The organism is Pantoea sp. B9002, from assembly GCF_013385945.1.
Lineage (GTDB): Bacteria > Pseudomonadota > Gammaproteobacteria > Enterobacterales > Enterobacteriaceae > Pantoea.
In genome coordinates, this window is the sequence record NZ_JACAPA010000006.1 from 57,672 (window position 1) to 114,439 (window position 56,768).

Here is a 56,768-nt window from a genome sequence, read left to right on the forward strand (position 1 = left end):
CAGCTCATCCTGCGGCAGCGTTTCATTTTGCAGCGCAGCGAAAAGCTGGGTCAGACGCTGATTGGGAAATCTCACGGAGCCTCACCTGTTACTCATTTGTTACAGCAGTTTCTTGCACGTTGCCAGAAGCTGACGCACATCGTCAATGCGCGTGTCGCCGCTTGCGCTATCAATAATCGAACTATAAACGTGCGGGATCACTTTGCTCACACCGGCATCGAGCGCAATACGGACAATCTCTTCGAAATTATTGAGATCGATGCCGCCGGTGGGTTCTAGCCAGAAGTCGTAACGCGCGCAGGCTTCCGCCACCGCACGATACTCATTCACCGCTTTCAGGCCGCCCATCGGGAAGTATTTCACCGAGCTGCCGCCCATGTCCTGCAACATTGCGATAGCGCTGTCGATCGGCACAATTGCGTCGGCGCTCTTTGAGCTGCGCGGTCCGGTGGAGATTTTCACCAGGCCCGGCGTGCCGGTGGGTGAAATCAAACCATTCACCACGGTTTGATTCTGGCCGAGCAGCGCACGGCTGGTCGCCACGCCGGTAAACACCTGATTGACGTGCTGCGGTTGCAGCACCGCCGAGATCTCACTCACCATCGCCGACTGGTTCGGATCGCCCGCGCCTAAACCCACGGACAGCGCATTGTCGATCAGCGCCGCATACTCGCGCATATCGGTAATTGCCGCTTCATTGCTGGCGTAGTTTTTTGACAACACGCCCACCAGCACATGGCCTTCAGCCGCCTGCCAGATCTCTTTGGCGTTCTGCTTCGAACCGGCCAGCACGTTAAGGCACAGGCGATCCTGATAGAAATTCGGGTTCAGACTCATGCGCGTTTTCCTCCGCTGATCAACGCCTGAATAGCGCTAAAGATGATGTGCAGCTGATCGGCGCTAACGCTGCGCACATCGGCTTCGATAATGCCTTCGTTGGCTTTGTAGCCACGGAAATAGATGGCGATGTCGCCGGTTTTCAGCGCCTGCACCAGTTCGCCAGTCGGCCAGCCGGTGACCGCTTCATCAAACTTGATTTCGGCACGCGCAATATCGCGTCCGGCGGCATCCCACACCACGCGCGCGCTGACGCCGTTCAGCGTGTTGAGGTTGTCGATGAAAGGCGTCATGTTAGCCACCATCTCGGCGCCGGTGGTTTTTGGCTGCACCAGATAGTTTTCAATCGCCTGCGTCAGGCCAAGAATGCCCTCTTTACCAACTTTCATCGCGCGGCCAATACCGTTGCTCTGACGTTTCACCCACTCAACGTATTGCGTACGACCAATCACTAAGCCGCTGGTCGGCCCTTCAATCGCCTTGGCACCGCTGTAAATCACTAGATCCGCGCCCATTTGGTAGTAGCACTGCAAATCTTCTTCCGCTGCCGCATCGACAATCAATGGAATGCCGTGTTTGCGCGCCACAACTGCCGCCTGCTCCACGCTGAGATGGCTTTTCTGCACGCAGTGGTGCGATTTGATGTACATCAGCGCCGCCGTGGTGGGCGTGATCGCCGCCGCCAGCTGCTCTGGCGAACATTCGTTGCTGTAACCGGCTTCGATTAAACGACCGCCGCCCAGCGCCACCATGCTGCCAACCGGCGCGCCAAAGTTCACGTTATGCCCTTTTGGCACCACGATATCGTGTGGCACGCTGAGCGGCGCGGCGTGCAGATTTTCCAGCAGCCAGTCGTTATCTTTAACAATCACCGCCGCCACGCTCTGCGCTATGCCCGCCGAGGCACACGACACCACCACCGCGCTCTCCACGTCCAGCAGTTTGGCGATGTAAGCACCGGTCTTATTGACCAGATCTTTCATCTCGAAGTAGTGATTCAGACCGTAGCTGACGGTATCCACCACCTCCGCAGACGGCGTGGAAACGCCAAGAATGGTCATGCGGCCCGAGGCGTTGATGACCTGTTTCAGGTCATATTTTTCATAAATCGAAGACATGATTCGCTTTCCCTTCATCAGTCAGATGCCAGTGACCGGCGATAACCACGGCCTGCGGCAAAATATGTTGCTCACCCATCACCCGCTCGCCTTCAGCATCGACGAACGGGCGGGCTTCCTCTTTGACGGTAAAAATGGTCAGGTCGGCGTCATAACCGGCGGTTAAGCGCCCTTTGCCCGCCAGACGCAGGCCAGCAGCGGCATTAACGGTGACGCACTCGATGATTTGCGGCAGCGTCATGCCAATGCTGAAGAATTTCGACATTACGTGCGCCAGGCTATGCACCGGGCCGTTGATGCGGTTGCGACAGTAAATGTCGGAGCTGATGGTGTCGGGCAGAATGCCCTGCGCAATCGCCTGACGCGCCACCTCAAAACTGAAGCTGGCACCGCCGTGGCCGATATCCAGCTTCACGCCGCGCGCGATGGCATTTTTCACCGCCGCTTTCAGTTCGCCCTGCGGCGACAAGATACGGTTCGGTTTGCCGTTAAAACAGTGGGTAATGATGTCGCCGGAGGTCAGCAGATCGGCGATCTCTTCCAGCACCGGCGGGTTGTTGCCGATGTGCACCATCAGCGGCAAGTTGCCGGCTGCCTGCTGAATTGCCTTGGCCCGCACCAGCGGCTGAATGCCGTTCTCGCCCACCACGCTGCTGCTCATGCGCGCTTTCAAGCCGACGATAAAGTCGGGACGGCGTTTCACCGCCTGCACCACCGCATCGCTATCGATCTGCGCCATATCGGCCAGCTCGTTTTGCGTCACGATACCGGTGCGCGAAATGTTGATCAGCGCACGCACTTCGGTGGTAGCCGAACGCGTGAGCTGATAAAAGTCGTCGATGTCATCAGCGCCGGTGCTGCCGGCATCCACCACCGTGGTGACGCCTTGCGCCATGCCAATGGTGTCGGCGTCGTCGTGATAAATCGGGGATTTGGGATAACAGTGCACGTGGCTGTCAATCCAGCCAGCGCTGACGTAGTAACGTCCCGCGAGATCGCGCTCCTGCTGTGCCGGGCCGCTCACCTCGCCGACGGCGGCAATTTTGCCGTGCTGGATGGCAATATCCACCAGCAGTTCGTCGCACAGACGTGCGCGGCGCAGAATCAGATCAAACATGCTTACTCCTTACTCATTAAGGTGCGCATAAATGCGCACCCTACGAAAATCGCTGCAACCCATCGTAGGGTCGCCATTCATGGCGACCGTCAAACCAACCGCATTACAGCGAAATCGGGAACATCGCACCCAACACCATCGCGCCCAAAATCGCGCCGCCGGTAATAGGCTTATTCCACAGGTAGAACAGCAGCGCGCCCACCAGCGAACCGAGACCAATCGGAATCGACGCGGCCATGGCAGACAGGATAATCAGCGGCCCGAGGAAACGGCCCGATGCGTTACCCGCGCCCATCATCACGTCTGCGCCGTAGGTTGAGTCGCTCTGGTTGATGGTGAACTTACGCGCCAGGATGATCAGATAACCAATCGCCAATCCCACCACCAAACCCGTCGCCAGCGATGCGGCAAAGTTGGCGACCGGGAACACGATTCCTGCACCGAGCAGCAACGCAGGCACGCCGAGGCCGACGCCGGTCTGGATCGCGCCGCCGATATCGAGAATCCCCACCAGCGAACCTTCGATAATGCGTGCAAACAGGAAGCTGGCACCAAACGCCGCCACCGCGCCATACACGCCGGTTTCCATACCAGCACGCAGCATCGAAACAAACGCCACTTCGTTAAAAGCACCAATGCCGTACAGGTAATACATGTGCGTACCGGCAAACACGCCGGAGGAGAGCAGGCCAACAAAAATCGGGAAAGACCAGTCGGCGTACCAGAACCCTTTGTTTTCGTTCTCGTTCATGCTGATGGCTCCTTATTTGCCGCTGACGCTGTTGTGGATCATATCCAGCCAGCCCGGAATACCCAGTTGGAAGGATTGCAGCAGTTTCATGTCGAAACCGCGGAAGAAGCCGCTTAAGGCAAACAGCAGCACGATGGCAAACATCATCACCTTGGTGACTTTGTTCCAGCCGCTCTCTTCCACGCCTTTACCGATCAGGATGCCCAGCACCAAACCCGGTACGGCGTTACCCATGATCAGCTGCGCCAGACCGCCAAAGATGGTGGCCCAGAAGCCAGATTTCTTACCGGCATCAATCGCTGCCAGCCAGAAGATCACTGGCATCACGGTGTTCACCAGCAGGTTCGCTGCCGGAACCAGCACTTTCACCGCCGTAACCTGCAAGGCTGCCGGAACCGCAGATGCGGTGCTGTTAAGGAAGGCCACCACAATCATGCCGATGATGCCGCAGGCAATCGCCATGCGTTTCGGATTGTGCAGCGTTTCCGCCACGTTGCGGTTTTTCACCATCAATGCCGCCGCGCCCCAGTTAGGCAAAATGCGGTGATCGACGTCCTGCGTGAAAGAACCCGCTGCCACGGATGATGCCCAGGCGTTAAAGAAGAAGCCGAGACCAAAGGAGAAGTGCGATGCCGGATCGCCTTCACAGGAATTGAGTTCACCCAAAGTACGGAACGCGCCCATACCTTGCGTGGTCGGTGCGTGGAACATGCGCGCTGCGCCCGCTCCCACCCCGACGCCAACCAATCCGCCAATGATTAACGACTTAAACAAAATGATTAAGAACATGTTGTTACCTTTGTTGTCGTTTTTTATACCCGCCACAGCATGGTGTTGGGCTGTTCTATGAGGCCGCCGTGAATTGCACCTTGTCGGTATCGATCACGGTGACGCTAACGGTAATTTCCAGCTCAACGCTGTAATTCCGTCGCTCGCGCGCCAGGAAGAAAAAGAGAAACTTCTCCCTTCGCACGCTCTCCTGCGCGCGCAGCACCCGCACATCCATGGGTTCAATGCGCAACAGAATCTTTTGGCTGGTGCGCAGCACTTGCTGCTGCACCTTGCTCAGCGCATCGGCAAAGGCTTTTGCTTTACTGTCGCCTTTGCCCTGCACCGTTACCTGCGTCTCGTATTGCTGTTTCATACTTAGCTGCCGTGTTTTTTAGTCCAGGCCTGTACCAGACGCTCACCCAGCTCTTCTTTATCCATAAAGCCGAAGCCCAGCACGGTGGCACCTTCATTGATGGCGGTAACGCCTTCGTCAATCGAACGCATCCCGTGTTTGGCTTTGTAGCCATATTTGTTCTGCGCGGTAATCGCACCGGCACCGCCGCTGCCGCAGAAGGAGATGCCGAAATCGGCGTTTTCCGCTTTCATCACGTCGCCCAGCTTCATGTCGGCTGCCACGCCCGGCACCACCACCGCACGACCACCGGCTTTCTCGATGCCCGCTGCTACTTTCTGACCTTTACCCAGACGATCGCCAATCACTACAGTTACCATGTTCAATTCCTCGCAATTTATGCTTCGTTCGATTTCGCCACTTCGATATGGACGGATAACAGCCAGGCTTCTTCTTTTGGCAGATTGCCAAACAGATCAACCACCTGCTGCGCCAGCGCCATGGTTTCCGGCGAGATATCTTCAAACAGCTCAGCTTCTACTTCCGGCAGCGCTTCACCCGTCAGGGAGCGCGATGCCATCGCACGGACATGCGAAGCCAGCATCTGCTGCTGCACAGCGTTGGCTTCGATGTGATGCGCGGCGTAGATCGCTGCAATTTGGCTTAATACCTTATCCGCCAGCGCCTGGATCGCTTCCGGCGTGCTCTGTTTCAGCGGGACAGCTTCACTCCTCACCTTGTTACTCCTGTTTACAGCGGACAATTACAGATAATTCGCGTTGAAAAGAAATTACGCTTTCCGCTGCAGGCTGTTGAGACGCATCTTTTCCACCTCAAAGTGGAAATCCCACGGGCGAGTGTGCGCCAGATCTCAGGACGCACGAAGTGTGCGAAAGCGGTCACAAAATGCGAGAAATGATGGATTTAGGCGGATTTAAACGGTGAGAAGGCAAAGAGGAATAAGGCCAGCCGCTGGGCTGGCCGTGTTATCAGCGGAATTTCTTATGGTTAGCGTTGCGAATATCTTCCAGTTTCTTGGCTTCGGCCTTGGCTTCGTCCAGCTTGTTGGCTTGCGCCAGCTGATCGACCACATCGATCTGGGCAATCAGCGAATCAAGACCGGCGTGATAATCCTTGATCTGCGCGCTATCGGCCGCCTGACCTTCCAGTTTTTCCGGCGTGGATTGCTTAGCATCCGTTGCCGCCTGGCGCATTTTACCCAGCGCAGTATGCATTTCCTGCGCGTCGGAGGTTTTCTTCACCACGCTCAGACCATCTTTAAGCGCATCCATATCTTTTTCTAAATCGGCCGCAAACACGCTAGCCGAGGAGAACAACAGCGATAACGACAACACTGCAATCACATGCTTATTACGCATTGGTATTTCCTTTTATTATTGTCGGGCCAAAAAAAAAGCAGCCTTGCGGGCTGCTTTCAGAAAGCGATGACTCTTATTGTCCGGCGATTTTCATCTCCGGCAGCAGCACCGAACCGCATTGTATATTGCTGCGGGTTTCAATGTCGTTACCGACAGTTACCATATTGAGCCACATATCCTTGAGGTTACCGGCGATTGTGATCTCGCTCACAGGATATTGAATCTCACCGTTTTCCACCCAGAAACCGGATGCGCCGCGCGAGTAGTCGCCGGTCATACCGTTGATGCTGGAGCCCATCATCTCGGTTACCACTAAACCGGTGCCCATCTGTTTCAGCAGGTCGTCAAAGCTGTGGCCCTGACCAGCAATGCGCCAGTTATGGATGCCGCCCGCGTGGCCGGTGCTCTGCAAGCCAAGTTTGCGCGCCGAGTAGCTGGTCAACAGCCAGTTCAGCAGCACGCCATCTTTAATGATGTCACGCGATTGAGTGCGCACGCCTTCGCTGTCGAACGGCGTGGACGCCAATCCTTTCAGCAGGTGCGGATGCTCTTCAATGGTCAGCCACTCCGGCAGAATCTGCTTACCGAGCGAATCGAGCAGGAAGGTCGATTTGCGGTACACGCTGCTGCCGCTGATCATGCCAACCAGATGACCAAACAAACCGGTCGCCACTTCCGGCGCGAAGATCACCGGCGCTTTCATGGTCGAGAGCTTGCGCGGTGCCAGACGCGACAGCGTGCGGCGGGCGCACTCGGCTCCAACCCATTCCGGGCTTTTCAGATCGTCAAAAGAGCGGCCAATGGTATACGCGTAATCGCGCTCCATATTGCCGTCCTGCTCGGCAATCACACAACTGGAGAGCGAATGGCGGCTGGAGCAGTAGCTCTGCAACATGCCGTGGCTGTTACCAAACACTTTGATGCCAACGTGGCTGTTGAAGCTGCCGCCTTCGGTATTGGTGATGCGCTTGTCGGCCTGCAACGACGCTTGTTCCGCCTGAGCGGCCAGTTCGATAGCGCGATCGGCATCGATCTCCCACGGATGGTAGAGATCGAGATCCGGCGCTTCAAACGCCAGCAGATCGGGATCGGCCGGTGCGCCAAAAGGATCTACCGAGGTGTAGCGCGCAATGTCGATGGCCGCCTGCACGGTGCGTTTAATCGCATCCGGGCTGAGATCGGTTGAAGAGGCGCTGCCTTTACGATTTTGATGATAAACGGTGATGCCAAGCGCACCATCGCTGTTGAATTCGACGTTTTCCACTTCGCCATAACGGGTACTGACGCCGATGCCGGTGGTTTTCGTGACCGCCACTTCAGCGCCATCGGTGCTGGCTTTTGCCAGTTCCAACGCCTGCGCGACAGCCTGTTCCAACACTTTACGTTGTTCTGCAACCTGAGTAGATACGTTCATCGACCTGCCGTCTAATCTTAAGTATGAATTGTTTGAGTCTATCAGACTCAGAGAACAATTTCGCAGTCGCCCGATAAACTGGTAGGATTAGCCTCTTTTTTTTGGGAGCCAAGAGATGACCAAGCAGCCCGATGACTGGCTCGACGATGTGCCGGATAATAATGACGAAGAAGACGAAGAGATTATCTGGGTCAGTAAAAGCGAAATTAAACGCGATGCCGAAGAGCTAAAACGCCTTGGCGCCGAGTTAGTTGATTTGGGGAAAAATTCCCTCGATAAGATTCCACTCGACGAACAACTGCGTGACGCCATTGAACTGGCGCAGCGCATCAAGAAAGAAGGTCGTCGCCGTCAGCTGCAGCTGATCGGTAAGATGCTGCGTTCACGCGATGAAGATCCGATTCGCCAGGCGCTGGATAAGCTGAAGAACCGTCACAACCAGCAGGTTGCGCTGTTCCATAAGCTGGAGATTTTACGCGATCGTTTGATCGAGCAAGGTGATGACGCGGTCGCTGAAGTGTTTAACCTCTATCCGCACGCCGATCGTCAGCAACTGCGCAGCATGATCCGTAACGCGCAGAAAGAGAAAGCCACTAACAAGCCACCAAAGTCCGCCCGCCTGATTTTCCAGTATCTGCGCGAGCTGGCAGAAGCGTAAGTTTGCTGCGGGCATGAAAAAGGTCGGCATGAATGCCGACCCTACGATGTGCCGTTGTAGGGTGGCCATTGATGGCCACCGCACAATCACCGCCCTAACCGCTCCAGCAGTTTCTGGTGAATCCCACCAAACCCACCGTTACTCATCACCAGAATCGAATCGCCTGGCTGGGCTTTCTTCGCCACCATTTCTACCAGCGTATCGATATCCGCGCTCCACTGCGCTGGCTGAATGCACGCCTCGGCCACGTCGGAAACCTGCCACGGAATATGGTGCGGCTGGAACAGGAACACTTCATCTGCGCGGCCCAGCGATGGCGCTAACTCATTCTTGCTCACGCCCATCTTCATGGTATTAGAGCGCGGCTCCAGCACCGCCAGAATGCGTGCCGTGCCGCCCACTTTGCTGCGCAGCGCGGCCAGCGTGGCGAGAATCGCGGTAGGATGGTGAGCAAAATCGTCGTACACCTTGATGGCGTTCACTTCACCACGCAGTTCGAGACGACGACGGGCATTAATGAAGCTGCTCAGCGCTTCACCGGCATCCACCGGTTTCACCCCAACATGACGCGCCGCCGCAATCGCCATCAGGCCATTGTGCATGTTGTGCTCACCCACCAGCGCCCAGTTCACTTCGCCGACTTTCTCGCCGTTGAGCCAGATCTCCCAATGTGAGGAGTCCGGCGTCAGCTTTTTCGCCTGCCAGTGACCGTTATCGCCCACGGTTTCCTGCTCGCTCCAGCAGCCCATCGCCATCACTTGCTTGATGTTGTTATCGTGCTCCGGCAGCAGGATCTTGCCCTGGCCCGGCACGATACGAATCAAGTGATGGAACTGCTTCTGGATGGCGCGCAGATCGTCAAAGATATCCGCGTGATCAAATTCAAGGTTGTTGAGGATCAGCGTGCGCGGGCAGTAATGCACAAACTTGGAACGCTTGTCGAAGAACGCGCTGTCGTACTCATCCGCTTCGATGACGAAGAATGGACTTTTTCCTAATTTTGCCGAAACCTCGAAGTTTCCTGGCACACCACCGATGATAAAGCCCGGTTCCAGGCCGCAGGCCTCGAGAATCCACGCTGCCATGCCGGCTGTGGTGGTTTTACCGTGGGTTCCCGCCACCGCCAGCACCCAACGATCGCGCAGGACGAAATCGTGCAGCCATTGCGGGCCGGAGAGGTAAGGAATGTTGCGTTCCAGTACCGCTTCCACACAAGGATTGCCGCGCGTCATCGCGTTACCAATGATCACCAGATCCGGTTGCGGATCGAGCTGACTGGCATCGTAACCTTCTGTCAATTCAATGCCTTGCTGTTCCAGCAACGTGCTCATCGGCGGATAGACATTGGCGTCTGAGCCGGTGACTTCGTGTCCCAGCGAGCGCGCCAGCATTGCCAGTCCGCCCATGAAAGTGCCACAAATCCCGAGGATGTGAATACGCATAAAGAGATCCATTACTCAAAAGTTCGGCGCACAGTGTAACGCCGAGTTGAGAGGGAAGAAACGGATTAGGACTATGGTTTTTAAAGTTCAATCGGCTAAACTGCGCTCATACGTTGGTAGCTTGTTACAGCTGCTGCCACTCCATCGTAGATGCAGGGAATGTGTTATGAAAACGTTAGGCGAATTCATCGTCGAGAAGCAACACGACTTTCCACACGCCACAGGTGAACTGACGGCGCTGATTTCTTCCATTAAGCTTGGTGCTAAAATTATCCACCGCGACATCAACAAAGCGGGTCTGGTGGATATTCTGGGTGCCAGCGGCGTGGAAAACGTGCAGGGTGAGCAGCAGATGAAACTTGATCTGTTTGCCAACGAAAAGCTGAAAGCCGCCCTGAAAGCACGCGGCGTGGTGGCCGGTATCGCATCGGAAGAAGAAGACGAATTCGTCATCTTCGAAGGCTCCGAGAATGGCAAATACGTGGTGTTGATGGATCCACTGGATGGTTCTTCAAACATCGACGTTAACGTTTCCGTCGGCACCATTTTCTCTATCTACCATCGCATCAGCGAGCCGGGCACGCCAATCACCGAAGCCGACTTCATGCAGCCGGGTAACAAGCAGGTTGCCGCGGGTTACGTGGTTTACGGTTCTTCCACCATGATGGTTTACACCACCGGCGTGGGCGTGCATGCGTTTACTTACGATCCGTCACTCGGCGTGTTCTGCCTGAGCCACGAGCGCATGACCTTCCCGGAGAAGGGTTACACCTACTCGATCAACGAAGGTAACTACATTCGCTTCCCGCAGGGTGTGAAGAAATACCTGAAGTTCTGTCAGGAAGAAGATATCGCCACGAAGCGCCCGTATACATCGCGCTACATTGGTTCACTGGTGGCCGATTTCCACCGTAACCTGCTGAAAGGCGGCATCTATCTCTATCCAAGCACCGCCAGCCATCCGAAAGGTAAGCTGCGTCTGCTGTACGAATGCAATCCAATGGCCTTCCTGGCGGAGCAAGCGGGCGGTAAAGCCAGCGATGGTGCCAATCGCATCCTCGACATCCAGCCAGAAACGCTGCACCAGCGCTGCCCGTTCTTCTGCGGCAACGACTCAATGGTGGGCGACGTTGAACGCTTTATCCGTGAATATCCGGACGACCATTCAGCGTAAGTCTTTTCCCGCTGTGCAAAGCCCGCCTCCGTGCGGGCTTTTTGTTGCGGCCTACGAAGGCAGAGCCGCGACTACGCGGAATTGCGCCATCGAATCCTGCAACTGCTGCGACTGCGCTTCCAGCGATTGGGTGGCAGCGCTGGCTTCTTCGACTAACGCGGCGTTCTGCTGCGCGGCTTCATCCATTTGCGTTACCGCCTGATTCACCTGCTCGATGCCGCGACTCTGCTCTTCCGAAGCGATGGATATCTCTTTCATCAGCGTGGTAACGCGCATCACTTCGCTGGAGATCTCATCCATGGTTTCGCCAGCGCGCGTGGCCATGTCGCTGCCCTCTTTCACCCGCGTCTGCGATTCTGCGATTAGCTCGCGGATCTCTTTGGCGGCGGTGGCGCTACGACCGGCCAGCGTGCGCACTTCGTTGGCGACCACGGCGAAGCCGCGCCCTTGTTCACCTGCACGCGCAGCTTCGACTGAGGCATTCAGCGCCAGAATGTTGGTCTGGAAGGCAATGCCATCAATCACGCTGAGGATGTCGCCGATGCGATTGGAGCTTTGGGTGATCTCCTGCATCTTCTCCATCACGTAGCCGACCACTTCAGCACCGCGATCGGCGCTGTCGGAGACATTGCTGGCGAGCTGATTGGCCTCTTTGGCGTTGCTGGCATTGAGACGCACGGTAGCGGTGAGCTGCTCCATGCTGGCGGCGGTTTGTTCCAGCGAAGCGGCGGACTCTTCGGTACGCTGGGAGAGATGCACGGTGCCTGCCGCTAACTCGCGGCTTCCCACATCAATCTGCAAGCTGGCTTCGCGCACCTGACTTACCGAACTGCTGAGCGCCAGCTGCATATTCGCCAGCGCCTGATTGAGACGGCCTAACTCGTTATTTCCGGCGGCTGGCAGCGGCTGGGATAAATCGCCGGCCGCAATTTGCTCCAGATGCAGAATCGCGCCATCGAGTGGACGCAGCAGCAGACGACGCAGCAGCTGCCATGCCAGCGCAATCAGCAGCAAGGTCAGTGCCACTGAAACGCCAATCAGAATCTTCAGCTGCAGCTCATCATGGGCGGCCTGCGCCAGACGCGCCGCCGAGACGTCATTGGCATAGACGCTGAAATCATTGACCGCTTTCGAATAACTGGCCGCCAGCGCCGACTGTTTGCCTTCCAGCACCTGATAGTATTCATCGGTGTACTGCTTTTTCAGGGCATCAATCATCGGCGTGATGCCCTCTTTCTCGTACGCGCTATAAGTCGCGACGACAGCGTCAGCCAGCGTTTTGCCGTGAGCGGTAACCGTTCCGGCCTCGACAAAAGCCTGCAAATACTTATGAGAACTTTCTACTGCCGCCTGGGTTTGTTTGGTGACAACATCCCCGTCATCCAGCAAACCAATTTCAATTTTACGCACCGCCAGTGCGGCGTTGGCGCGAGCGCGCATCAGTTCGGAACGACTTTGATACAAGGCGTTAAGCTCAATCCCCTGTATGCGGTTGAGCGCATCCAGTGATTGATTGCCTGCGTTGATGGCAGAGATGCCCATCGCGCTGACTGCCAGCAGCAGCAGCGTCATAAAAGCCAAAAGCGTGAGTAATGCAGTACGAATTGATAGCTGTTTGAACATGATTATCCCCGTTTGCAAGAAAAGGCAGAAATCCGCTGGCCCTAAAACGGAAAGATTATCGGCAGTTGATCGGGGAAACTTTATCCATTGTTGATGGTCAATTGGCTGACGATCACCCAGACTTCACTTTTACTGAAGTCTGCCCCATCAAAATTTAAGGATTGAAACGATGAAAAAATGGCTCCCGATGGCATGTTTGTTGGTCAGTGGTTTTGCGGCGGCGCAACAAAACCCTATCGATCAGCAGCTCGATCAGTGTCTGAATAAGGAATCCAGCACCGCCGGTATGTCTCAATGCTACGGCACCGCCAATAAAGCCTGGGATAAAGAGATGAACGCGCAGTACACCCAAGCGATGAAAAAATTAACCGGCGCGTCTAAAGACAAATTGCGCAGCGCCCAACGCGCGTGGCTGACCTATCGCGACAACTGGCTGGATGCCAGCCGCAGCTATTTTGTTAGCAGCCAGGGCACGATGGCGGCGCTGTCGGTCGGTGCGCAGGGCGTTAGTCTGGTGCGTAATCAGGCGCTGATGTTGCAATCAATTAACAAAGGCAGTTGCGCCAACCCCGACGATTGTTGATTAATGTAAGCGTTTAATACGCTTAGCGCTGGCATCGGCCAGCGCGCCCATTAATCTGCAGGGAGAAACCATGGCTGCTTATGCCTCCACCATCATTCTTGTTTGCCTCGCCGTCCTCAGCTATTTCGTTCATAACAGCGCCGTTACCATCTCGATTCTGATCCTGCTGGCGATCAAGCTCACTCCGCTGTCGCAATTCTTTCCCTATGTGGAAAAACAGGGCATTCAGATTGGCATCATCATCCTCACCGTTGCGGTGATGGCGCCGCTGGCAAGCGGTACGCTGCCGGCTTCTTCACTGTTGAAATCGTTCGCTAACTGGCAATCGATTGTGGCCATTGTGGTGGGCATTTTTGTCGCCTGGCTGGGCGGACGCGGCGTGAACTTTATGAGCGTGCAGCCGTCGGTGATTGGTGGACTGTTGATTGGTACGGTGATAGGCGTGGCCTTCTTCCGTGGTGTGCCGGTTGGACCACTGATTGCGGCGGGGATCGTCTCGCTGTTTGTCACGGCGAAGTAGCGGGTTGGAGCATTCCGAAACGCCAAAAAGGGGGCATACTTTCAGAGTCAGTTGGCTATAATAGCCGTCACTCAACATATGACTAATGAAGGAAAGCCAGATGAGTTTGAACCAGGTGCCTGCAGGTAAAGAGTTGCCAGAAGATATCTACGTTGTCATTGAGATCCCGGCTAACGCCGATCCGATCAAATATGAAGTCGACAAAGAGTCTGGCGCCCTGTTTGTAGACCGTTTCATGTCTACCGCCATGTTCTATCCGTGCAACTACGGTTACATCAACCACACGCTGTCTCTGGATGGTGACCCGGTTGACGTGCTGGTGCCAACCCCTTATCCGCTGGTGCCGGGCTCAGTGATCCGCTGCCGTCCTGTTGGCGTGCTGAAAATGACCGATGAGTCTGGCGAAGATGCCAAACTGGTTGCGGTTCCGCACACCAAGCTGAGCAAAGAGTACGATCACATCAAAGATGTGAACGACCTGCCAGAACTGCTGAAAGCGCAGATCACCCACTTCTTCGAGCACTACAAAGATCTGGAAAAAGGCAAATGGGTGAAGGTTGATGGCTGGGACAACGCAGAAGCGGCCAAAGCTGAAATCATCGCCTCTTACGAGCGCGCGCAGAAGAAATAAGATTCTTTTCTGCAACGCATAAAAAAACACCGTCCAATGGACGGTGTTTTTATTTATGCCTCTGTTTCGCCATCTCGCCTTAACCAGTCACCGCTCGCGATATACGTGCGACCCGCGACTGAACGCTGATAGACATACAGCCAGGCACTGCCGTAAGGCGTATGAATAAGCTGGCGTTTGTATTCGCCATTTTTGGTGCGCAAGGCATCAAGTTCGCCGAGCGTGCTGGCGTCAATGCGATACACCTCGCAATAAACGCTGCCTTCTCCTTCCACCACGCCCGGATAGTGACCCAGATTGTAGAGATCAAACCCCACAATCTGATGGTCGCCGAGCCACTGCGCATTCGTCATCCAATGACTGTTTCCCTGTTTGCGCCGTAAACTGCCATAGACAATTATTCGCATTGCTAAAACTCAAACTGATAGAGCAGATCCAGTGCCTGATCGAGACCCGACACGGCTTCTAAATAGAGTTTGGGCATCAGGCGATAACGCAAGGTTAAGGTCGCCAGTGAATCAAATATGCCAACACCGTATTTTACTTGTAGACCCGGCAACACGTAACCACTCACCTGCACCTGCTGGCTATCGCCTACGCCAGCGGTATCAACCGCGAGATTACTGACACCGAAGGTCTCGCCGATTTTACCCACAACCTGACCACTTTGCGCAACCCCCAATCCAACAAGCGCTGAAGTTAATGCGTTGCTGTCGCCATCGCTGTTGAGTCCCTGACCACGTAACAGGTAGGAAAGCGCTTCCTGCTGTGACATCGCCGGATCGGAGAACACTTCCACTTTCGGCTCATCCGCCAGCCCGGTTACGCGTAATCCGGCGGTGACATCGTCTTCGGTGGCTTCAGGATTACGGATCGCTTCGAGGTTGACGTAAGGCTGGTCCGGCGGTCCGGCGAATTGCAGCTCACCTTTACGCACCAGCAGATCCTGACCATAAGCGTGGAAGCGGCCGGATGGGATATTGATCTGGCCGTTTAAGCCAAGGCCATTTTTATCCTGCACCAGTTTGAGATCGCCATTCAGCTTGGCTTTCAGGCCAAACGCCGAGAGCCGCACATCATTGCCGACGTGGATCACCAGATTGCTGTTGATCGGGATCGCCGCAGTTTTCGGCTGAATCGGCTTGAGATTTTGATCCAGCATCACTTCATCCGAGGAGACGCCGGTGGCGCTTTCCGGCACTTCCTGCACGGTAATGCGCGCCCACGGAATATCCACTCTGCCGTCGAGGCTGAACGCGGCTGGCGTGGCTGCAAACACCAGATCCGGCGAGACATCCATACGCACCATCGGCGGCACGGTGACGCGGATGCGGCTGCCTTGTGCAGCCACGCGCGCGCGCCAGTTATCCAGCTGGCTCCAGTCGGCGTTACCGCTCAGGTTAAGATTGCCCTGCGCCGTCTGAATCATGCCGTTGAGCGTGGAGCTCATGCCGTTGAACACCATATTGAGGTTGGCGGCGGTGAGATCGACCGGCATAAAGCTGCCATCGACATCCACATCGCTCAGCCCCAACTGACCAAACACTTGCGGCTGCTGCAATGTGCCGCCAAGGCGCAGGTTGCTGTTCAGGTTGCCTTTGATCTTCTCACCCTGCATCAGCGCCGGATTCAACATCGCCAGCGAAATATTGCTGATGCCGATGTTGCCCGACAGCTGACGCCGATTCTCAGGATCGGCGATCTGCACATTGCCGCTCAGCTGGCCGTTGTTGACGATATGGATCAGCCAGTCAAGCTGGGCGCGACCGTTACGCAGCGCCGCATTCAGGTTCAGCGTGTCGAAGGCGATCGGCAAGCTGTTGCCCTGCACGTCCTGCTCCACTTTCACGCCGCTGCCTTTCAGCGCTAAGGTGCCGGTTGGCAGCGCGCCGTCGGCGGTCCAGTTAACGCGCGCATCACCGCTGAACACGCCGTTGAGTTTGGTGGCATCTGTCAGGAACGGTTTGATCATCGCCAGATCGAAGCGATTGAGCACCACATGCGCATGTCCGCTGGCACCGGCTTCAATCGGTTCCGGCACGCACAGCTGCGCGTTCGGGTTCTGCCAGCAGTGCGGCCCAATGGTGGCGGTCTGCTTGCTGTTGAGGTAATCAATCGCCATCGCCCGCGTCAGTCGCCATTCGCCTACCGGCGTGTCGAAACGCGTGTTGTTGAGATTGCCCTGCCAGCGCTCGGTTTTGCGATCGAAGCTGCCGTTTAGCGCCAGCTGACCGGAAACCGGTTCGCCCTGTACCTCGAGCTTCAGCTGATGCTGCTTTTCGTTGCCGTCGGCATTCAGCGTTAACAGATTCACTTTCAGCGCGTCCTGCTGCAGCTGTTCCACACGCAGTTGCAGCTTACCGGCGATCTGATCGCTGGATTTCACATCGCCCTGCAACGCCACGCGACGGATTTGCAGCTGCTGCCAGCGCAAACCGGTAGCCGTGAGATCGGCCAGCAGCTGCGGCGCCTGTAACGTGCCGCGTGCTTTGATGGTGCCTTTGGCGACGCCGCCCAGGCCCGGCAGCGCGTTATCCAGATTTGGCGCATCAATGTTGGCGTCGAGATTGAGCGTGTCGCCCAGCTCGCCCTTCACGTCCAGATGGTTGCGACCCAGCGCAATGTTAAGGCCAGGCACTTTCCACTGGTTGTAGCTGTTGCCGCTCAACGTACCTTTGGCGCTCACCGCGTTCTGCTTAACGTTCCCTTTCAGCTCGAGCTGCGGCACGCTGAGCTGCCAGGTTCCGCCGTACAAGCTACCGCGCGTGGCAATTTTGCCATCCAGCTTCGCCGGCCAATCCGGATACTGTTTGGCGGTGTTGATACCGGAAAGCGTCAATTCGCTGCGCCAGCTGATGGCTTTGCTCCAGTCCACCAGCGCCGTCAGATCGATATTGCCCTGCAGCGCCGCCACGCGCAGCTTATCGAGAGTGAACTGCTGCTCGTTGCCTTTGCCGTCCAGCGCAATAGTAGCGGGCGGCACGCCTTCGCCTTTCACCGCGGTGCGCAGCGACATCACGTAATCGGTGGCTTTGCCTTTGAACTGATAATCGAGATTATCTGCCTGATACTGCACCGCGCCGGTGAGCGGCCAGCGCAGTTGCGGGCTGGTGAGTTTCAGTGCCAGCGGCAAACCGGCGACCGCAGGTTGCGTGGTCGCATCCAGCTGCGCACGCACCGGACCCGAAAGATTGAGCCCGAGCTTCAGCTCGTCGCGCATCGCGCCCGCGAGGTTCATTTTGATTTTCTCGCCCTTGATCGGGTCGAGATTTAGCGTGCCGTTCAGCGCGAAATTCACCGGCCAGTTATCGGCCAACGTCGCTTCACCGCTGGCGTTCACCTGCCCTTGCGGCGAATCGATATCGAAGGTTTCCAGCTGCAGATGACGATCGGCGGTTTTGGCTTTTAACAGCAGACGCGTGATTGAGATGTCGGTGTCGCCGGTAATGCGCAACTGTTCACCCAGCAGTTCCTGCACGGTGATATCCAGCGGCAGCTGGAAGTCCGGCATATCTGGTAACAGCGGCTTAGCGAACATCGCCTGCAGCGTTTCGCCCAGCGGCTGTTCATCCGGCTGCGGCTGCTGCACTTTTGGCTGCACCACCTGCTCATCAACCACTTTGGCCGCTTTCGGCAGCGCGATCAGCAGGCTTTGGATATGGGTTGGCGTCAGCGTCAGTGCGCGATCCTGCCACTGCAGGCCGGTGGTGAAATCGAGCAGGGAAATCGCCGTGTCATCCACTTTAACGTTGATGTTATGCAGGCCGACTTTGCTGAGCGTGATCGGATACGGCGTGCTGAGATTGGTGCTGCCGCTCTGCTCTTCCGGCGGCGGGGCGCTGGCTGGCGCCATTTTTTTGCTATCGACTACCACGCTGACATCCTGCAGCGCGATGTCATTGACACACACCGACGAATGCAGCAGGCAGTTGAGATTCAGCGCCAGGTGGAAACGTCCGGCATCCACGTTGACGCCCGGCATCTCATACTTCACGCCGCTTAGCGTCAGGTCGCGCCAGCCACCTTCAACCTGTTTGATCGACAAACCCGGCACCCAGCGATCGGCGCCTTTCAGCAGCAGATGCAAACCCGGCGTGGTGCCAACCAGAAACGCGATGCTGCCAAACAGCAGCACCAGAAAAATACCGATGCCAATCAGGACCTTTTTCCACAGCTTCATAGTTCAGGCCCCAATCCTACATAAAATTGCAATCCATGCTCCTTGTCGTCGCCAATCGGCCGCGCGATATCAAACTTGATCGGCCCCACCGGAGAAGACCAGCGCACGCCAACGCCGGCGCCGGTTTTCAGGTTACTCTGCTTGATGTCGTTGACCGCTTCACCGGAATCGACGAACACCGCGCCCCACCATTTGCCGGTCACGTTGTATTGATATTCAAGCGAGCCGGTGGCCATTTTCGAGGCGCCGGTCAGTTTGCCGTTGTCATCACGTGGCGATATATCTTTGTATTTGTAACCGCGAATACTGCGATCGCCACCGGCGAAGAAGCGCAGATCCGGCGGCACTTTGTCGAAGTCGTTGGTTTCGATCCAGCCCACATTGCCGCGCGCCACAAAGCGATGCTTATCGGCGAGCGTGCGAATCCAGACGTTTTGCGCCTGCATAATGACGAAATCAACGTCCGAACCCCATGTGGTATCCGACACGTCCACCGAGTAGCGCTGTGAATCGCCCCACGTCGGCATCAGACCGCCGCGCGAACGGGTGCGGTTCAGGCTAACGCCCGGATAGAGCAGCATGGTGGTGTTGGTAACGCTGGCCTGGGTAAAGTGATCGAGGCTCCAGCGCAGGTTGATGGCTTTCTGCCAGCCGCTGCTGCTGTCCCAGTTACGCGACATCGCCAGCGTGGTGGTATCGGCTTTGGTGTCGTTGAGATCGGTGCGCTTCACACCGCCAGAGAAGGTGTAATACTGCTCCAGCGGACTTTTCAGTAGCGGGACTTTGTAGCTGAGATCGAGCTGCTGCTCCGGCGCAGAGACGTAGGCGCTGGCGGCCAGGCTGTGGCCGCTGCTGTTAATCCACGGTTTTTTCCACGTGCCTTTAATACGCGGTCCCACATCGGTGGAGTAACCGACGCCGGTTTCAATGGTGTTTTCCACCCGTGGTGATACCACAGCATTTAGCGGTAATACTTTGGTTTGACGGCCTTTATCAAATTCAGGCGCCACCACCACCGAGTTAAACCAACCGGTCGCCGATAAGCGGCGGTTGAGTTCCGCCAGATCGCGCGAGCTGTAGTGATCGCCCTTTTTGAATGGCACCAGATTTTGCAGATAGGCTTCGTCGATTTGCGAGCCCTGGAAACCGACATCACCGAAACGGTAGCGCGGGCCGCTATCGTAATTGATGTCCCAGAAAGCTTCGCGCCGTTCAACCGAAACGCCAAGCTGGCTTTGCTTAAAGTCACCGTCAAAGTAACCATTACGCAATGCCAGGCTGGAGAAGCCGTTTTTGAATTTGTCGTAGGCGCCGTGATTCAGTTGGGTGCCGACTTTCGGCCTGCCCTGTTTGACCCAGGCTTGATAATCCTTGTCGGTGCGGGCTTCACCTTCAATCACGATGGTGCTGCCGCCGATCTTCACCGGTTCGCCAGGCTTAACGTGCGCGATCAAGACCGGACGACCACCTTGTGGCGGTGCCGGGCGCGATTCGAAATCGATCTGCGGTTCGTAGTAACCGAGTGCGCGCAGGCCTTCTTTGATCGCTTCGGCGACGCGCGCCTGGAAACGCCCGTCGTTCGACACCTCGTCAGTGCCGATAGTGGACAAGCGCGCCCTGACGTTTTTCTGCAAATCCCCGGTAAGACCGTCCAGCTGCAAGCGCACTTTTGCTGCCTCAACGGCAGGTGAAGCAAGCAACAGGCTGGCCAAACAATAAATATGAAATCGTGGCACACGTACTCCTGTTAATAATGCCGGCCCCTATTCCGCAGGGGCGTTTATTCTCTGGAAGGGTATCACCACCGCGCGTGTACCCATCAGCATAGCCGCCTTTTTTCTGCCCATCGGCGTAAACCCGGCGACTAAGCCAAATTGTGACCTATTGTCGGTAAATGGCTTGAACGATACAACAACCAAGCGGCGCTTCCGCCAACAAGAGCCGCTCACTCGGATTAATCCGAGCGCTTATCATGCCCCTATAGCGGCATGATAAGCGCTGCTGCTATAATCAGCGACCAGCAGGCCTCGCCTGCACCCTTTTCTGCCCCGACGTTAACCTTATCTTGTCGAAATGGCGCAGACATTTTTGGCACGGATAGCCTGTTTGACTGGCAAGTACCGGACGTACGCCCACTCCCGCGCTGCCCAGGCCAAAAATGACAAGTGATTAACCCAACGGACCTTTTATGCTCGATAGCTTGCTTGTCATTCTTTTACTGATAGTAATCAGTTCATTTTTTTCCCTTTCGGAGATCTCGCTGGCAGCCGCCCGTAAGATCAAGCTGAAGCTGCTGGCTGACGAAGGCAACATCAATGCCCAGCGCGTGCTGAAGATGCAGGAACAACCTGGCATGTTCTTCACCGTGGTGCAGATTGGCCTGAATGCCGTGGCGATCCTCGGCGGTATCGTCGGCGATGCGGCCTTCTCGCCCGCCTTTAACAGCTTATTCAGCCGCATCGTGGCACCCGAATTAGCTGAACAGCTCAGCTTTATCTGCTCCTTCACCATCGTGACCAGCCTGTTCATTCTGTTTGCTGACCTGACGCCAAAACGCGTCGGCATGATTGCGCCGGAAGCGGTAGCGCTGCGCATCATCAACCCGATGCGCTTCTGCTTAGTGGTGCTGCGTCCGCTGGTGTGGCTGTTCAACGGCCTGGCGAACGTCTTCTTCCGCCTGTTCAAACTGCCGATGGTGCGCAAAGACGACATCACCTCCGACGATATTTATGCGGTGGTAGAAGCCGGTGCGCTGGCGGGTGTGCTGCGTAAGCAGGAACATGAGCTGATTGAAAACGTGTTTGAGCTGGAATCGCGTACCGTGCCGTCATCAATGACCTCGCGCGAAAACGTGGTGTGGTTCGATTTACACGAAGATGAAACCACGCTGAAAACCAAAATCGCCCAGCATCCGCACTCGAAATTTATTGTCTGCGATGGCGATATCGACCACATCGTGGGCTATGTCGATTCCAAAGAGCTGCTGCTGCGCGTGCTCGGCAATCAAAGCCTGACGCTTAACAGCGGCGTGCAGATTCGTTCAGCGCTGATTGTGCCGGATACGCTGACGCTCTCCGAAGCGCTGGAGAGCTTCAAAACCGCCGGTGAAGACTTCGCGGTGATCATGAACGAATACGCACTGGTGGTGGGCATCATTACGCTGAATGACGTAATGACCACGCTGATGGGTGATTTGGTGGGCCAAGGTCAGGAAGAGCAGATTGTCGCGCGTGATGAGAACTCATGGCTGGTCGAAGGCGGCACGCCAATTGATGATGTGATGCGCGTGCTGGATATCGATGATTTCCCGCAGTCTGGCAATTACGAAACCATCGGCGGCTTCATGATGTACATGCTGCGCAAGATTCCGAAGCGTACCGACTTTGTGAAGTTTTCCGGCTACAAGTTTGAAGTGGTGGATATTGATAGCTACCGCATCGACCAGTTGCTGGTCACGCGTATTGATGAGCGCCCGCCGGTGCTGAATGTGAACAAAAATACGGTGGATGATGCAGAATCACTGTAGGGTCGCCATTCATGGCGACCAACCAACAACCGCACAAAAAACTGAGGGCGCCCTCGGCGCCCTTTTTTATGCTTACTTAGTTGTACTCGGCTTGCAGCCGCAGCACCTGGCGATTGATTTCTGACATCACGCTGAGATGCTGTTTATCTTTGACACGCGGCAACATCACTTTGCCCTTATCAAACTCGAACGCGCCCACATCCTTGATGTACAACCTTCCTCTAAATAGCGTTTTTACATATTTCGCAATTTGCAGCGGATTATAGCGCTGGAAGATCTTCATGCTGTTTAACTCCTGAAAATGTTTAATACGCTCCGTCGTGACCAAATTTGGTACGAACCCATGAAGCGCAAATGAGGCATAACTATAGAGCATCCTTTCTTACCAATGTTCCGAAAAGGTGAATTATTTACTGAATTGACACATCATTACAGAATACTCTGTTATCAGCCTCACGAAACCCAGTATAAACCTTCACTCATTATGGAATTGTGGCATAGGTTGCAAACCTGTTAACTCATTGCGACAGACGCATCATCCATGCCTAATATTGCAGGAACATGAACAACTGGTCGGATCACCAAGGAGTTTGATAAATGCGTTTGAAACACACTGTGATAGCACTGGCATTGCTGCTGCCTAATCTTGCTTCGGCACATGCATTCAAACTGGGTGAACGCGTGCCCGCTGTTGGCGTTAACGACAGAGGAGAGCTGGTTTATCAACAAGATAAAGATAAGTTTAGCTACAAATCCTGGAATAGCGCGCAGCTGAGCGGAAAAGTTCGCGTCATCCTGCATATTGCCGGGCGCTCTTCCGCTAAAGAGCAGAATGCGGCGTTAATTGAAGCCATCAAAGCCGCGCATCTGCCGCACGATCGTTATCAAACCACCACCATCGTGAATACCGATGACGCGATTCCAGGCACCGGCATGTTCGTGCGCAGCAGCATTGAGAGCAATAAGCAGCAGTTTCCGTGGTCGCAGTTTATCGTTGATAGCAACGGCAGCGCGCGTCAGGCCTGGCAGCTGGAGAAAGGCGGATCAGCGATTGTGGTGTTGGATAACACCGCACATGTGCGCTACGTCAAAGATGGTCCGCTGACGCAGGATGAAGTGCAGCAGGCGATGAAGTTGATTCAGGAGTTGTTACATAAGTGAGAGGAGGTCGCCATGAATGGCGACCCTACGAGATCTTAAAACAGTGAGACGCGGAAACCGGGATTGAGGAACGATTCGCGCGGGGCGTAATCAAGGGTTTTGCCCTGCCAATCGTGAACATGCGCGCCAGCGGCAATCGCCACCGCATGGCCTGCGCCGGTATCCCAGATATTAGTTGGCCCGAAGCGCGGATAAAGTTGCGCGCTGCCTTCGGCTACCAGACAGAACTTCAGCGATGAACCAATCGCGGTGGTTTGATGCTCGCCAAGCTGATGCAGATACTCCTGCAACTCAGTATCGCTATCAAAATGCGAACGGCTAACGACCACTAATGGCGGACGCGCATCACGCGCATGGATTTGCGTCTGCTGGCCGTTCTCTTCTTTCCAGGCTTTACCTTCTGCTGCCGAGTACATCACGGCCAGCACCGGGGCGTACACCACGCCCAACACCGGTTTACCGTTTTCGATTAGCGCAATATTCACCGTAAACTCGCCGTTGCGCTTGATGAACTCTTTGGTGCCATCCAGCGGATCGACCAACCAGTATTTCTGCCAGTGCTGACGCACATCCCAGCTCGGTGGATCCTCTTCAGACAGCACCGGCACCTCCGGCGAAAGCGCCTTCAGGCCTTGTACAATGACGCGATGCGCCGCAAGATCGGCCGCGGTGACCGGAGAATCATCCGACTTGCGAGTCACGTCAACCGGCTCTGCGCCGTTATAAACCTGCATAATGGCATCGCCCGCATCACGCGCCAGCTGACAAATTTTATCTAACATTCTTTACCTCTTTTCCGCTGATTCTGCCTGTCAGACACCAACCGCCAATCTGTCCTTATTTTAGCAGTTGTCATTCAACAGCCGGCGAATGCGCTGTCTGTTACGGCAATGTATATGAATATCAATACCATAGTTCATCAGCGGCGGCTATGGCGGGATGCTGAATGCGCTTTTACCGCGGTCCGGCAGCAAATATTAGATGAAAGTCCGAGCTTCATCACAAATTGAAATGATAATTCGTCATGGTTTTACATTATTTTGAGAGGCCCATTGGACCGAACAAGGAGCAAGCGATGTTCAAAGCGAGCATGTCGTTATTGGCACTCTGTATAACTGCCGCCACGGTACAGGCTGCTACGGTGGATCTGCGCATTCTGGAAACCACCGATCTGCACAGCAATATGATGGATTTCGATTATTACAAAGATACGCCGACGGAGAAGTTTGGCCTGGTGCGCACCGCCACCTTAATCCAGCAGGCCCGCGCCGAAGCGAAGAACAGCGTGCTGGTCGATAACGGCGATATTATTCAGGGCAGTCCGCTGGGCGATTACATGGCGGCAAAAGGGCTGAAACCGGGCGAAGTGCATCCGGTGTATAAAGCGATGAACACGCTGGATTATGCGGTCGGCAACCTCGGTAATCACGAGTTCAATTACGGCTTACCCTATCTGCAAAAAGCACTGGCCGGCGCGCGTTTCCCTTACGTTAACGCCAACATTATCGATGAAAAGAGCGGAAAACCGCTGTTTACGCCTTACTTAATCAAAGAAACCACCGTAACAGACCGTGACGGTAAGCCGCATACGCTGAAAATTGGTTACATCGGCTTCGTTCCTCCACAGATTATGGTTTGGGATCGCAACAATCTGCAGGGAAAAGTGCGGGTTGATGACATCACTGAAACAGCGAAGCGCTATGTGCCGGAAATGCGCGCAAAAGGTGCTGAAATAATCATCGCTATTCCGCACTCCGGTTTGAGCAGTGAACCCTATCACGCCATGGCAGAAAATTCGGTCTATTACCTCAGCCAGGTTCCCGGCATCAACGCCATCATGTTCGGTCACGCGCACGCGGTGTTCCCGAGCAAAGAGTTTGCGGCAATTAAAGGCGCGGATATCGCCCAGGGCACACTTAACGGTGTTCCGTCGGTGATGCCCGGCATGTGGGGCGATCATCTGGGTGTAGTTGATTTGGTGCTGAATAACGAGGGCGGCAAGTGGCAGGTCGCGCAGGGCAAAGCCGAGGCACGTCCAATTTATGACAGCGCGGCGAAAAAATCGCTGGCCGCCGAAGATGCCGATCTGGTGAAAGTGCTGGAGCAGGATCACCGTGCCACGCGCCAATTTGTTGCCAAACCGATCGGTAAATCCGCCGACGTGATGTACAGCTACTTGTCGCTGGTGCAGGACGATCCCACGGTGCAGATCGTTAACAACGCGCAGCGCGCTTACGTGGAGCACTTTATTCAAGGCGATCCTGATCTTGGCCGCTTGCCGGTGCTCTCCGCCGCCGCGCCGTTTAAAGCCGGCGGCCGCAAAAACGATCCCGCCAGCTATGTCGAAGTGGAGAAAGGTAATCTCACCTTCCGTAACGCCGCCGATCTCTATCTCTATCCCAATACGCTGGTGGTGATGAAAGTCAGTGGTGCGCAGGTGAAAGAGTGGCTGGAGTGCTCAGCGGCGCAGTTCAATCAAATCGATCCGCACAGCAACAAACCGCAATCGCTGATTAACTGGGATTTCCGCACCTATAACTTCGATGTGATCGATGGCGTGCAGTACCAAATCGATGTCACGCAGCCGGCGCGCTATGACGCAGAGTGCTCGCTGATTAACAAACAGGCTTCGCGCATTAAAAATCTTAGCTGGCAAGGCAAGCCAATCGATCCTGATACCACTTTCCTGGTCGCCACCAATAACTACCGCGCTTACGGCGGTAAGTTTGCCGGTACCGGCGATAAGCATGTCGCTTTCGCATCACCAGATGAGAACCGCTCGGTGGTTGCCGCCTATATCAGTAGCGAAACCAAAGCGCATGGCGAAGTGAAACCGCAGGCAGATCACAACTGGCGTTTAGCACCGATTAACAGCACCACGCCGCTGGATATCCGTTTTGAGACCGCGCCTGGCGCGAAAGCGACGAAGTTTATTGAGCAGCATGCCGATTACCCGATGAAAGCGGTGGGCAGCGATGAGATAGGTTTTGCGTTGTGGCAGGTGGATTTGCAGCAGAAATAAGGATAAGGGCGGCGATTGCCGCCCTTGAGAGCTTACAGAATTTCCAGCAGCTCAACTTCGAAGATCAGGGTGCTGAATGGTGGGATAGAGGCACCAGCACCGCGCTCGCCGTAAGCGAGGTTGTGTGGAATCGCCAGTTCCCACTTGGAACCGACTGGCATCAGGGTCAGCGCTTCGATCCAACCGGCGATTACGCCGCTGACCGGGAATTCTGCGGGTTCGCCACGCGCCACTGAGCTGTCGAATACGGTGCCATCGATCAGTTTACCGGTGTAATGCACGCGGACACGATCCTGACGTGAAGGGATCGGCCCCTCGCCCTGAGTGATGACGCTGAACTGCAGACCGGTTTCGGTGCTGCTTACGCCTTCGCGCTGCGCGTTCTGCTCAAGGAAAGTCTGACCTTCTGCCGCCATCGCTTCTACACGCTCACGACGCACGCCTTCAGCGCGCTCGTGCACTTCACGCAGTGCGCGATGTACCACGTCAACCGGGACGGCCGGTGAGTTCCCTTCCAGCGCGTCGCGCAGGCCGGCGAGCAGTGCTTCTGGCTGCAGACCCTGCAGTCCAGACTCTTGCAGCTGCTGGCCTACCTGTAAACCGATACCGTAACTTGCTTGTGATTCGACGCTGTCGAATGAAGGGGTCGTCATCTTGATTCCTTAATCCCGGAGAAAATTAGAACCGGCAGCATACCAGCGCGGGCGGCTGGCGTAAAATCTCACGCGCCGCAGATGACATTTCCTGGCGAAACGGAAACAATACAGCGGTCAAATTTTTCAATGCTGCCAGGCACTTCCTGTCAGCATTGCTCATACTATAGCTGTGGCGAGGTTTCCACCTGCCACCGTCGGAACAAGAGAGAATACATGGGCCAGATCGCCCCACGACGTCGCAGGACGCGCGCACCGCGTACTTTATTACTTTGGTTGCAACGTTGGCTGCCGCGCTTTCCGCGCAAAGCCGCCAGCGAGGAGGATTCACGAATGGCTTCCGATCACCCTTCCCGCGTTCCCGCCGCACTGCAGCGCGTTTGGCATTTGCTGGATGATGTGCGCTGGATGGACCCGCTACCCGCGCCTCATCGTCGCGGCATTGTCATTGCTCTGCTGGTGCTGCTGCTGGCGTTTCTCTGGCCGACCAGCACGCCGCAATATCCGGTTGAGCGTCCGGCGGACACTGGCGCTAAAGAAGTGCCGATGCAGGCGGAGATTTACGATAACAATCAACAGCAGAACACGCCGCCGAAAACCGATTCGCAGGGCGAATGGCGCACCTACAATGTGGCATCAGGCCAGACACTGGCGCAGCTGTTCCGCGACAACAATTTGCCGGTGAATGATGTGTTTGCCATGGCGCGAGTCGAAGGTGATGGGCAGCCGCTGAGCGCGTTGCAGAATGGTCAGCAGGTGAAGATTCGTCAGAACGCGCAAGGCGTGGTGACCGGTTTAACGGTGGATGGCAGTAACGGTCCGGTGCTGTTTACGCGCCAGCCAGATGGCAGCTTTATCCGCGCCCAGTAAAACGCAGAAACAAAAACGCCGGCACAAGGCCGGCGTTTTCGCATTACCGAGTATACTCGTCATAATCCAGGTTACAGATGCGTTGGCTACGCTCATTCACCCCTGTCACTTACCGGAGTAAGCTCAGGGGATTCATTCCCTTGCCGCCTTCCTGCACCTTGAATTATTTAGAGTAACAATTACTCAGCAACTACAGTCACAACCAGTTTAGCGAAGACTTCGCTATGGATCTGGAAGTCAACTTCGTGCTCACCGGTGGTGCGCAGTACGCCTTCTGGAAGACGAACTTCGCTTTTAGCCACTTCAACGCCAGCTGCAGTTACTGCATCAGCGATGTCACGGGTACCGATGGAACCGAACAGTTTACCAGCGTCGCCTGATTTAGACGCGATGGTTACGTTGCCCAGTGCGTTGATTTTCTCGGCACGTGCGTTAGCAGCAGCCAGAACGTCAGCCAGTTTGGCTTCCAGTTCAGCGCGACGTGTTTCGAAGAACTCAACGTTTTTCTTGGTAGCAGGAACAGCTTTACCCTGTGGAACCAGGAAGTTACGAGCGTAGCCCGCTTTAACGTTAACCTGATCACCCAGGCTGCCCAGGTTTGCTACTTTATCAAGCAGAATAACTTGCATTACCTTATCCTCTTAAAGTCGTTAATGGACAACTACCGATTACTGATGACGATCAGTGTACGGAAGCAGGGACAGGTAGCGAGCGCGCTTGATGCAACGAGCGAGCTGGCGCTGGTATTTTGCACGAGTACCGGTAATACGGCTCGGGACAATTTTACCGCTTTCGGTAATGTAGTTTTTCAGTGTAGCGATATCTTTGTAATCAATCTCTACAACGCCTTCCGCGGTGAAACGGCAGAACTTGCGACGACGGAAATAACGTGCCATTTGGCTAGTCTCCAGAATCTATCAAATCAATCTGCTCGGCATGTAACACCATTCTGCTCTGACCATTGCGTGCCTGATGGCAGCTAATAAAGCCTTCGAGAGTGAGTTGCGTGCCGACCGTTATATGTTGAGTAATCACCTGATGGGTGCTGCCGCTGATAATCACCGGCATTTGACACCAGGCTTGCCGGTGGAAACCGGCTTCCTCTTGCACAGAACGATGCTCAAGCACGAACTGGCAATGAGGAATCCCTGACGGACTGACTTTTCGAACCGGCGTCTTGCACACAGTGCCAGACAGGCGCAGTCGATTTGCCGTCATGTCGGATTACTCTTCAGAATCCCCAGCATCTGAGTCATCAGCCGATTCGTTAGCAAAGTCTTCGCGGCGATCACGACGCTCGTCTTTAGCTTTAACCATCGGAGATGCTTCAGTTACCGCGTGCTTAACGCGCATAACCATGCTGCGGATAACGGCGTCGTTGAAGCGGAAGTTAGTTTCCAGCTCGTCAATCACTTCCTGCGGCGCTTCTACGTTCAGCAGAACATAGTGAGCTTTGTGCAGTTTGTTGATTGGGTAAGCCAGCTGACGGCGGCCCCAGTCTTCCAGACGGTGAATCGTGCCCTGTGCACCGGTGATAGCACCAGTGTAACGCTCGATCATACCTGGAACCTGTTCGCTCTGGTCAGGGTGGACCATAAATACGATTTCGTAATGACGCATCGATAGCTCCTTACGGATTATTCAGCCTCCTGTCAGGGTCAGCTGCGGCCCACGGAAGCAAGGAACGTTATAGGTTGCGAATCATTTAAAAAATGAAACACACCTCTGAATGCAGCTGAAAAATTGACGCGTAATCATACTGGCGTCATTGCGGAAACTCAAGCGCACAATTCATCAAATGGCGACTATCGTGCCAGCTGATGCGGCTTTTTGTGCTAAGTGAAATTCATCAGTGAGTTAGAGAAGGTTTTATCAAATTCTCTGAAGAAGGCGTTCAAAGGGACGATCTGGCGGCAAATTGGTTAAGAACTACACTGTTTACAGACGCAACGAGTTACCCTTTTCGCCGCGTCTGAGAGTGCAATCCCTGGAGTGAGGAGTCGATAATGAAAACGATCATTTTCGCCACTTTACTGGGTCTCTTCCTGTCTACACCCGCTCTTGCCAGCTCCGCTGACTTCGCGCAGCAGATGAGAAGTCACAGCAGCAACGCGGCATCAGGCTATGTCTACGTCAATCGGTTGGATGCGCCTGCAAGCAGTAACCCAGTCAGTGCCAATACCAGCGCCGCCGAACGGTTGTCATCACAACTCTGATTCGGCAACCTAAACGGGCTGGCGCCAATCACGCCAACCCGCATTTTTTATAAATGATGTTTAAAGAAACTGACCAGCGCCGTCAGGGCCGAAGGCGTGATTTTATGGCCGATGTTCTTTTCAGATAGCGCGGTCATCTGTTGATCGAGCTCTGCCTCGCCTAAGGCTTTTTGCAAACGCGCCGTTTCAGCAAAGGGCACCACTTCATCCGCTTCGCCGTGCCACAGCAGTAAAGGCCGATTCGCCAGTTTCTCCAGCTGTTCGCTGGGATCGTACGGCGACAGCGGTGCTAAACGCGCGGCAAAAGCCTCTTTCTGCTCTGGCGTGCGCGCCACCAGCGGCGGAAACAGCGTATGACTCAGCTGCATGAAATAGCCGGAACCCATCAAACACGCCACGCTGTGAATCTGCGGATAGCGCGCCATTGCGCCCAGCGCAGTCATGCCGCCCATTGAGGCGCCCGCCACGGCAAAACGCTCATCAGCAATCCAGTCGTTATCGCGCAGCGCCTTTTCCAGCAATGGCACTTCATCGATATTCTGTTTGAGGATCTCCCAGAAGTGGGTCATCCGCGCCTCGGTATCGCCGTTATAACGTGCGCCGTGCATGTCCGCATCGGGCATGATCACGCGGAAACCGGCCTGCGCCAGCGCCACGGCAAAGTAGCTGTAAACCTCTTTCGATGAGGTAAAACCGTGATAGAACAACACCGTCGGCAAGCGCGCCTGGCGCTGCCCGGCTGGTGATGCGTGAATACATTCGATGCCTGCCAGATTCTCCGTTGCCAACTCAATCATACCGCCTCCATTGAGAATGATTATCACTGGACTCAGTGTAAGCGCTGCCTGACAAAATGCGAGCCACTTCACATTAAGTTTGAATAATTTCTGCCCTAAACATTTAGCCCGCTTTGCCGTTGATCTTGTACCCCTTCAATAATCTCAAAAGGTACTTTATGAAGCGTCTTTCTCTCAGCGCCATGGGTCTCGGAATCAAGCTGTCTGTATTGACGTCTTTGAGCGTGGCAATTGTGCTATTCACTCTGACCTTAACCCTGAGCCATAACGCGGCACGTCAGCTGGAGCAGTTGGCAACCGATGATATGCAGAATCAGGTGCAAGGCATTAATGAAATGGCCACCATGTTCAACGCCACGCTGTCGGAAGAGGTGGCGAATTACACCAAACTGTTCCAAAGCTTCCTGCCAAAACGTTTTAGTCGTGACGACAGCGAACGTGTGCAGGTAGGTGAATTCAGCACGCCAACGCTGCGAGCAGGATTGAAAACCCTCAACCTCGATCAGATCGCGGTTGATGATTTTCTCGATCGCACCGGTGCGGTATCCACCATCTTCGTGCGTGACGGCGAAGATTACATTCGCATCGCCACCTCGCTGAAAAAAGAGGATGGCAGCCGCGCGGTGGGCACCAAACTGGATCGCAGCAGCGCCGCCTGGCGCAGCGTCAATCAGGGCACAGTTTATCGCGGCCTGGCGACGCTGTTTGGCCATCGTTACATCACGCAGTATCAGCCGGTGCAGGATAGCAGCGGCGCAGTGATCGCCATCCTGTTCGTCGGGGTGCAGATCGATGCGCAATACGCGCTGATGCGTGACAAAGTGCTGGCGCGCCATCTTGGCGACAGCGGTACTTTTTCAGTCTTGAACGGTGCGCCGGGCAGCAGCCAGGGCCAATATCTGTTTGATCGTCACGCTGAAGGCAAACTGCCGCGCTGGGATAACGCCACGCAGCAGCAACTGCTTAGCCAGCCGAAGGGATTAGTGGCGGTTGAACTGGATGGCGAAACCAAACTGCTGGCGTGGCAGCAACTGCCGGGCTGGAACTGGATTATCGCCGGTGAAGTGAGCCGTGCCAGCCTGCTGGCGCCGATCACGTACAGCCGTAACCTGTTTATGGCGATTGGGCTGGCACTGGTGATCGCGTTTGCCATTGGCTTTATGTGGTACAGCCGCCGCGCCATCACGCGTCCGCTGCAGCAGGTGATCCATCTGGCAGAACAGTACGCCGCCGGTAATCTGCAGGCCCATCTCGACTCTTCACGTCGTGATGAGATTGGGCAACTGGTCAGCGCGATCAACGGCATTGGCGATGGACTGGAGAAAGTCGTCAGTCAGGTGCGTTCGGCAGCGCGGGAAATCAGCAGCGGCACCGATACCATCGCCGCCAGCAGCTCCAGTATCAGCGAGCAAATTGGCCGTCAGGCCAGCAGCGTGGAAGAAACGTCAGCCAGCATGGAGCAGTTTGGTGCCACCGTGGCACAAACCGCGGCGAATGTGCGGCAGGCGATGGCGCTGGTTGGTGAAGCGGCTAACACCGTGAATCACGGCGGCAGCACCGTGGCACGCTCGGTGGAAACCATGTCGGAGATTCGCGTGGCGTCGCAGAGCATCGCCGATATCACTCACGTGATTGAGTCGATCGCCTTCCAGACCAACATTCTGGCGCTCAATGCCGCGGTTGAAGCCGCTCGCGCAGGTGAACACGGCAAAGGCTTTGCGGTGGTGGCGGCGGAAGTGCGCGCGCTGGCACAGCGCAGTGCCACGGCAGCCAGGGAGATTGATGGGTTGATTGCCAGCTCCATTGATAAAGTGGCGGCCGGCCATACGCTATCCGAGCAGACGCGTGATGCGATGAGCCATATCGTTAATCACATCGAGCAGGTTAAAACGCTGATGGGTGAGATCAATATTGCCGCGCAGGAACAGGCGGCGGGCATTGGTCAGGTGAATCTGGCGATGAATCACATCAGCCAGGCCACACATCAAAGCAGCGATATGATTAACCAGTCAGAAACCACCGCCAATCATCTGAGTAAGAAAGGCCATCATCTGACGCAGCTGGTAAGCATTTTTCATCTGAAGGACTAAAAGCCACAGGAAGATGGCTTACACTTGAGCCATCTTCCTGCTTCAGGACTTGCTATGCGTACTCTCTATTTGGCCTTAACTCTGCTGCTCAGCGGCTGCGCCGCTTTCACCACCACGCCACAAGCTCCGCCGCCGCCCACGCAGCACGCGCAGGAGATTTCACGCGCGCAGAGCGTTGGCCTGCCGAAGCTCGGCAATATCACCGCCACCACACGCGGCTCGCCAGATGATGCGCAGCGCGCTATTGCCGCTAAAGCCAATCAGGCGGGCGCGGTTTACTATCAAATTCTGATGCTGGATGAGACCACCATTCCCAGCTTCTGGTACGCCACCGCCATTCTGTATGGCGCGCCGTCAACCAGCGCTGCAGCGCAACAGTAAGCGCGCGCAGAGATCGTCACTTAATGCCCGCGTGCCGCGCAGATCAAGCTGCTGACACCAGCCATCGGCCAGCGGCGGCTCTGCCACTTTCAGCAGAATCGCGGCACTTGCCAGCTGCAGTAACTCGCGCGTGATTTCTCGCGCCTGCCCTTCACGCGGGTTCGCGAGCTGCAAGCGTAATTGCCGCCAGCGGCGATCAAAGTGACGATTGCTGCCCTTCACCGCATCAAACTCATCGTGCAGCATGGTCATCACTTCGGCGTGACGACCGAGCACCCGCAGGACATCCAGGCACATCACATTGCCAGAGCCTTCCCAGATGCTATTCACTGGCATCTCACGATAAAGACGCGGCAGCTCGCTCTCTTCGCAATAGCCAATGCCGCCCAATACTTCCATCGCTTCTGCCACAAAAGGCATGCCGGCCTGGCAGACCACGAATTTGGCGGCGGGTGTGAACAGGCGTGCGTATAAGCGCTCATGTTCGCTGGCCGGTGTTGACCAGACGCGCGCCAGCCGCAGCAGCAGTGCGGTTTGCCCTTCCAGCTGCAGCGCCTGTTGCGCCAGCACCGTGCGCATCAGCGGTTGATCGATAAGGTTCTTGCCCATCACCTGACGCTGCTGCGCATGATGCACGGCAATCGACAGCGCACGGCGCATCTGTCCGTGGCTGCCCAGCGCGCAGTCGAAGCGCGTCATGCCGCCCATCTTGAGGATCAGCCGTACGCCATCGCCCTCTTCGCCCATCAGCCAACCGATAGCATCCTGAAATTCCACTTCAGCGCTGGCGTTGGAGCGGTTGCCGAGCTTGTCTTTAAGGCGTTCGATGCGAATGGCGTTGCGCGTGCCATCCGGCAGCAAGCGTGGCAGGAAGAAGCAACTTAATCCCTGTGACGTTTGCGCCAGAATCAGATGCGCATCGCTTTGCGGGACCGAGAAAAACCATTTATGGCCGGTGATGCGATACGCTTCGCTCGCCCCGCGCACGCCGAGCGGTTCGGCGCGTGTGGTGTTGCTCAACACATCGGTGCCGCCCTGTTTTTCCGTCATGCCCATGCCAATCAGCAAGCCGCGTTTCTCATTGCCCGGCAGATGATGCGCATCGTAACGATCGCTGAGCAGCGCTTCGCGCCAGTCAGCGTAGGGTTCGGGCAGATGATTTTGCAGCAGCGGAATGGCGGCGTGCGTCATGGTCACCGGACAGAGCGAGCCCGCTTCCACTTGTGCATGCAGGATAAATCGTGCGGCACGCGCCACCATCGCCTGTGGCTGCACGTCGGGCTGCCAGCTGAGATTGTGTAGCCGGCTGGCGCACAATCCCTGCATCAGCAGATGCCAGGCGGGATGAAAACGCACTTCGTCGAGGCGTTCGCCGCGCGCGTTGTAGCGCAGCAGTTCCGGTGCTTCGACGTTAGCTAAGCGGCCTAACTCAAGGGATTCGGCGCTGCCGAGTTGCAAGCCGACGGAAGCCAACCATTCGCGATCCCAGCTGGCACCTTCGCGTGCAACGGCCTCGCACAGGGCGATATCACGCGTGAATAGGTTGCTGTTGCTGAGCGGATCGGGCTGATTGAATACGGTGTGGGTGTCCCAGATCATACATATCCCCGTCATACTTCGAGCTACAGGTGCGTTGGCTGCGTGTGTTCACCCCAGTCACTTACTGATGTAAGCTCCTGGGGACTCACGCACTTGCCGCCTTCCTGTAACTCGAATTATTTAGGGTATAAGTATGTAGCTGTTTTGCAGTTATGCCTGGCCTGGAAAATTTTTTGCGGTGGGGATCACGCCTGGCGCTGGCGAACGGCTTCGAACAAGCAGACGCCGGTGGCAACTGACACGTTGAGTGACGAGACGCTGCCGGCCATTGGGATGCTGATCAGCTCATCGCAATGCTCACGCGTCAAACGACGCATGCCTTCACCTTCCGCACCCATCACCAGCGCCATTGGGCCAGTCATTTTGCTTTGGTAAACGGTGTGATCGGCTTCGCCTGCGGTGCCCACCACCCAGACGTTGTATTCCTGCAGCAAGCGCAAGGTGCGCGCCAGGTTGGTGACGCGAATTAACGGCACGTTTTCCGCTGCGCCGCTGGCCACTTTCTTCGCGGTGGCATTCAACGGTGCTGCACGGTCTTTTGGCACGATGACCGCATGCACGCCCGCGGCATCCGCGCTGCGCAGGCAAGCACCGAGATTGTGCGGATCGGTAACGCCATCCAGCACCAGCAGGAACGGTTTCTCAAGGCTCTGCAGCAGATCCGGCAAATCACCTTCCTGATACTGCTTGCCCGGCTTCACGCGCGCCACGATGCCCTGATGCACGCCGCCTTCAACCTGGCTATCAAGCCATTGACGGTTCGCTACCTGCACCGGGATTCCCTGAGCTTCCAGTGCGAGGATCAGCGGCTGCAGGCGACGATCTTCGCGGCCTTTAAGGATAAAGACTTCCTGAAAACGCTGAGGATCGCGCTCCAGCAGCGCCTGCACGCTATGAATACCAAAAATTATTTCACTCATTACTTTGCTCAAGGTTGGATTTAGATCGTTGAATACGGAGATTCAGGTGCGCATGAATGCGCACCCTACAACGGTTTCGTCAGGTCACCCTGCAAGGCGACCAAACTATCAGGCTTCGTCAGGCTGCTTCTTCGACGCGCGCTTAGACTTGGTGGCGGCGGCGATTTTACGGGTTTTCTCGGAGACTTTTTTGCCTTTTTTCTCGGTTTTAGCCGGTTTTTCAGCAACAGCAGGCTTTTTCTTCTCGCCGCGGAACGCAGAATCAGGCTCGAAAGTGCCCTTCTTGCCGGCATCACGACGACGCTTGGCTGGCGGCTTGCCGCCGCGTTTCTCACGCTCGCGTTCGGTTTTGCCTTCGCCGCGCGGTACACGCTTGCTGGAGATCAGCGCGAAGTCGATTTTACGTTCGTCCATATGTACGGCATCAACGCGCACTTCCACCGCATCGCCCAGACGATAAGTGCGGCCGCCGGATTCACCAATCAGACGCTGGCCCACCGCATCGAAGCGATAATAGTCGTTATCCAGCGAGGAGACGTGCACCAAACCATCGATAAACAGATCGTTAAGACGCACGAAGAAACCAAAGCCGGTCACGCTGGAGATCACGCCGTTGAACACGTTGCCAACCTGATCCTGCATGAAGTCACACTTCAACCAATCGGCAACATCGCGCGTGGCTTCATCAGCACGGCGCTCGGTCAGTGAACAGTGCTGGCCCAGCTGCAGCATCTGCTGCATGTCGTAGTGATAGCCGCCGGTTGGCGTAGTGATGCCATCCACTTCGCCGCGCTCTTTTGCCAGCAGATATTTGATGGCGCGATGCAGCAGCAAATCCGGATAGCGGCGAATCGGCGAGGTAAAGTGCGCATACGACGCCAGCGCCAGGCCGAAGTGACCACGGTTTTCAGGATCGTAAACCGCCTGTTTCATCGAACGCAGCAGCATGGTTTGCAGCATTTCTGCGTCTGGACGATCGGCAACTTGCTTCAGCAAGGCGGCATAATCGGTCGGGTGTGGCTTAGCGCCGCCCGGCAGACTTAAGCCCAGCTCGTTCAGTACGGTTCGGAAGCTTTTGATGCTGTCTTCACTTGGACGATCGTGATCGCGGAACAGCGCAGGCTCTTCATTTTTCTCAACAAAACGCGCCGAGGCGATGTTGGCGAGAATCATGCACTCTTCAATCAGCTTGTGCGCATCATTGCGTGAGGTGCGCTCAACGCGCTCAATGCGACGCTCGGCGTTGAAGATGAACTTGGCTTCATCGGTCTCAAACGAAATGCCGCCACGCTGCTCGCGCGCGGTTTCCAGCACCTGATACATGTTGTGCAGCTCTTGCAGATGAGGAACCTGCGCCGCGTATTGTTCACGCAGATCGGCATCACCTTGCAGAATGTTCCACACTTTGTTGTAGGTCAGTCGCGCATGGGAGTTCATCACCGCTTCATAGTGTTTGAAACCGGTGAGTTTGCCGCTGGAGGAGATAGTCATCTCACACACCATGCACAAACGATCAACCTGCGGATTCAGTGAGCACAAGCCGTTGGAGAGAATCTCCGGCAGCATCGGGATAACCTGCGACGGGAAATAAACCGAGGTGCCGCGCTGATGCGCTTCATCGTCCAGCGGCGTGCCCGGACGCACGTAATAGCTTACGTCGGCAATCGCTACCCACAAACGCCAGCCACCGCCGCGCTTCTTCTCGCAGAAAACCGCATCATCAAAGTCGCGCGCATCTTCACCATCAATGGTGACCAGCGGTAGCTTACGTAAATCAACACGTCCCAGCTTCGCCTCTTCCGGTACTTCTTCTTTCAGCTTAGCGATCTGCTTCTCAACTTCTTCCGGCCAGGTGTGCGGGATTTCATGGGTGCGCACCGCCATATCGACCGCAAGGCTGGTGCCCATATCGTCGCCCAGCAGTTCGGTCACCTTACCGAGCGCTTTGGTGCGACGCGTCGCACGTTGGGTGATTTCAACCACCACCACTGAACCCATACGCGCGTTGAGCGTTTCTTCTTGCGGGATCAGGATGTCAAAGCTCAGGCGGCTGTCATCTGGCACCACAAAACCGGTGCCTGCATCGGTAAAGTAGCGACCGACGATCTGGCTGTTACGTGGCTCAAGCACGCGCACCACGCGCGCTTCACGACGACCTTTACGATCGGCGCTGCCTGGCTGCGCCAGAATCACGTCGCCGTGCAGGCAGAATTTCATCTGCTCAGCAGAGAGATAGAAATCATCTTTCTGGCCTTCTACGCGCAGGAAACCATAGCCATCGCGATGGCCAATCACTTTACCGCGCAGCAGATCGAGACGTTCTGGCAGGGCGTAACATTGACGGCGAGTAAACACCAACTGACCATCGCGCTCCATGGCGCGCAGACGACGACGCAGCGCTTCCAGCTGCTCTTCGCTGGTGATATTCAATTCCTGCGCGATGTCATCGCGGCTGGTCGGCTTTTCGCGTTTTTCTAGCAGAGCCAGAATAAATTCGCGGCTTGGAATTGGGTTTTCGTATTTTTCAGCTTCTCTATCCTGATAAGGATCTTTTGACATTACGGTTCCTCCGATGTCATTTAATTTGGATTGCCACCGGCGGTTCGGACAATAAAAGTTGGTACAGCGAATCGTTATCTTTGACCAAATCGGCCAGCGTGTACTTGTCCAGTTCCTTGAGGAATAGCTGGACCGCATCGTGCAATGCTTTACGCAAACGACAGGCAGGCGTGATCACACACTCGTCGCAGTTTACGAGCTGCAATGGCTCCATTCTTCGCACCACATCGCCAATGACGATTTTTTCCGGGTCCATGCCTAAACGAATTCCGCCGTTTTTACCGCGTGTTGCGGCGACAAAGCCAGCCCGGCTAAGTTGATTGATGATTTTAACCATATGGTTACGCGACACCCCGTAGGTATCGGTGACTTCGGTAATGTTGGTCTGCTTACCTTCCGGTAACGTCGCCATGTAAATCAGGGCACGCAGACCATAATCGGTAAAACTTGTTAGCTGCACATATACCTCAGTGAATCATCGAACGTTATGGTTATGCGCCGGTCGGCGTGATGTTTAAATATGATGATAAACCAGAGCGTGGTGGCCGGTGCGTTTTTTTCCGGCAAGTATCGATATTTGCAAGAAAAAATAGAGTGAGTGGAGTCAAAGATTAGAAATACAAAGGCCGGACAGAGTCCGGCCTGAGGAGATTATGCGTCGAACGGGTCGCGCAGAATCATGGTCTCACTGCGGTCTGGGCCGGTAGAAATAATATCAATCGGCACACCGGTCACTTCTTCTACACGTTTGATGTAGTCACGTGCAGCTTGCGGCAGACCTTCCAGCGTCTTGACGCCGAATGTGGTCTCGCTCCAGCCTGGCATGGTTTCGTAAATCGGCTCAATGCCTTCCCAGCCTTCAGCTGCCAGCGGCGTGGTGGTCATTTCGCGGCCATCTGGCATGCGATAAGCCACACAGATTTTCACTTCTTTCAGGCCATCCAGCACGTCCAGTTTGGTCATGCAGAAACCTGACAGGGAGTTGATCTGTACGGCACGGCGAACGGCAACCGCATCCAGCCAGCCGGTACGACGACGACGACCGGTAGTCGCGCCAAACTCGTTACCTTGTGCACACAGGAACTCGCCGGTTTCATCGAACAGTTCGGTCGGGAATGGACCGGCACCCACGCGCGTTGAGTAGGCTTTCACGATACCCAGCACGTAATCAACATAGCGTGGACCAATACCTGAACCCGTCGCTACGCCACCGGCGGTGGTGTTTGAGGAGGTCACGTACGGATAGGTACCGTGGTCGATATCCAGCAGCGTACCCTGCGCACCTTCGAACATGATCAGGTCGCCACGCTTGCGCGCGCCGTCCAGCAGATCGGACACGTCAACTACCATGCTGGTAATGATATCGGCAACCGCCAGCGTATCACTCAGCACTTTTTCGTAGTCAACTGCGTCGGTTTTGTAATAGTTAACCAGCTGGAAGTTGTAGAAATCGACGATCTCTTTCAGCTTCACTGCAAAGGTTTCTTTGTTGAAGAGATCGCTCACGCGCAGACCGCGACGTGCCACTTTATCTTCATAGGCAGGACCGATACCGCGACCGGTGGTGCCGATAGCTTTGGCGCCACGCGCTTTTTCGCGCGCCACATCCATTGCTACGTGGTACTGCAGAATCAATGGGCATGCTTCAGAGATCAACAGACGTTCACGTACCGGCACACCGCGCTCTTCCAGGCCTTTCATCTCTTTCATCAGCGCTTCAGGCGACAGTACAACGCCATTACCAATGATGCTGGTGACGTTTTCACGCAGGATGCCAGATGGAATTAAGTGGAGGACGGTTTTTTCACCGTTGATGACAAGTGTGTGGCCTGCATTATGGCCACCTTGGTAACGCACGACGTAATTCGCGCGCTCTGTCAGAAGGTCTACGATCTTACCTTTACCTTCGTCACCCCATTGGGTGCCCAGTACGACGACGTTCTTACCCATTTTTTCAAAATCACCGATTGCTTAAAAATGGATTCTACCACCTGACTTTTACTCTTTCAGCACTTTTAGCATACGATTGCGCTGTTTTTTGCCTGAGTTTTGCTCAGCTCACAACATGTTGGGGGAACAACGACCAACAGACACAATTGAGTCGGGCGGCCTCACACAAATTTACGAAGATTAGCGCGCATGCATGCTGATCATGGCGTAAATCACCACGCCGGCCACCACTAAACCGCCACCAAAACGATGCAATAGGCGATCGGGCAACTGCGTCATCGCCAGAATCATCCGCCGCCATGCGCGTGGCATAAACATCGGTCCAAGTCCTTCCAGCACCAAAACCAAAGCCAGCGCCATCCAGATGGTTGAATTCATGATTTTTTCCCAAAAAAAAGGCCGACAACATTGTCGGCCTGGACTTTATATCAGTTCTTAACGCGTGGCGTTAGAGGGCGCTTTCATATAGCGGAAGAAATCGCTATCCGGGCTCAGCACCAGCACATCCTGATTGTCTGAGAAGCTATTCTCATAGGCACGCAGGCTGCGGATAAAGGCGTAGAAATCCGGATCCTGGCTGAAGGCATCAGCAAACAGTTTTGCCGCTTCACCATCACCTTCACCGCGAGAAATCAGCGCTTCACGCTGTGCTTCTGCCAGCGTACGCGTGACCTGATAATCGGCCTGTGCACGCAGTTTCTCTGCCTCTTCCTGACCTTGTGAACGCTGACTACGCGCAACCGCTTCACGCTCGGCGCGCATACGGTTGTAGATCGCGTCAGAGACTTCAGTCGGCAGGTTGATCTGCTTGATGCGCACGTCGACAACTTCAATACCTAACGCAGCCATACTGTTCGGGTTTGGTGCCGGCTCACTGCTGTTGGTTTCACGTTCTACACGTGCTGCCGCACTCGCAATCGCATCATCCGCTGCTGGCGTCTGAACGTCATCATCGTTGCCAGCGCTGCCGGTGTTCAGGGCATCACGCACGTCGGTGGTTAAACGGCCACGCGAATCGGTCACGATGTCTTTCACATCCAGACGACCCATTTCAGAACGCAGACGGTCGCTGAACTTACGTTTCAGCAGCACTTCAGCCTGAGAAACGTCGCCACCACCGGTTGCCAGGTAGTAACGGCTGAAGTCACTGATGCGCCATTTGATGTAAGAATCAACGATCAGGTCTTTCTTCTCTTTGGTAACAAAGCGGTCAGCCTGGTTATCCATGGTCTGAATGCGCGCATCCAGTGATTTCATGGTTTCGATAAACGGAATTTTGAAATGCAGACCCGGCGCGTACACCAGTGGTTTGTTTTCGTCATCACGCAGAACCTTACCAAAGCGCAGCACGATACCGCGTTGGCCTTCCTGCACCACGAACAGTGACGCGTAAAGCACCACCAGCACTACAATAATTACGGCGATGATTGGCTTACGCATCGATTACTCCCTCCCCTGGCGCTGGGTATCGTTGCGCAGCGCATTGGCGCGACGCTGATCCATGATGCTGTCTGGACTGTAAGATGAAGAATCCCCACGGCTCGCATTGCTATCGGACGACGAAGGAGACTTCATTAAATTAGTCATTTTCTGACCGCCCTGGCCAGATGCCTGACCACCACGCATCAGTTGATCCAATGGCAGAACCGTCAAATTGTTACCACGATCGCTGATCAACACCTTGCGGGTATGGCTCAGTACACGTTCCATGGTTTCAATGTAAAGACGCTCTTTAGTGATTTCTGGTGCAGCTTTATATTCAGGCAGCAAGCGAGCAAAACGTGCCACTTCACCCTGCGCTTCTAACACCGTACGTTCTTTGTAAGCACGACCCTCTTCGAGGATACGTTGCGCCTGACCATTAGCACGCGGCTGAACTTCGTTCGAATAAGCTTCAGCTTCACGAACGTACTGTTCACGGTTTTCACGCGCGGCAATCGCATCATCAAACGAGGCTTTTACCTCTTCCGGTGGGCGTGCCGCCTGGAAGTTTACGTCCAGCAGGGTAATACCCATGTTGTACGGACGGATAGTCTCGTCGAGCTCACGCTGAGTTTCACTACGTACCACGGTACGACCTTCCGTCAGGATGCGGTCCATGGTGGAGCGACCAATAACGCCACGCAAGGCGCTGTCGGTGGCCTGACGCAGGCTGTCGTCGGCACTGGTCACGGCATACAGATAACGCTCAGGATCCGTCACACGGTACTGTACGTTCATCTCAACGCGTACCACGTTTTCATCCGACGTCAACATCACGCCAGATGCGGCCAGTTCACGTACTGCTTCTACGTTTACGGCGCGAACCTGATCGACGAAAGTCGGTTTCCAGTTGAGGCCTGGCTCAACCAGATGGCTAAATTTGCCAAAGCGCGTGACGACGCCACGTTCCGCTTCTTTGATGGTGTAGAAACCGCTAGCCGCCCAGATAACGACTGCCGCTACGGCAACAATGCCAACCACTTTGCCACCGCTACCGCCGCTGCGCTGGCCATTGTCATTCTGTTTGCCACCGCCCAGTCCGCCGAGTTTTTTACTCAACTTTCGGAAGATATCATCCAGATCAGGTGGTCCCTGATCGCGACCTCCTTTATTTCCCCCAGAGTTGCCGCCTTGATTATTGCTGCTTCCCCACGGGTCGCGGTCCTGTCCGTTATTTCCGGGCTGATTCCACGCCATGTTTCTACTCCATTTATTGTATTTACGTTTTTTACCCTTCATCTTTCGGATTGCAGCTTCGTTGGCTGCCTTCGTTCACCCCAGTCACTTACCGATGTAAGCTCCCGGGGATTCACTCAGTTGCCGCCTTGCTGGAATCCGAAATATTCGGTTAAATCCTGCACATACGGCCTGCAACGATAATGACGACAACCTAAAAGATATTGAGTAAAGGCGTTTGGGCAATTTCAAACAATATAACTGGCTAGCGACGGCTCTTGTTTACACAGACGATGCCAATCAACGATCGGCATACGCACGTGCAAACTCACACAGCCATCATCTTCATTCCATTCTTTTTCTATAGCATGCAACTGATAAAAACGACTGCGTAAACGGCCCGCTTCCGGCGGCAGACGTAAATCGTACTGCGCAATTTCACCGGCTAAACGCTCAGAGAGCGCCTGCCACAGTAACGGCAGACCTACACCGCTCTGTGCAGATAACCATACGCGGATCGGTTGGTTCTCTTCGTTGCGATCGATACGCGGTACAAAGTCCTCCAGCATATCGATTTTGTTCATAACCAGCAGCGCCGGAATTTCGTCAGCTTCAATCTCTTCCAGAACTTCATTTACTGCATCAATGTTGTCATTGACGCGCAAATCGGCGGCGTCAATCACATGCAGCAGCAAAGTGGCCTGACGCGTTTCCTGCAGCGTGGCTTTAAACGCCGCGACTAAGTCGTGCGGCAAGTGACGGATAAAACCAACTGTGTCCGCTAAAACCACTTCACCGACATCCGCCACATTCAAACGACGTAATGTCGGATCAAGTGTCGCGAACAGTTGGTCCGCTACGTACACATCCGCAGAGGTAATCGCGTTGAACAGGGTGGATTTACCGGCGTTGGTGTAACCCACCAGCGAAACGGTTGGCACGTCAGCTTTGGCGCGCGCTTGTCTGCCCTGATCGCGCTGTTTTTCGACGCGTTCAAGACGGGAGAGAATCTGACTGATACGGCCACGCAGCAAGCGTCGGTCCGTTTCCAGCTGAGTTTCACCCGGACCACGTAAACCGATACCGCCTTTCTGGCGTTCAAGGTGTGTCCATCCGCGAACCAAACGGGTTGCTAAATGGCGTAGTTGTGCCAGCTCGACCTGCAATTTACCCTCATGGGTGCGGGCGCGCTGGGCGAATATATCGAGAATTAAGCCGGTGCGATCGATTACGCGACATTCGCACAGCCGTTCAAGATTACGTTCCTGAGCAGGAGTTAAGGCATGATCGAATAAAACGACCGATGCTCCACTCGCTTTTACCGCATCGGCAATTTCAACTGCCTTTCCTTCACCGACAAAATATTTGGGATGTGGCGCTTTACGGCTGCCCGTAATGACTTGCAGCGCTTCAACGCCCGCAGAAGAGACAAGAGTTTCAAACTCCTGCAAATCTTCCAGCTCTTTGTCTTGGGAGAACCAGATGTGTACCAGTACGGCCTGCTCACCGGCATCATAACGGTCAAACAAGCTATAACCTCGCTAAAATAAAATAACCAGGACAGGAAAACGTGCTCGTTCTCCAGCCCTGGCTTTACGGCAGCGCAAAATTATTCTGCGTTATCGCCGTCTTGTTGTGGCTGCGACTGAGCGCCTTGGTTGCTTCCGCTGTGATGATAGTTGCTGCTACCACCGCTGCCGCCCGCGTTATTGCTATGGTGCGACACTGGACGAGAAGGAACCACTGTAGAGATGGCGTGCTTATACACCATCTGGCTGACCGTGTTTTTTAACAGAATGACGAACTGATCAAAGGATTCAATTTGCCCTTGCAGCTTAATACCATTCACCAAATAGATCGAAACCGGTACACGTTCACGACGCAATGCGTTCAAAAACGGGTCTTGTAAAGATTGCCCCTTAGCCATTCTATCTTTTCCTTATATGCTTGTTGTTTGTTGCTTTAAGAACCGTGGTTCAGAAAAACTGCGTAAAAATTTGCGCACGATAACGAACCAATTGTACACAATCATCCCTGCTACGCACTAACTACCTTAAGCACCGCATTACGCGCTAACTCTGGCTCATCACTGTTTAACCAGTGTACTTCAGGCCAGCCACGTAACCAGGTCATCTGGCGTTTAGCGAGCTGCCGAGTGGCGCAAATTCCCCGATAAACCATTTCGTCGTAATCGATTTCACCTGATAGATAAGACCACATCTGGCGATACCCGACACAACGAATGGAAGGCATGTCCGTATGCAAATCACCTCGCGCAAACAGTGCACGAGCCTCCGCTTCAAATCCTGACGCTAGCATCTGGTCGTAACGCAACGCAATGCGTTGATGTATCAGTTCACGACTCGCAGGTGCGATAGCAAACTGGTACACGTCGTAGGGTAACGCTTCGCCGGAGGTTTTTGTCAGTTCCGTTAAAGTTTTACCCGAAATAAAAAAAACTTCCAGTGCTCGCGAAAGTCTCTGCGGATCATTCGGATGAATACGACTACCGGCGACCGGATCGATTTCACACAGCTGACGGTGCAGGGCTTCCCACCCTTTCTCCGCCGCCATTTGCTCTAATCGCTGACGCACCTCGGGATCGGCCGAGGGCAACGGCGACAATCCTTCAAGTAACGCCTTGAAGTAGAGCATGGTTCCACCAACAAGCAACGGAATCTTCCCCTTCCGGGTGATCTCCGCCATTTCTGCCAACGCATCGCGACGAAACTCTGCGGCGGAATACGCTTCCGCCGGATCGCGAATATCCAGCAAACGATGGGGCGCCAGTGCTAACTCTTCTGCCGACGGTTTCGCCGTGCCAATATCCATCCCGCGATAGATTAAGGCAGAGTCAACGCTAATAAGTTCCACCGGAAGTTGCTGACGCAGCGAAATCGCTAATGCCGTCTTACCGGAGGCGGTAGGCCCCATCAAAAAAATTGCCTTTGGCCGGCTAGCCTGGTTTAGTTCACTCATGCTTCAACGCGTTCAGCGCGCTCTCAATCTCAATGGTCTGTAACAGACCTGAAGGCGGCGACTTCAGCAGTTGCGGACAAAGCCTTTCCAGCTCTGCCAGCAGTGCAATCGCCTGCGAGTGATTCCAGTGAGCGTCTTCTGCATCATCTCGACGCGCCAGCCATTGGGCCAACGTGGATGCAGAAACCTCTTGCTGCCGGGCCAGGTAGCCTAACAGTTCTGGAATCAAGATTTGTAAATTTTGTGTTCGTAACGGTAAAGGCACCGCGCGTAGCGTCACGTGCTGCCCTTCTCGTTGTAAATCAATGCCCATCTGGCTCAGCAGCGCGCCATGATCGGCGATAGCGGCCAGCTCGGGCGCAGCAATTTTCAGGCGCACCGGGATCAGCAGCGGCTGCGGTTTTAAACCCTCTTCCCCTGGCTCCAACTGGGCCTGTTTTAGCCAGCGCGCCGCCACGGCCAGCGATAACAATTGCAACGCGCTACCGCGCTCCAGCAGCGCATAGCGATCCTGCAAAACGCTTAACACGCGGCCAAAACTTTGCGCGTGGGCGGCCAACGGTGCTTCACGTGTTTCCGGCTGACGCACCGGAGCCGCGGCAGGAACTGGCGCCGCGCGCGGCGTTTCTACCACCGGCGTTTTCATCAACTGCTTATAGGCATTACCTTCACGCGCACTGTAAACCGGCTCTTTATTCTGCCAGTTCGCACCTGCGGCCGCAGAAGCGCCGCCGCTGCGTGGCGTATTGCTGGGTTGAGCAAAGTGGTTCGTGCCTGCCGCCTGGCGGTTTTCTGGCTGCCACTTCGGCGCCGGTTCTTCGGCGTGGGCGATGGGCAATTCCGGCGCGCGGCTGGCTTGCAGCGCACTCATCACGCCTTGCCAGATAAAATCATGTACCAGACGCGACTGATGGAAACGCACCTCATGCTTGGCCGGATGGACGTTGACATCCACCTGATGCGGATCGATCTCCAGATAAAGCACGTAAGCCGGCTGCTGATCGTCGCCAAGCTGCGTTTGATACGCCTGACGAATCGCGTGATTGATTAGCTTGTCGCGCATCATGCGTCCGTTGACGTAGCAATATTGCAGATCGGTAACCTGGCGCGAACCGTGAGGATCGGCGACCCAACCGCGCAGCGCCAAATCGTCGTGCTGCCACTCAATGCGTAAAGCGTGCTGCATAAACGTGGTGCCACAAATGGCCCCTAAACGCCGCTCCCGCTGCGCATCTTCACTCACCGCGCGATACTGGCGCATCAACTTACCGTTATGGCTCAGCGAAATGGCGACGTCAAAGCGTGCCAGCGCAATGCGACGAATCACCTCATCGATGTGGGTAAATTCGGTCTTTTCAGTACGCATGAATTTGCGGCGTGCGGGCGTGTTATAGAACAGGTCGAGCACTTCCAGCGAGGTGCCCACCGGATGTGCAGCCGGTTTCACCGTCACATCCATATCGCGCCCTTCCGCGTAGGCTTGCCAGGCTTCGCTTTGATCGGCGGTGCGTGAGGTCAGCGTTAAACGAGAGACAGAACTGATACTGGCGAGCGCTTCACCACGAAAACCGAGGCTCATGATCGCCTCAAGGTCATCAAGCGAGGCAATTTTGCTGGTCGCATGCCGCGCCAATGCCATCGCCAGTTCGGCTTTGGCGATACCGCAGCCGTTGTCGCGAATACGGATGAGCTTCGCGCCACCTTTCTCAATATCGACATCAATGCGCGTGGCGCCGGCATCAAGGCTGTTTTCCACCAGCTCTTTTACGACCGACGCCGGGCGCTCAACCACTTCGCCTGCGGCAATCTGGTTCGCCAGCTGCGGCGGTAAAATCTGTATTGGCATGGTGGTGATCCTTCTGGCTGGTTGGCTCACGGGGAGCCAACAATCAGGATTGCGGAATTTTTAAGTTTTGCCCCAGCATCACATTGCTCGACTTCATATTATTCGCCTGCATGATGGCTTTCGAGCTCACGCCATAGCGCGCGGCAATGGCGGTCAATGAATCGCCGCGCACCACTTTATGCCGGGTTGGACGACTCGCCGTCACGCTGACGCTGGATTTTGCTGGCACCTTCAGGCGCTGCCCCACCCAAACCACATCACGCTTCAGGCTATTCATCTCACGTAACGTCGCCATGCTCACGCCATATTTGGCCGCGATGCCTGACAGCGTTTCGCCACGCGTGACGGTATGACGCTGCGTCGCGCCGGTATATTGCACCGTGCCGGTCGCCGGGTTGCTGGCGACGCTAACCGCTGGTGCGCTGTCCAGCGGCCGGTTTTCCTCCTTTGGGATCGATTGCAGCGGATGCGTAAGGAAATAATTGCGCAGGCCTTTATAAATCGACTGAGCAATCTTTTCCTGATACGCGCTGCTGCCAAGCAGCCGCTCCTCCGCGGCATTACTAATAAAGCCGGTTTCGACCAGTAAAGAAGGAATATCCGGGGAACGTAAAACGCCAAGGCTGGCATGTTCCGGCAGACGTTTATGCAGCGGCGTAATACCGCGCAGCTGCTGCAGGACTTTGACGGCGACGTCATAACCTACACGCTGTGAATGACCAAACTGCAAGTCCAGCACCGCCTGGCTGAGATAGGGATCGGCCTGGCTGTTTGCCAGGAGATCGCCTGCGCCGCCTAGCAGCTCCGATTGTTTCTCTTTCTGTTCCAGCCAGTTCGCCATTTCGTTATTGGCGCGGCGGTTAGACAGCACCCAAACCGATGCACCGGTAGCCGAATGGTTAGGCGCGGCATCGGCGTGAATGGATACCAGCAGGTTGGCGTTCTCTTTACGCGCCACTTCCGAGCGGCCCATTACCGAGATGAAATAGTCGCCGTTACGCGTCAGCACCGGTTTGAACATCGGATCCTGATCCATCAGCGCCTTCAACTTACGCGCAATCGAGATGGTGACATTTTTCTCGTGCAAACCGTGCTGGCCGGATGCGCCGGAATCCTGACCGCCGTGTCCGGCATCAATCGCCACAATGACCACATCGTTGCGGCTAACCGTGCTGCCAGGACGCACGGTGGCATTGCTGCTGGTTACTGCAGTCACCTGATTGGCGTTGAACGGATTGCCCTGGCTGCTGCTCTGCGGCTGGCTTTCACGCGCCGTGGTAACAGGCGCGGCAGCGGCCGGACGTTTCGCCGGCTGCGTTCCGCGAATGGTGAACACCACGCGATAATTACTGCCATCGCGCTGCGTGCTGGCGCGCGTCTGCGCGGGCTGCGTCAGTTCGAACACCAGACGCAGACTTTGCTTATCCTTTGGCTGGCTATGGCGAATGCGCTGCACAATATTTTCGCCGCTAAAATTCAGCGGCAAACCTTTAATCGCACCGCTTTGACGAATATCCAGCACCACACGATTGGGATTATGCAGCGGGAAAAAACCATACACGGGCTGACCGTTAAAGCTCAGCGTGACGGTAGCCTGGCTATCGCCATTTTCGACTTTGATATCCGATAAGGTGGCAGACCACGCCGAGACAGAAAACAGGCACAGCAAGCCCAGTACAATGATTTTCATCCGTGACATCATGCCGGATCCCTGCCTTGCTGGAATTGAGTTAACAGCGCTTCGCCCGTGGCGGAAACCGCGCTAATTTCGGCTTCACGCGCCGCATCAACGTAGCGCAACGTCAGCGCTAAATCGGGCTCAGGCAGTACGCCGGTGCCCTGCTGCGGCCACTCCACCAGACAGAGCGCATCGCCGGTGAAATAGTCGCGGATACCCATGAACTCCAGCTCTTCGGGATCGGCAAGACGATAGAGATCGAAATGGTACAGCGTGCGAGAGCCAAGCTCGTAGGGCTCGACCAGTGTATAAGTTGGGCTTTTTACATTGCCTTGATGGCCGAGCGCCTGCAGAAAACCACGACTAAAGGTGGTTTTACCGGCACCCAAATCGCCATAAAGATAGATCACCAGCGCGCTGTTGCAGACGCGCGCCAATTGCGCACCCAGATTCAGGGTTGCCGCCTCATCGGGCAAAGGGATAACACAGGTCTTCATGCTTTATTGTTGGATCATCTCTGGATTAACAAACTGCCACAGCAGCTCGAACAAATCAGTGGCTAACATGCCGCGAGTACCGCGCTGACGCGCGACGGCGTCGGCTGTTGCCCCATGCGCGACACAGCCTGCGCAGGCTGCATCAAGTAATGTCAGTTTCTGGCCGAGCAGAGCGGCAATAATCCCGCTCAGCACATCGCCCATGCCGCCAGACGCCATGCCCGCGTTGCCCACATCGGCAATAGCGATATCACCCGCCGCGCTGGCAATCACCGTGCCCGCGCCTTTCAGAACCACCACGCCGCCGTAGCGTTTCGCCAGGGCGCGCGCAGCGTGTAAGCGGTCACTCTCAATCTCGCTGGTTTTCACCCCCAGCAAGCGCGCAGCTTCGCCGGGATGCGGCGTAATGATGCGATTCTGACGGTTATCCTGCTTGATTGCCAGCAGGTTAAGCGCATCCGCATCCCAAAGCATCGGCTTTTCACTGGCCGCGATCTTTTTCAGTGCCTTCTGAGCCCAATCGCGCTGACCAAGCCCCGGTCCAACGGCGATCACATCCGCCCACTCCAGCGCCTGATCTAGACGTTCATCACTCAGCGCATCAACCATTAACTCCGGTCGCGCGGTGAGAATCGGGCCAATATTATCTTCATGCGTCAGTACGCGCACAAGTCCGGCACCGGTTCGCAAGGCGGCTTCACCGGTCATGCGAATCGCGCCCGCCGTGCCGCTGTCGCCGCCGACCACCAATAGCCGCCCCTGATCGCCTTTGTGTGAGGTAGCGCGACGTGGTTGCAGCCAGCGCGTTAAATCCCCGGCGTCATAGCGTGAAATCGGTGCTTGTTCAGCCGCAAGGAACGTCGACAAGCCCAACTCATGGTTATGCAGAACGCCAACGTAATCGCGCGCCTTGCCGGTCAGTTGGCCGGGTTTCAGCGCAATCATGCTCAGCGTGTGATCGGCGATGACCGTTTCGCCCGGCGCCGTGCCGTTAGCCGCCAGCAAACCGGAGGGAATATCGATCGCCAGCACCGGTGCGACATGCGCGTTGATGAGTGTAATCAGGCGATCGTAGGGATCGGCGGGTGCGCGATTCAGGCCGGTGCCGAGCAGCGCATCGACAATCACATCAACCTGCTCCGGCCAGGGCGCATCCGCCGCGTGAATCACACCGCCCGCCGCCAGCCATGCGTCTTGCGCCTGCTGCGCCTCTTCTGGCAGGGCTTTACTGCCCGCGCACGCCAGCAGCGTCACATTCAATCCTGCTGCCTGCGCCAGTCGCGCCACCACATAACCATCGCCGCCATTGTTGCCGTGCCCGCACAGGACCAACCAATGTTGCGCCTGCGGCCACAGCTGGCAGCCTAATTCATAGCTGGCCTGGCCAGCACGTTGCATCAGCTCAAACAGCGTTAAGCCCAGGCTATCGGCAGCATCGCGTTCCAGTTGCGCCATCGCCTGCGCAGGCCAGACAGAGTGTGTTAAACTGCGCGCGTTTGCTTCAATTGCCTGGTTTCTCATGTCATATCCTCTCGATCTTCAACAGCTCGCTGAAAAAATTAAACAGTGGGGACGCGACCTCGGCTTCCAACAGGTGGGTATTTGCGATACCGATTTGAGCGCCGAAGAGCCCAAACTGCAGGCGTGGCTGGATAAGCAATATCACGGCGAGATGGATTGGATGGCGCGCCACGGCATGATGCGTGCGCGGCCGCATGAGCTGCTGCCCGGCACGCTGCGCGTGATTAGCGTACGCATGAATTACCTTCCAGCTAAAGCCGCCTTTGCCAGCACCTTGAAAAATCCGCAGCTAGGCTATGTAAGCCGCTATGCGCTGGGCCGCGACTATCACAAAGTATTGCGCAATCGACTGAAAAAGCTCGGAGAAATGATTCAGGCACACTGTGGCGAACTCAATTTTCGCCCGTTCGTCGATTCCGCACCGATTCTGGAACGCCCGATTGCCGCTAAAGCCGGTTTAGGCTGGACCGGCAAACATTCGTTGATCCTCAACCGTGAAGCGGGTTCCTGGTTCTTCCTCGGCGAACTGCTGATTGATCTGCCGTTACCGGTTGATCAGCCACAGGAAGAGCAGTGTGGACGCTGTGTCGCCTGCATCACTATCTGCCCCACTTCCGCTATCGTCGAACCTTACGTGGTCGATGCGCGTCGCTGTATCTCCTATCTCACCATCGAGTTGGAAGGCGCAATTCCTGAAGAGTTCCGTCCGCTGATTGGTAATCGAATTTATGGCTGCGATGATTGCCAGCTGATCTGCCCGTGGAATCGCTACGGCCAGTTAACCGATGAAGATGATTTCTCGCCGCGCGCGGTGCTGCATGCGCCGCCGCTCACCGATCTGTTCAAATGGGATGAAGCCAAATTTCTGCGCATCACCGAAGGTTCAGCGATTCGGCGTATTGGGCATTTGCGCTGGTTGCGAAATATTGCGGTGGCATTGGGCAATGCGCCCTGGGCAGAAGAAAATATGGCGGCATTAGCATTGCGCAGCGGCGAACATCCACTGCTTGATGAGCATATTGAATGGGCGATTGCACAGCAGTTGCAGAAACGCGCGGCGCAAGCGGTGGAAGTGCAGCCAGCGAAGAAACAGCGACTGGTGCGCGCGGTCGAAAAAGGCCTGCCACGTGATGCGTGATTGAGCAGTCGCACAGGATAAAACTCTTTTCCACATGCTGTGAATAAAATTATCCAACTGAATGGTGACGGAGATCGTAATTTCGTCTAAAGGGTAAGATCACAGTCTGAAATAGGTTTAACCACTTATAAATCAATTAATTAAGCGATTATTGTAAATATTCACGTTGTGTTTAGCGCGCAGGAGTTTTTCCAGAGCTTGTGGATAACTCTGTTCAAAACAGTTTTAAACAACGGGGAAAACGCCGTCAGAAGCTTGCAGGCACATTGTGGATAACCTGTAAGATAACTGCATCAGACAACAAGCATTATCGGTGCTAGCGAGGCGTGCAAAATTTCCAGAAAAAAACGGTGTCGCATGCGATCAAAAAAGATCTGCAGCAGTTTTAATTCTGATTGCGCCTAAGGGCAAATAACATTAGTGAATATGAAAATCTGGAGCGGGAAACGAGACTCGAACTCGCGACCCCGACCTTGGCAAGGTCGTGCTCTACCAACTGAGCTATTCCCGCATAATCTTCGTATTTTAGTTCGCCACTGCGTTGGCTGCCTTCACTCACCCAGGTCACTTACTCATGTAAGCTTCCAGGGATTCGTTCAGTTGCCGCCTTGTTGCAAACTAAAATACTCGATTCTGACTCTTCGTATTTTTGTCACAACAATCACGCTAACGACTAAATCCGTGATTTGGATGGTTTACCACAAACTCTGGAGCGGGAAACGAGACTCGAACTCGCGACCCCGACCTTGGCAAGGTCGTGCTCTACCAACTGAGCTATTCCCGCATTAGAGGTTTACTACTCAACGAAAGTTTGGAGCGGGAAACGAGACTCGAACTCGCGACCCCGACCTTGGCAAGGTCGTGCTCTACCAACTGAGCTATTCCCGCATCATCTTCGTATTTGTGTTGGTTACTGCGTTGGCTGCCTTCACTCAATCAGGCCACTTACTGAAGTAAGCTCCCAGATATTCGCTCAGTTGCCGCCTTGTACCCAACTCAACTACTCGATTCTGAACTTCGCCGTACTACTTTACTTCTCCGTTCCGCATGAAATTCTTCACCGGTACGGGGTGCGCATTATACGAGAAATCCTTTCAGTCGCAAGAGTCTAAAAGCAAAATTTTGCGCTTTCCGCGCGTTCGCTGCTTTTATCGACAACCTGATGATTTCCTGCGCACCCGCGGCGGTTAAAGCTGCAGGAAGTGCTCGCGATAATACGCCAGCTCGGCGACGGACTCGCGAATGTCATCTAACGCTTGATGGCTACCGGACTTTTTGAAGCCTGGCAAGATATCCGGTTTCCAGCGGCGTGCCAGCTCTTTCAGCGTGCTGACGTCAAGGTAGCGATAGTGGAAATAGGCTTCCAGTTCAGGCATGTACTTAAACAGGAAGCGACGATCCTGACCAATACTGTTGCCGCAAATCGGTGAGGTGTTCGCCGGCACCCACTGTTTCAGGAACTCGATGGTGGCCAGTTCCGCCGCACGGTCGTCGTGCTCGCTGGCTTTGACGCGCGCCACCAATCCGCTATTGGTGTGCGTGCGCACGTTCCAGTCATCCATCAACGCCAACTGATCGTCAGATTGATGCACCGCGAACACCGGGCCTTCTGCCAGGATGTTCAGGTTGGCATCGGTCACGATGGTGGCGATCTCAATAATGCGATCGCGTTCCGGATCCAATCCGGTCATTTCGAGGTCGATCCAAATCAGGTTGTTTTCATTTCCAGCTGTCATGCGTTTCCCGCCTGTTGCCAAAGTCGTCATTAAACTCATTTCAGGTGTATCATAGACGTTTTGCCCAGCAGGGCGAAACCTGGCGAAAGCCGTGAGAGGATGCGTGAGTAAAAACAAACTGTCGAAAGGTCAACAACGTCGCGTAAGCGCCAACCATCAGCGTCGTCTGCAGCAACGGAGCGATAAGCCGGAGCCGGATGATAGTCTGTTTGGAGAAGCGGCTGATGGCGTGGTGATCAGCCGTTTCGGCATGCACGCAGACGTGGAAGATAGCGAAGGCGTTGTGCATCGCTGTAACATCCGCCGCACCATTCGCTCGCTGGTCACCGGCGATCGCGTGTTATGGCGCGTCGCCATTGGTGGCGGTAAAGGGATCGTCGAAGCGGTACACGAACGCAAGACGGTGCTAACGCGCCCAGACTTCTATGACGGCGTGAAACCGATCGCCGCCAACATCGATCAGATCATTATCGTTTCGGCGATCCTGCCGGAGCTGTCGCTCAACATCATTGATCGCTATCTGGTTGCCAGCGAAACTCTCGGCGTGGAACCGCTGCTGGTGCTCAATAAAACCGATCTTTTGGATGCCGAAGGCCGCGCCTTTGTTGATGAGCAGATGGAGATCTATCGCAACATTGGTTATCGCGTCTTGATGGTCTCCAGCCACGCCAAAGATGGCCTGGTTGAACTGGAAAGCGCCTTAACCGGCCGCGTCAGCATCTTTGCCGGCCAATCTGGCGTGGGTAAATCGAGCCTGCTGAATAACCTGCTTGGTCTGGAGGTCGCGGCTGAGATTCTGACCAACGATGTGTCGAACGTTTCTGGTCTGGGTCAGCACACCACCACCGCGTCACGCCTCTATCACTTCCCGGCGGGCGGCGATGTGATCGATTCTCCGGGCGTGCGTGAGTTTGGTTTATGGCATCTGGAGCCGGAACAAGTGACGCGCGGATTTGTCGAATTCCGTGAATTCCTTGGCGGTTGCCGTTTCCGCGACTGTAAGCACGATACCGATCCTGGCTGCGCCATTCGCGAAGCGGTAGAAGAGGGCAAGATTGATATCTCGCGCTTCGATAACTACCACCGAATTCTGGAAAGTATGGCGCAGGTAAAGACGCGTAAAAACTTTTCCTCCGACGCAGATTAAGCAGTACAACGGCACATTCGCCAACGCGCTGGGGCGCTGCTACAATCCGCCCCCTTTTTTGTTAACGACACGTAATTAAGCCAGGAGGCAACGGTGTTTGATCGTTTTAAACTCGGCCTGAATCATATTTTGCCTAAAAAAGGGCTCACCGAGCTCGCCGGTTGGGGCGCCAGCCGTCGTGGTGGCTGGCTCACTAAAGCGGTCATCGACATTTTTGTCTGGTACTACAAAGTGGATATGGCCGAAGCCAGCAAGCCACATACCGGCAGCTACCGCACCTTCAATGATTTCTTCGTGCGTCCGTTAAAAGAGGGCGCGCGTCCGATCGATACTGATGCCTCTTTACTGGCGCTGCCCGCCGATGGCGCGATCAGCCAGCTGGGCCGCATTGCCGGCGATCAGATCTTCCAGGCCAAAGGCCACACTTACAGCCTGCAGGCGCTGCTGGCCGGTAACGACGATCTGGCGGATCAGTTCCATGACGGCGAGTTTGTTACCACTTACCTCGCCCCGCGTGATTATCACCGCGTGCATATGCCGTGTAACGGCATCCTGCGCGAAATGATCTATGTGCCGGGCGATCTCTACTCCGTCAACCCGCTGACCGCGCGTAACATCCCGAATCTGTTTGCGCGTAACGAGCGCGTGATCTGCGTATTCGATACCGATCATGGCCCAATGGTGCAGATCCTTGTCGGTGCCACCATTGTCGGCAGCATCGAAACCGTGTGGGCGGGCACCATTACGCCACCGCGCGAAGGTGTGATTAAACGCTGGCGCTATCCGTCGGCCGATCATGATGGTGCGGTGGTGCTGCTGAAAGGCCAGGAAATGGGTCGCTTCAAGTTAGGTTCAACGGTGATCAACCTGTTTGCGCCTAACCGCGTGAAGCTGGCAGAAAGTCTCGAAGCCGAAAGCAAAACCCGCCTCGGTCAGCCGCTGGCCATCGCCCTGCCTCAGCCTGGCGACAGCGTCTCACTTAGCAAATAACCCGGAATCTCTCCCGTGCGTGTTTTCCTCTCCCTGCTGCTGAGCCTTGTGCTCAGCAGTTCTGTATTTGCAGCGACCGTTCCGCAAGCCAGCCAGCTTAAGCAGGAACTGGATGCGGCTAAATCCGCGAAAAGCTCACCGGCGCAAACCGAACAGGTGCAGGCGCTTGAATCGGCGATCAATTTCCTCAACGAGCGCGATGAGTCGCTGGAGCGCGCGAAGCAGTATCAGCAGGTGATTGATGATTTCCCGCGGCTGGCGCGCGAATTACGTCAGCAGATCGC

The 56,768-nt window shown here is 55.3% G+C and carries 56 protein-coding genes and 3 tRNA genes (2 of these 59 cut by a window edge); 16 read left to right on the plus strand and 43 right to left on the minus strand.

The features are described 5' to 3' along the window. The 11 genes from HX773_RS04070 to pmbA form a co-directional block, all read right to left on the minus strand. Positions 1-75, minus strand: the beginning of a protein-coding gene (locus HX773_RS04070; RefSeq protein ID WP_176970541.1) for a BglG family transcription antiterminator. Its footprint begins 1,836 nt before the window's first position; 75 of the gene's 1,911 nt are visible here — the first part of the coding sequence; it begins with the start codon at positions 73-75; its stop codon lies off the left edge, out of view. Positions 76-99: 24 nt separating this feature from the next. Then, on the minus strand, positions 100-837 hold the full coding sequence (locus HX773_RS04075; protein ID WP_176970542.1) for a KDGP aldolase family protein: 738 nt from the start codon (positions 835-837) through the stop codon (positions 100-102). Further along, positions 834-1,955: a DgaE family pyridoxal phosphate-dependent ammonia lyase gene (locus HX773_RS04080; protein WP_176970543.1), complete on the minus strand. Its 1,122-nt coding sequence runs from the start codon at positions 1,953-1,955 to the stop codon at positions 834-836. The genes HX773_RS04075 and HX773_RS04080 overlap by 4 nt, the downstream gene beginning before the upstream one ends. Continuing rightward, entirely contained in the window at positions 1,939-3,072 is a 1,134-nt protein-coding gene (locus HX773_RS04085) for an amidohydrolase/deacetylase family metallohydrolase (RefSeq protein ID WP_176970544.1), read from the minus strand. The genes HX773_RS04080 and HX773_RS04085 overlap by 17 nt, the downstream gene beginning before the upstream one ends. A gap of 103 nt (positions 3,073-3,175) precedes the next feature. Beyond that, positions 3,176-3,823 carry a DUF4310 family protein gene (locus HX773_RS04090; protein ID WP_176970545.1) on the minus strand — a complete coding sequence of 216 codons (648 nt, stop codon included), beginning with the start codon at positions 3,821-3,823 and terminating at the stop codon, positions 3,176-3,178. A 12-nt stretch (positions 3,824-3,835) separates the two neighbouring features. Further along, on the minus strand, positions 3,836-4,612 hold the full coding sequence (locus tag HX773_RS04095; RefSeq protein WP_007892190.1) for a DUF4311 domain-containing protein: 777 nt from the start codon (positions 4,610-4,612) through the stop codon (positions 3,836-3,838). Between the two features lie 55 nt (positions 4,613-4,667). Continuing rightward, entirely contained in the window at positions 4,668-4,967 is a 300-nt protein-coding gene (locus HX773_RS04100) for a DUF4312 family protein (protein WP_176970546.1), read from the minus strand. Positions 4,968-4,969: 2 nt separating this feature from the next. Further along, positions 4,970-5,326: an SFCGS family glycine-rich protein gene (locus HX773_RS04105; RefSeq protein WP_008103553.1), complete on the minus strand. Its 357-nt coding sequence runs from the start codon at positions 5,324-5,326 to the stop codon at positions 4,970-4,972. 17 nt (positions 5,327-5,343) lie between these two features. Then, positions 5,344-5,682 carry a glycine dehydrogenase gene (locus tag HX773_RS04110; protein WP_007892186.1) on the minus strand — a complete coding sequence of 113 codons (339 nt, stop codon included), beginning with the start codon at positions 5,680-5,682 and terminating at the stop codon, positions 5,344-5,346. A gap of 253 nt (positions 5,683-5,935) precedes the next feature. Next, entirely contained in the window at positions 5,936-6,325 is a 390-nt protein-coding gene (cybC, locus tag HX773_RS04115; protein WP_061720170.1) for a cytochrome b562, read from the minus strand. 73 nt (positions 6,326-6,398) lie between these two features. Next, a complete protein-coding gene (gene pmbA / locus HX773_RS04120) occupies positions 6,399-7,739 on the minus strand; it encodes a metalloprotease PmbA (RefSeq protein WP_176970547.1) in 1,341 nt (446 codons plus the stop codon). A gap of 115 nt (positions 7,740-7,854) precedes the next feature. Between pmbA and yjgA the strand changes: the two genes are divergently transcribed. After that, positions 7,855-8,397: a ribosome biogenesis factor YjgA gene (gene yjgA, locus HX773_RS04125; protein WP_176970548.1), complete on the plus strand. Its 543-nt coding sequence runs from the start codon at positions 7,855-7,857 to the stop codon at positions 8,395-8,397. 86 nt (positions 8,398-8,483) lie between these two features. Here yjgA and mpl read toward each other — a convergent pair whose 3' ends face one another. Then, entirely contained in the window at positions 8,484-9,839 is a 1,356-nt protein-coding gene (gene mpl / locus HX773_RS04130; RefSeq protein WP_176970549.1) for a UDP-N-acetylmuramate:L-alanyl-gamma-D-glutamyl-meso-diaminopimelate ligase, read from the minus strand. Between the two features lie 166 nt (positions 9,840-10,005). On the opposite strand from mpl, the gene fbp reads away from it, so the two are divergent. Then, entirely contained in the window at positions 10,006-11,013 is a 1,008-nt protein-coding gene (gene fbp, locus HX773_RS04135) for a class 1 fructose-bisphosphatase (RefSeq protein WP_176970550.1), read from the plus strand. Between the two features lie 51 nt (positions 11,014-11,064). Here fbp and HX773_RS04140 read toward each other — a convergent pair whose 3' ends face one another. Then, complete coding sequence (locus HX773_RS04140) at positions 11,065-12,636, minus strand: methyl-accepting chemotaxis protein (protein WP_176970551.1); 1,572 nt, start codon at positions 12,634-12,636, stop codon at positions 11,065-11,067. A 169-nt stretch (positions 12,637-12,805) separates the two neighbouring features. Between HX773_RS04140 and HX773_RS04145 the strand changes: the two genes are divergently transcribed. From HX773_RS04145 to ppa, 3 genes are all read left to right on the plus strand, one after another. Continuing rightward, positions 12,806-13,219, plus strand: a complete 414-nt coding sequence (locus HX773_RS04145; RefSeq protein WP_176970552.1) for a lysozyme inhibitor LprI family protein — start codon at positions 12,806-12,808, stop codon at positions 13,217-13,219. 70 nt (positions 13,220-13,289) lie between these two features. Then, positions 13,290-13,739 carry a DUF441 domain-containing protein gene (locus HX773_RS04150; protein WP_007892168.1) on the plus strand — a complete coding sequence of 150 codons (450 nt, stop codon included), beginning with the start codon at positions 13,290-13,292 and terminating at the stop codon, positions 13,737-13,739. Between the two features lie 100 nt (positions 13,740-13,839). Continuing rightward, positions 13,840-14,370, plus strand: a complete 531-nt coding sequence (ppa, locus tag HX773_RS04155; protein WP_007892166.1) for an inorganic diphosphatase — start codon at positions 13,840-13,842, stop codon at positions 14,368-14,370. Positions 14,371-14,423: 53 nt separating this feature from the next. Here the strand turns inward: ppa and HX773_RS04160 are convergent, their stop codons facing one another. From HX773_RS04160 to HX773_RS04170, 3 genes are read right to left on the minus strand one after another with little or no spacing between them, the layout of a single operon-like run. Beyond that, on the minus strand, positions 14,424-14,777 hold the full coding sequence (locus HX773_RS04160) for a gamma-glutamylcyclotransferase (protein ID WP_176970553.1): 354 nt from the start codon (positions 14,775-14,777) through the stop codon (positions 14,424-14,426). A gap of 2 nt (positions 14,778-14,779) precedes the next feature. Then, complete coding sequence (locus HX773_RS04165; RefSeq protein ID WP_176970554.1) at positions 14,780-18,550, minus strand: translocation/assembly module TamB domain-containing protein; 3,771 nt, start codon at positions 18,548-18,550, stop codon at positions 14,780-14,782. After that, positions 18,547-20,286 carry an autotransporter assembly complex family protein gene (locus tag HX773_RS04170; RefSeq protein ID WP_176970555.1) on the minus strand — a complete coding sequence of 580 codons (1,740 nt, stop codon included), beginning with the start codon at positions 20,284-20,286 and terminating at the stop codon, positions 18,547-18,549. Before HX773_RS04170 ends, HX773_RS04165 begins: the two co-directional genes overlap by 4 nt. 452 nt (positions 20,287-20,738) lie before the next feature. On the opposite strand from HX773_RS04170, the gene HX773_RS04175 reads away from it, so the two are divergent. Further along, positions 20,739-22,076, plus strand: coding sequence for a hemolysin family protein (locus tag HX773_RS04175; protein WP_176970556.1), 1,338 nt, complete (start codon positions 20,739-20,741; stop codon positions 22,074-22,076). Between the two features lie 76 nt (positions 22,077-22,152). Here HX773_RS04175 and HX773_RS04180 read toward each other — a convergent pair whose 3' ends face one another. Then, positions 22,153-22,359 (minus strand): DUF1107 domain-containing protein, encoded by a 207-nt coding sequence (locus HX773_RS04180; RefSeq protein WP_007892150.1) that lies wholly within the window; start codon positions 22,357-22,359, stop codon positions 22,153-22,155. 314 nt (positions 22,360-22,673) lie between these two features. Between HX773_RS04180 and HX773_RS04185 the strand changes: the two genes are divergently transcribed. Further along, positions 22,674-23,237 (plus strand): YtfJ family protein, encoded by a 564-nt coding sequence (locus HX773_RS04185; protein ID WP_176970557.1) that lies wholly within the window; start codon positions 22,674-22,676, stop codon positions 23,235-23,237. Between the two features lie 35 nt (positions 23,238-23,272). Here HX773_RS04185 and cysQ read toward each other — a convergent pair whose 3' ends face one another. After that, positions 23,273-24,019: a 3'(2'),5'-bisphosphate nucleotidase CysQ gene (gene cysQ, locus HX773_RS04190; RefSeq protein ID WP_176970558.1), complete on the minus strand. Its 747-nt coding sequence runs from the start codon at positions 24,017-24,019 to the stop codon at positions 23,273-23,275. 293 nt (positions 24,020-24,312) lie between these two features. Between cysQ and HX773_RS04195 the strand changes: the two genes are divergently transcribed. Continuing rightward, positions 24,313-26,259 (plus strand): bifunctional 2',3'-cyclic-nucleotide 2'-phosphodiesterase/3'-nucleotidase, encoded by a 1,947-nt coding sequence (locus tag HX773_RS04195; protein WP_176970559.1) that lies wholly within the window; start codon positions 24,313-24,315, stop codon positions 26,257-26,259. Between the two features lie 32 nt (positions 26,260-26,291). On the opposite strand, the gene fklB is transcribed toward HX773_RS04195, so the two are convergent. After that, positions 26,292-26,912 (minus strand): FKBP-type peptidyl-prolyl cis-trans isomerase, encoded by a 621-nt coding sequence (fklB, locus tag HX773_RS04200; RefSeq protein WP_008103590.1) that lies wholly within the window; start codon positions 26,910-26,912, stop codon positions 26,292-26,294. Positions 26,913-27,128: 216 nt separating this feature from the next. On the opposite strand from fklB, the gene HX773_RS04205 reads away from it, so the two are divergent. Beyond that, positions 27,129-27,782, plus strand: coding sequence for a LysM-like peptidoglycan-binding domain-containing protein (locus tag HX773_RS04205; protein WP_176970560.1), 654 nt, complete (start codon positions 27,129-27,131; stop codon positions 27,780-27,782). 179 nt (positions 27,783-27,961) lie between these two features. Here HX773_RS04205 and rplI read toward each other — a convergent pair whose 3' ends face one another. Genes rplI through rpsF form a run of 4 tightly spaced genes read right to left on the minus strand, consistent with a single transcriptional unit; the run spans position 27,962 to position 29,402 of the window. Then, the gene (gene rplI, locus HX773_RS04210) at positions 27,962-28,411 is read right to left on the minus strand and encodes a 50S ribosomal protein L9 (RefSeq protein ID WP_007892139.1); all 450 of its coding nucleotides are present in this window, start codon (positions 28,409-28,411) and stop codon (positions 27,962-27,964) included. Between the two features lie 39 nt (positions 28,412-28,450). Then, positions 28,451-28,678 (minus strand): 30S ribosomal protein S18, encoded by a 228-nt coding sequence (gene rpsR, locus HX773_RS04215; RefSeq protein WP_002210155.1) that lies wholly within the window; start codon positions 28,676-28,678, stop codon positions 28,451-28,453. A 4-nt stretch (positions 28,679-28,682) separates the two neighbouring features. Further along, positions 28,683-29,000 carry a primosomal replication protein N gene (gene priB / locus HX773_RS04220; RefSeq protein ID WP_007892027.1) on the minus strand — a complete coding sequence of 106 codons (318 nt, stop codon included), beginning with the start codon at positions 28,998-29,000 and terminating at the stop codon, positions 28,683-28,685. A 6-nt stretch (positions 29,001-29,006) separates the two neighbouring features. Further along, positions 29,007-29,402 carry a 30S ribosomal protein S6 gene (rpsF, locus tag HX773_RS04225; RefSeq protein WP_007892026.1) on the minus strand — a complete coding sequence of 132 codons (396 nt, stop codon included), beginning with the start codon at positions 29,400-29,402 and terminating at the stop codon, positions 29,007-29,009. 386 nt (positions 29,403-29,788) lie between these two features. On the opposite strand from rpsF, the gene HX773_RS04230 reads away from it, so the two are divergent. Continuing rightward, entirely contained in the window at positions 29,789-29,998 is a 210-nt protein-coding gene (locus tag HX773_RS04230) for a hypothetical protein (protein ID WP_101762873.1), read from the plus strand. 47 nt (positions 29,999-30,045) lie between these two features. Here HX773_RS04230 and yjfP read toward each other — a convergent pair whose 3' ends face one another. Continuing rightward, complete coding sequence (gene yjfP / locus HX773_RS04235) at positions 30,046-30,795, minus strand: esterase (protein ID WP_176970561.1); 750 nt, start codon at positions 30,793-30,795, stop codon at positions 30,046-30,048. A 158-nt stretch (positions 30,796-30,953) separates the two neighbouring features. Between yjfP and HX773_RS04240 the strand changes: the two genes are divergently transcribed. Both HX773_RS04240 and bsmA read left to right on the plus strand, forming a co-directional pair. After that, complete coding sequence (locus tag HX773_RS04240; protein ID WP_176970562.1) at positions 30,954-32,885, plus strand: methyl-accepting chemotaxis protein; 1,932 nt, start codon at positions 30,954-30,956, stop codon at positions 32,883-32,885. Positions 32,886-32,939: 54 nt separating this feature from the next. Continuing rightward, entirely contained in the window at positions 32,940-33,266 is a 327-nt protein-coding gene (gene bsmA, locus HX773_RS04245; RefSeq protein ID WP_176970563.1) for a biofilm peroxide resistance protein BsmA, read from the plus strand. Here bsmA and HX773_RS04250 read toward each other — a convergent pair. From HX773_RS04250 to nnr, 15 genes are all read right to left on the minus strand, one after another. After that, the gene (locus HX773_RS04250) at positions 33,240-34,865 is read right to left on the minus strand and encodes an isovaleryl-CoA dehydrogenase (protein WP_176970564.1); all 1,626 of its coding nucleotides are present in this window, start codon (positions 34,863-34,865) and stop codon (positions 33,240-33,242) included. The genes bsmA and HX773_RS04250 overlap by 27 nt on opposite strands. 185 nt (positions 34,866-35,050) lie before the next feature. Then, on the minus strand, positions 35,051-35,785 hold the full coding sequence (rlmB, locus tag HX773_RS04255) for a 23S rRNA (guanosine(2251)-2'-O)-methyltransferase RlmB (RefSeq protein WP_007892019.1): 735 nt from the start codon (positions 35,783-35,785) through the stop codon (positions 35,051-35,053). 108 nt (positions 35,786-35,893) lie between these two features. Continuing rightward, entirely contained in the window at positions 35,894-38,344 is a 2,451-nt protein-coding gene (gene rnr, locus HX773_RS04260; RefSeq protein WP_176970565.1) for a ribonuclease R, read from the minus strand. 16 nt (positions 38,345-38,360) lie between these two features. Further along, on the minus strand, positions 38,361-38,804 hold the full coding sequence (gene nsrR / locus HX773_RS04265; protein ID WP_008103609.1) for a nitric oxide-sensing transcriptional repressor NsrR: 444 nt from the start codon (positions 38,802-38,804) through the stop codon (positions 38,361-38,363). Between the two features lie 191 nt (positions 38,805-38,995). Continuing rightward, positions 38,996-40,294 (minus strand): adenylosuccinate synthase, encoded by a 1,299-nt coding sequence (locus HX773_RS04270; protein WP_008103611.1) that lies wholly within the window; start codon positions 40,292-40,294, stop codon positions 38,996-38,998. Positions 40,295-40,474: 180 nt separating this feature from the next. After that, entirely contained in the window at positions 40,475-40,672 is a 198-nt protein-coding gene (locus HX773_RS04275; RefSeq protein ID WP_008103612.1) for a DUF2065 family protein, read from the minus strand. A gap of 57 nt (positions 40,673-40,729) precedes the next feature. Then, positions 40,730-41,734 (minus strand): protease modulator HflC, encoded by a 1,005-nt coding sequence (gene hflC, locus HX773_RS04280; protein WP_101762865.1) that lies wholly within the window; start codon positions 41,732-41,734, stop codon positions 40,730-40,732. Between the two features lie 3 nt (positions 41,735-41,737). After that, entirely contained in the window at positions 41,738-42,973 is a 1,236-nt protein-coding gene (hflK, locus tag HX773_RS04285; protein ID WP_176970566.1) for an FtsH protease activity modulator HflK, read from the minus strand. A 227-nt stretch (positions 42,974-43,200) separates the two neighbouring features. Continuing rightward, entirely contained in the window at positions 43,201-44,481 is a 1,281-nt protein-coding gene (gene hflX, locus HX773_RS04290) for a ribosome rescue GTPase HflX (RefSeq protein ID WP_176970567.1), read from the minus strand. 80 nt (positions 44,482-44,561) lie between these two features. Further along, entirely contained in the window at positions 44,562-44,879 is a 318-nt protein-coding gene (gene hfq, locus HX773_RS04295; RefSeq protein ID WP_008103618.1) for an RNA chaperone Hfq, read from the minus strand. A 110-nt stretch (positions 44,880-44,989) separates the two neighbouring features. After that, positions 44,990-45,931 (minus strand): tRNA (adenosine(37)-N6)-dimethylallyltransferase MiaA, encoded by a 942-nt coding sequence (miaA, locus tag HX773_RS04300; RefSeq protein ID WP_176970568.1) that lies wholly within the window; start codon positions 45,929-45,931, stop codon positions 44,990-44,992. Next, on the minus strand, positions 45,924-47,777 hold the full coding sequence (gene mutL / locus HX773_RS04305) for a DNA mismatch repair endonuclease MutL (RefSeq protein WP_176970569.1): 1,854 nt from the start codon (positions 47,775-47,777) through the stop codon (positions 45,924-45,926). Before mutL ends, miaA begins: the two co-directional genes overlap by 8 nt. Before the next feature lie 43 nt (positions 47,778-47,820). Beyond that, entirely contained in the window at positions 47,821-49,479 is a 1,659-nt protein-coding gene (amiB, locus tag HX773_RS04310; RefSeq protein WP_176970570.1) for an N-acetylmuramoyl-L-alanine amidase AmiB, read from the minus strand. Further along, a complete protein-coding gene (tsaE, locus tag HX773_RS04315) occupies positions 49,476-49,952 on the minus strand; it encodes a tRNA (adenosine(37)-N6)-threonylcarbamoyltransferase complex ATPase subunit type 1 TsaE (RefSeq protein ID WP_061723444.1) in 477 nt (158 codons plus the stop codon). The genes amiB and tsaE overlap by 4 nt, the downstream gene beginning before the upstream one ends. Before the next feature lie 3 nt (positions 49,953-49,955). After that, a complete protein-coding gene (nnr, locus tag HX773_RS04320; RefSeq protein ID WP_176970571.1) occupies positions 49,956-51,473 on the minus strand; it encodes a bifunctional ADP-dependent NAD(P)H-hydrate dehydratase/NAD(P)H-hydrate epimerase in 1,518 nt (505 codons plus the stop codon). Here nnr and queG point away from each other — a divergent pair. Next, positions 51,472-52,611 carry a tRNA epoxyqueuosine(34) reductase QueG gene (gene queG, locus HX773_RS04325; protein ID WP_176970572.1) on the plus strand — a complete coding sequence of 380 codons (1,140 nt, stop codon included), beginning with the start codon at positions 51,472-51,474 and terminating at the stop codon, positions 52,609-52,611. The genes nnr and queG overlap by 2 nt on opposite strands. 435 nt (positions 52,612-53,046) lie before the next feature. Here the strand turns inward: queG and HX773_RS04330 are convergent. From HX773_RS04330 to orn, 4 genes are all read right to left on the minus strand, one after another. Next, a tRNA-Gly gene (locus HX773_RS04330) sits at positions 53,047-53,122 on the minus strand. Positions 53,123-53,319: 197 nt separating this feature from the next. Next, positions 53,320-53,395: transfer RNA gene (locus tag HX773_RS04335), tRNA-Gly, on the minus strand. A 28-nt stretch (positions 53,396-53,423) separates the two neighbouring features. After that, positions 53,424-53,499 (minus strand) — tRNA-Gly (locus HX773_RS04340). Positions 53,500-53,798: 299 nt separating this feature from the next. Beyond that, the gene (gene orn, locus HX773_RS04345; RefSeq protein WP_101762856.1) at positions 53,799-54,347 is read right to left on the minus strand and encodes an oligoribonuclease; all 549 of its coding nucleotides are present in this window, start codon (positions 54,345-54,347) and stop codon (positions 53,799-53,801) included. Positions 54,348-54,450: 103 nt separating this feature from the next. Between orn and rsgA the strand changes: the two genes are divergently transcribed. From rsgA to mscM, 3 genes are all read left to right on the plus strand, one after another. Next, positions 54,451-55,494, plus strand: coding sequence for a small ribosomal subunit biogenesis GTPase RsgA (gene rsgA, locus HX773_RS04350; RefSeq protein ID WP_176970573.1), 1,044 nt, complete (start codon positions 54,451-54,453; stop codon positions 55,492-55,494). Between the two features lie 93 nt (positions 55,495-55,587). After that, the gene (gene asd / locus HX773_RS04355) at positions 55,588-56,484 is read left to right on the plus strand and encodes an archaetidylserine decarboxylase (protein WP_176970574.1); all 897 of its coding nucleotides are present in this window, start codon (positions 55,588-55,590) and stop codon (positions 56,482-56,484) included. A gap of 15 nt (positions 56,485-56,499) precedes the next feature. Further along, positions 56,500-56,768, plus strand: the 5' end (the start) of a protein-coding gene (gene mscM, locus HX773_RS04360; RefSeq protein WP_176970575.1) for a miniconductance mechanosensitive channel MscM. The gene runs 3,067 nt beyond the window's last position; only the first 269 of its 3,336 coding nucleotides appear in the window; it begins with the start codon at positions 56,500-56,502; its stop codon lies off the right edge, out of view.

Excerpts from the sequence above, each read along its gene's own strand:
- HX773_RS04075 (WP_176970542.1), bottom strand. The coding sequence starts at position 837 with ATGAGTCTGAACCCGAATTTCTATCAGGATCGCCTGTGCCTTAACGTG.
- HX773_RS04080 (WP_176970543.1), bottom strand. The coding sequence starts at position 1,955 with ATGTCTTCGATTTATGAAAAATATGACCTGAAACAGGTCATCAACGCC.
- HX773_RS04085 (WP_176970544.1), bottom strand. The coding sequence starts at position 3,072 with ATGTTTGATCTGATTCTGCGCCGCGCACGTCTGTGCGACGAACTGCTG.
- HX773_RS04090 (WP_176970545.1), bottom strand. The coding sequence starts at position 3,823 with ATGAACGAGAACGAAAACAAAGGGTTCTGGTACGCCGACTGGTCTTTC.
- HX773_RS04095 (WP_007892190.1), bottom strand. The coding sequence starts at position 4,612 with ATGTTCTTAATCATTTTGTTTAAGTCGTTAATCATTGGCGGATTGGTT.
- HX773_RS04100 (WP_176970546.1), bottom strand. The coding sequence starts at position 4,967 with ATGAAACAGCAATACGAGACGCAGGTAACGGTGCAGGGCAAAGGCGAC.
- HX773_RS04105 (WP_008103553.1), bottom strand. The coding sequence starts at position 5,326 with ATGGTAACTGTAGTGATTGGCGATCGTCTGGGTAAAGGTCAGAAAGTA.
- cybC (WP_061720170.1), bottom strand. The coding sequence starts at position 6,325 with ATGCGTAATAAGCATGTGATTGCAGTGTTGTCGTTATCGCTGTTGTTC.
- pmbA (WP_176970547.1), bottom strand. The coding sequence starts at position 7,739 with ATGAACGTATCTACTCAGGTTGCAGAACAACGTAAAGTGTTGGAACAG.
- yjgA (WP_176970548.1), top strand. The coding sequence starts at position 7,855 with ATGACCAAGCAGCCCGATGACTGGCTCGACGATGTGCCGGATAATAAT.
- mpl (WP_176970549.1), bottom strand. The coding sequence starts at position 9,839 with ATGCGTATTCACATCCTCGGGATTTGTGGCACTTTCATGGGCGGACTG.
- fbp (WP_176970550.1), top strand. The coding sequence starts at position 10,006 with ATGAAAACGTTAGGCGAATTCATCGTCGAGAAGCAACACGACTTTCCA.
- HX773_RS04140 (WP_176970551.1), bottom strand. The coding sequence starts at position 12,636 with ATGTTCAAACAGCTATCAATTCGTACTGCATTACTCACGCTTTTGGCT.
- HX773_RS04145 (WP_176970552.1), top strand. The coding sequence starts at position 12,806 with ATGAAAAAATGGCTCCCGATGGCATGTTTGTTGGTCAGTGGTTTTGCG.
- HX773_RS04150 (WP_007892168.1), top strand. The coding sequence starts at position 13,290 with ATGGCTGCTTATGCCTCCACCATCATTCTTGTTTGCCTCGCCGTCCTC.
- ppa (WP_007892166.1), top strand. The coding sequence starts at position 13,840 with ATGAGTTTGAACCAGGTGCCTGCAGGTAAAGAGTTGCCAGAAGATATC.
- HX773_RS04160 (WP_176970553.1), bottom strand. The coding sequence starts at position 14,777 with ATGCGAATAATTGTCTATGGCAGTTTACGGCGCAAACAGGGAAACAGT.
- HX773_RS04165 (WP_176970554.1), bottom strand. The coding sequence starts at position 18,550 with ATGAAGCTGTGGAAAAAGGTCCTGATTGGCATCGGTATTTTTCTGGTG.
- HX773_RS04175 (WP_176970556.1), top strand. The coding sequence starts at position 20,739 with ATGCTCGATAGCTTGCTTGTCATTCTTTTACTGATAGTAATCAGTTCA.
- HX773_RS04180 (WP_007892150.1), bottom strand. The coding sequence starts at position 22,359 with ATGAAGATCTTCCAGCGCTATAATCCGCTGCAAATTGCGAAATATGTA.
- HX773_RS04185 (WP_176970557.1), top strand. The coding sequence starts at position 22,674 with ATGCGTTTGAAACACACTGTGATAGCACTGGCATTGCTGCTGCCTAAT.
- cysQ (WP_176970558.1), bottom strand. The coding sequence starts at position 24,019 with ATGTTAGATAAAATTTGTCAGCTGGCGCGTGATGCGGGCGATGCCATT.
- HX773_RS04195 (WP_176970559.1), top strand. The coding sequence starts at position 24,313 with ATGTTCAAAGCGAGCATGTCGTTATTGGCACTCTGTATAACTGCCGCC.
- fklB (WP_008103590.1), bottom strand. The coding sequence starts at position 26,912 with ATGACGACCCCTTCATTCGACAGCGTCGAATCACAAGCAAGTTACGGT.
- HX773_RS04205 (WP_176970560.1), top strand. The coding sequence starts at position 27,129 with ATGGGCCAGATCGCCCCACGACGTCGCAGGACGCGCGCACCGCGTACT.
- rplI (WP_007892139.1), bottom strand. The coding sequence starts at position 28,411 with ATGCAAGTTATTCTGCTTGATAAAGTAGCAAACCTGGGCAGCCTGGGT.
- rpsR (WP_002210155.1), bottom strand. The coding sequence starts at position 28,678 with ATGGCACGTTATTTCCGTCGTCGCAAGTTCTGCCGTTTCACCGCGGAA.
- priB (WP_007892027.1), bottom strand. The coding sequence starts at position 29,000 with ATGACGGCAAATCGACTGCGCCTGTCTGGCACTGTGTGCAAGACGCCG.
- rpsF (WP_007892026.1), bottom strand. The coding sequence starts at position 29,402 with ATGCGTCATTACGAAATCGTATTTATGGTCCACCCTGACCAGAGCGAA.
- HX773_RS04230 (WP_101762873.1), top strand. The coding sequence starts at position 29,789 with ATGAAAACGATCATTTTCGCCACTTTACTGGGTCTCTTCCTGTCTACA.
- yjfP (WP_176970561.1), bottom strand. The coding sequence starts at position 30,795 with ATGATTGAGTTGGCAACGGAGAATCTGGCAGGCATCGAATGTATTCAC.
- HX773_RS04240 (WP_176970562.1), top strand. The coding sequence starts at position 30,954 with ATGAAGCGTCTTTCTCTCAGCGCCATGGGTCTCGGAATCAAGCTGTCT.
- bsmA (WP_176970563.1), top strand. The coding sequence starts at position 32,940 with ATGCGTACTCTCTATTTGGCCTTAACTCTGCTGCTCAGCGGCTGCGCC.
- HX773_RS04250 (WP_176970564.1), bottom strand. The coding sequence starts at position 34,865 with ATGATCTGGGACACCCACACCGTATTCAATCAGCCCGATCCGCTCAGC.
- rlmB (WP_007892019.1), bottom strand. The coding sequence starts at position 35,785 with ATGAGTGAAATAATTTTTGGTATTCATAGCGTGCAGGCGCTGCTGGAG.
- rnr (WP_176970565.1), bottom strand. The coding sequence starts at position 38,344 with ATGTCAAAAGATCCTTATCAGGATAGAGAAGCTGAAAAATACGAAAAC.
- HX773_RS04270 (WP_008103611.1), bottom strand. The coding sequence starts at position 40,294 with ATGGGTAAGAACGTCGTCGTACTGGGCACCCAATGGGGTGACGAAGGT.
- HX773_RS04275 (WP_008103612.1), bottom strand. The coding sequence starts at position 40,672 with ATGAATTCAACCATCTGGATGGCGCTGGCTTTGGTTTTGGTGCTGGAA.
- hflC (WP_101762865.1), bottom strand. The coding sequence starts at position 41,734 with ATGCGTAAGCCAATCATCGCCGTAATTATTGTAGTGCTGGTGGTGCTT.
- hflK (WP_176970566.1), bottom strand. The coding sequence starts at position 42,973 with ATGGCGTGGAATCAGCCCGGAAATAACGGACAGGACCGCGACCCGTGG.
- hfq (WP_008103618.1), bottom strand. The coding sequence starts at position 44,879 with ATGGCTAAGGGGCAATCTTTACAAGACCCGTTTTTGAACGCATTGCGT.
- miaA (WP_176970568.1), bottom strand. The coding sequence starts at position 45,931 with ATGAGTGAACTAAACCAGGCTAGCCGGCCAAAGGCAATTTTTTTGATG.
- mutL (WP_176970569.1), bottom strand. The coding sequence starts at position 47,777 with ATGCCAATACAGATTTTACCGCCGCAGCTGGCGAACCAGATTGCCGCA.
- amiB (WP_176970570.1), bottom strand. The coding sequence starts at position 49,479 with ATGATGTCACGGATGAAAATCATTGTACTGGGCTTGCTGTGCCTGTTT.
- tsaE (WP_061723444.1), bottom strand. The coding sequence starts at position 49,952 with ATGAAGACCTGTGTTATCCCTTTGCCCGATGAGGCGGCAACCCTGAAT.
- queG (WP_176970572.1), top strand. The coding sequence starts at position 51,472 with ATGTCATATCCTCTCGATCTTCAACAGCTCGCTGAAAAAATTAAACAG.
- nnr (WP_176970571.1), bottom strand. The coding sequence starts at position 51,473 with ATGAGAAACCAGGCAATTGAAGCAAACGCGCGCAGTTTAACACACTCT.
- orn (WP_101762856.1), bottom strand. The coding sequence starts at position 54,347 with ATGACAGCTGGAAATGAAAACAACCTGATTTGGATCGACCTCGAAATG.